The sequence below is a fragment of the Roseomonas sp. OT10 genome (assembly GCF_020991085.1).
GTDB lineage: Bacteria > Pseudomonadota > Alphaproteobacteria > Acetobacterales > Acetobacteraceae > Roseomonas > Roseomonas cutis.
In genome coordinates, this window is sequence record NZ_CP087720.1 from 57,672 (window position 1) to 114,265 (window position 56,594).

A 56,594-nucleotide genomic window follows, 5' to 3' on the forward strand; every position below is an offset into this window, starting at 1 on the left:
GGAGGCGTGACGTGTTTCATCATCCTCCCGCCGCCCCACGCACCGCCGAAGCCGGTTGCTTGGCCGAGTTTCGCCGCTGGCAACACGAGGCCCAGCGGCTACGAGAGGGCGCCGACGCCGAGCCGCTTAACGCCGCCCAAAGCGCCCGCCTCCTGCGGGAGGCACATGCCGCCGATCGTCGGGCCAGCGTCCGCCTCGAAGCTGTTCAGGAGCACTGACGGCCCGGATCGCCTGATCCGCGCCGTTGGTCGCCCGCCCTCAGCCCCCCACCACCGCGAGGCCGAACACCGCCAGCTCAGCGTCGCGCAGGGTGGTCGGCTTCCATTCCTCGCCGCGCAGCGCCAGCGACACCACCCTAGCCGCAGCGGATCGCTCCACCGAGTAGCCGTAGGCGGTGATCGTCAGTTGCGCCGCCTGCTCCGTTAGGTCGTTCGCCCGCTGCGACAGGATCTCCAGCGCCGCGTCCGTACCCTGCTCCTGCTGTCGCAGCACCACTCCCTCCTGCGCCGCCTCAGCCGTTACCCAGGCGTCCCGCGCCACCTCGGCCGCTGTTTCCGCCCGCTCGGCATACGTCGCCAGCAGATCGCGCAGCACGGCCTCACGACGGGCCCCCTTCTCCGGCGGCACATTGGTCAGCACGAACTCCGCCACGCTCGCTTCTACCCGATTGCGCAGGTCCCGCGACGGCATCTCGAGCTGGAAGGCATCGGCGATGTTGCTGATCTCGCGCACGTCGGGCACGCCCTCGAACGCCTTCGCCACCTGCTCCGGGAGCACCCGCCGCAGTGGGAACTGCACCACGTTGTTCGATCCAACCACGGTAGCCTCCATGTCAGCCGTCCTACTGCCGTGAATCTAGTTGACCGGGCAGGGCTACTCCAAGATAGATCATTGATGCTGAACGATTATCTTTCACAAAGCATGCTACATCGCGCGGAATGCAGGACTGCCCGGCATGGATGAGAACCACCCGCCCTCCCAACCGCCCACTCACTGACACGCCCGACGACCAGCCCGATGACCGACGCCGCGGCGTCCAGCGCGTCGAGATGGGCCAGCCCTTCGAACATTTCTGCCCTGAGTGCGGCCGATGGGGTGCCTTCTGGTTCGGCGGGGATCTCTTCAAAGGCATTCCTGGCGTCTGGTACTGCTCCGAACACCGGGAGGCCGGCGAACGTCGTTGGAAGACGGGCGGGCTCGTCGCTTCCGGTGGCTGAGCCTGGCGGGGCTTCCGCAAGATCTGGGCGCGTCCCCGCAAGCGCGGGGACCGGGCTCTACTCGGCCGCAAGAGCGGCCTCCCCGAGCCCCCAAGCGGGGTCTCGGCCCTTGTAAGTTGCCTTGGCTGGTGTCGGTGGCCATCGTCATCAGTGGCGGCGGTGTTCTCCCTCGGCCCTCGGACCTCGTGTCTGCCCCGAAGATCGGGACCCGCCGCACCTACTGCCCAGAGGCCGAACGGTATGCAGGGCACCAGCCTGGCTGGAGAGCCTGGTTACAAGGAGGGCACACGCGGGCAGTCCCATCGGCCAATACTAAAGGGAGGTGCTCATGGATATGCTGGGAATCGATATCAGTAAGCGGCAGTTCGATGTCGCACTGCTGACCGAGGGACGGACACGACAAGCAGTGTTCCCCAACACGGAGGTCGGCTTTCAGGAACTCCTCGGCTGGCTTGAGCGTCACCGCCCATCATCGGGCGCCTCGCTGCACGCCTGCATGGAGGCGACGGGGAACTGGGGCCTGGACCTTGCCGAGGTCCTTCACGGCCGGGGCTACCGGGTCAGCATCGTCAACCCGATGCGGGTCAAGGCCTACGGGCAAAGCGAACTGCTGCGCAACAAGACCGACAAGCTTGACGCAGCCTTGATCGCCCGGTTCTGCCGGGCACATGACCCTTCGGCCTGGGTGCCACCGGCCACCCACCTGCGGGAGCTGCGTGAACTGGTGCGCCGCTGCGAGGGGCTGAAGGTCGCAAGGGTTCAGGAGATCAACCGCCAGAAGTCCGGCACGGCATCGCCCGCCGTTGCTGCCTCGATCGTGGCTCATCTGGAATGGCTGGATCGGGAGATCGAAGCTGTCATGGAGGCGGTGCAGGAGGTGGTGGCATCCGATCCCGTGCTGAGCCGTAACCATGAACTGCTGCTCAGCATACCGGGGATCGGACCAGTCACTGCCCCGGTGCTGCTGGCCGAGGTGCCGAATATCGATGGGTTCACTCCCAAGGGTCTTGCCGCCTTTGCCGGTGGAGCGCCCCCCATTTCGACCGGACACCCGGCGCAACCGTGAGGGCCTAGGTTTCCGCCTAGGCGTGCGCCTATGTCCAAGCCCGTCGAGCGCGTGGAAATCATCACCGGGCGGGAGCGCCGGAGGCGCTACTCTGCCGAGGAGAAGGTCCGGCTGGTCGAGGAGACCCGGCAGCCAGGGATGACGGTCTCTGCCGTGGCCCGGCTGCACGGCGTCTCCCCCAGCCTGCTGTTCGGTTGGAGGCGGCGCATGGTCGAGGGTGGCCTCGAGGCGGTCCGAGCCGATGACGACGTGGTAGCTGCGGGTCGTCTTCGCGAACTCGAGGTCCGCGTCCGCGAGTTGGAGCGGTTGCTGGGTCGCAAGACGATGGAGGTCGAGATCCTCCGCGAGGCGCTGGAGGCGTCACGGGGGAAAAAGCCCGCCTTGCGGCTGCCGTCGCCGCCACCGGGCGGTTCCCGGTGAAGGCGGTGGCCGATACCCTCGGTGTCGCCCGGTCCAACCTCGTGGAGCAGCTCAAGGCCGAAGGACGTTCCCGCGGCCCGTATCGCCGCGAGGGCGACGACGGGCTGCTGGCCGAGATCCGCGCCGTCACCGACGAGCGGCCCACCTACGGCTACCGCCGGGTCGCCGCCCTGCTGAACCGGGCCAGACGCGCCACCGGCGACCCGCTTGTGAACCGCAAGCGGGTGCTGCGCCTCATGCGCCGCGCCTCCCTCACCCTGCAGCCCCACACCGGCAGGCGTGCGGTCCGCGCCCACGAGGGCAGCGTCGTCGCCTTGGCATCGAACCAGCGCTGGGCGTCCGACGGCTTCGAGGTGTCCTGCTGGAACGGCGAGGTGGTCCGCGTCGCCTTCGCAATCGACACCCACGACCGCGAGGTCATGGCCTGGGTCGCCACGGCCGGGGCGGGCATCTCCGGCGAGATGATACGCGACATGATGCTCGCCTGCGTCGAGCGACGGTTCGGCGACCTCCGCGCCCCGCGTCCCGTCCAGTGGCTCGCCGACAACGGCTCGCCCTACACCGCGAAGGACACCGTCGACTTCGCGACCGCGCTGAACCTCGTCGCCTGTTTCACGCCCGTTCGAAGCCCCGAGAGCAACGGCGTCTGCGAGGCTTTCGTGAAAACCCTCAAGCGCGACTATGCCCGCGTGAACCCCCGACCCGATGCCATCACCGTCCTCCAGCAGCTCCCCGCCTGGTTCGAGGACTACAACGCCCTACACCCCCATTCCGGCTTGCGCATGCTCTCACCCCGTGAGTTCATCGCAGGCCAGTCGTCCACCCCAGCCGCGTGTCCGGTTTGATGGGGAGCACTCCAGCCGGCTTGTCCCCTCAGGAGTACAGCTCTGGCAGCACGGTACGCCGCCCAGGACGCATCAGCAGGATGGGATCGGAGCGCCTACGTCGTGCGCTGTACATGTGTGCGCTCAGCAGCAGACGCCGCAATCCTGCCCTGGCCGACTTCGTTCAGCGTATGAGGTCGGCGGGTAAGCCCCCCAAGGTCATCCTGTTGGCGATCGCTCGGAAGCTCTTGGTCTTCGCGCACGCCATCGTTCGATCGCAAAAGCCCTTTGCCTTGCAAGCTAGGGACTATGACGGTCACCTAGTTCCTGGAAGCGCTGAGTAGGGTGGAATGCAGACTTCCGCCGAGGAGACTGCTGCGTTTGCGGGAGGAGCTGAACGGCGGCCGCTATCGAGACAGCCGCCGTGGTGGTCATGTCTAAGGTCGAGTGATGGCAGTGTAGGCGCCGCTGGTACGCAGCGTGACGGTGACCTCACCACCAGAGCGGTTGCGCCAGAACCACCCGTGCGTGCCGGTGAAGCCCGCGACCAGCTCACCCCGGTCCTCCGTCACCGAACGGCCGGCCTTGTAGCTGCGTCCGGAACCCCCCGGGGGCTCGCCGTGCAGGTCGTAGTTGACTGGACCGGTCGAACTCCACTCGTAGGTCGCCCGGGCACCCTCCCGCATGGTGAGCTTCACTTCGATGCCCTGGTTGGGTCGCAGCGTCACGGTGGTCGTGTCGCTGCGACCCGCCTGCGGAGCGGGCTGCGCCGCCGCCGGGCTCACCAGAAAGCGGGCGGCGAAAGTGCCGAACGCCCCGATCAGGCCCGAGCGTTGGTCGGCATCCGAGGGTGCGGAGGCAGGGGCCGGCGGCGTTGCCGTGCGGCGGTCCGCCTCGGCCTCGGCCGCAAGTTGAGCCTTGATCTCGCCCATCTCGGTTAGGCCGAGCACCCGGCCGGCGCCGGTTGGGTCGATGCCGTACTCGGAGGGCAGCACGACGGTCACGAGCAGTCCCGTCGCCACGGCGGCGGCAATTCCCGTGGACCGAAGGAGCTGCTTCGAAGTGGGCAGCTCGGCGCGGGTCGGAAGGTCAGTGTTGTACATGCTGGGACCTCTCAGGACACGAAGAGGCCGGTGAGCTGATACCCGATCAGCACGAATCCGGCGGTCATCATGGCGACGTTTGCGGTGTAGGCGTGGCGCAGGAAGCTCGGGCTGCGGCGCCAGTAGCCCATGGCGATGAGGATGGCGCCCAGCGCCAGCAACTGACCGACCTCGACCCCCACGTTGAAGGCCAGCAGGTTCGGAACCAGCCCATCGGGGGAAATCTCGTATTCGAGGATCTTGGTGGACAGGCCGAAGCCGTGGCAGAAGCCGAAGATCAGCGTCGCGGCCTTGGTGTCGGGCTGGAAGCCGAACCAGCGCTGGAAGGCCCCGAGGTTGTCGAGCGCCTTGTAGACCACGGACAGGCCGATGATGGCGTCGATAATGAAGGCGTTGATACCGATGCCGAAGTAGACGCCCAGCAGCATCGTCGTGGAGTGCCCGAGCGCGAACAGGCTAACGTAGATGGCGACGTGCTTCATCCGGTAGAGGAAGAAGACCACGCCAAACAGGAACAGGATGTGGTCGTAGCCGGTGACCATGTGTTTGGCGCCGAGATAGACGAAGGGCAGCAACTGCACCCCCGTAACCTCCTGGATATAGCCCTTGTCGCCCTCGGCAACGGCGTGGGCGAGGGCGTCGGACGTCACGGCGAGTAGCAGGGTGCAGAGCACGGCGGCGAGGTGCCACGGGACGCGGGACAGCCGCCCCGTGGGTGGGCGTTGCAGTGGCATGGGGATGAACTCGGTCGATAGGGACAGGGAACGGCGTGCGGCGTCGCCCTCTCAGGCGAGGGCCACCACTCGCGGCGGCCGCCTCAGCCCCGCCGCTTCCCCCGGCGACGGTTGCGCCCCCGATGCCCGCCAGGTCGTCGCACGGACGACCCGCAGCCCCGGCATCGACCGGGTTCCGGGCATCACGGCCTCGTGGATGTGGTCCGGGGCCGAGGGATCATGGTCGTGCGCGTGGCCGGCGGTCGGCTCTGCGTCGGCTTCCTCCCCGCCGGCCGCCGCATCTTCCCCCATGGCGGCAGAGATCGTCACGCCGGCGAGGGCCTGTGCCCATCCCGGCGTGACGGCGGCCAGCACCAGCAGGGCGACGAGCAGCGCCCGGCCGGTGCGGAGAAGGCAAGCAGTGACGCGCAAACGACTCCCCTGACCGAGTGGTGCGGCCCCCCGGCCGCGATGGCTGCATAGCAACTTGCGCTTATCCCCACCAGGGGGATAGGTACTCGTATGGCCGATGCCCATGTCCACGCCTCCCACCCCGAGATCGTCAAGCGCCTCAAGCGGGCGGAAGGGCACCTTCGCTCCATCGTCGCGATGATCGAGGCCGGGCGGCCCTGCCTGGAACTGGCCCAGCAGCTCCACGCGGTGGAGGCGGCGGTCGCCAATGCCAAGCGCACCCTGATCCACGACCACCTCGATCACTGCCTGGATCATGTCGTCGGCGCCGTCCCCCGCTCCGAGCGCGGTCCGATCGATGAGTTCAAGGCGATCACCAAGTACCTCTGAGGCCGCTGCCATGACCCCCTTCTCGGACCTGATCGCCCAAGGCTCGGCACATGCCTGGCTGTTCATTCCGTCCGCCATCCTGCTCGGGGCGCTGCACGGCCTGGAGCCGGGGCACTCCAAGACCATGATGGCCGCCTTCATCGTGGCGGTGCGCGGCACGGTGGGGCAGGCGGTCCTGCTCGGGCTGGCCGCGACCGTGTCCCATACCGCCGTGGTGTGGGCGATCGGGCTGGGCGGGCTGTATCTGTGGCAGGGTTTGGACGCCGAGGCGTCGGAGCCCTGGTTCCAGCTCGCCTCGGCGGTCGCCATCATCGGCCTGGCGGTGTGGATGCTGGTTCGGACCTGGCGTGACCAGCGCGACATGAAGCGCGTCGCGGGCAGCCACGACCACGGAAGCCACGCGCATGGCGGCGGCCACGGGCACGACCATCCGCACCACCATGGCGAGGAGGTCCGGCGCATCCATACCGGGCATGGCATGCTGGCCTTGGAGGTCTATGAGGACGGCGTGCCACCGCGCTGGCGCTTGCGGGCCGAGAGCGGGCACGGCTGGGCTGCGAGGGACGTGACGGTGGAAACGCTGCGGCCGGACGGCAGCCGACAGAGCTTCGCCTTCGTGGAGCGCGACGGCTACCTGGAGAGCGTCGCCGAGATCCCCGAGCCGCACGAGTTCCAGGCTAGGTTGAGCCTGTCGCACGGGAGCCATTCCCACGACTACGACCTGCGCTTCGCCGAGCACGGCCATAACGGGCACGGGCACGCCGAGCACGCGCACGACGAGCTGGCGGGCCTGTCCGTGGGCGCGGACGGGTATCAGGACGCCCACGAGCGGGCGCACGCGCGCGATATCCAGCGCCAGTTTGCGAACCGGCGCGTCACTACCTGGCAGATCGTCTTGTTCGGCCTGACAGGCGGCCTGATCCCCTGCCCGGCGGCGATCACGGTGCTGCTCATCTGCCTTCAGTTGCAGGAACTGTCCCTGGCCCTGGTACTGGTGCTGTGCTTCAGCATTGGCTTAGCCATCACCATGGTCGCGATCGGCGCTGCGGCGGCGGTGGGGATGCGGCAGGTATCGCGGCGCTGGGCTGGCTTCGACGATCTCGTTCGCAAGGCACCTTTCGCCTCGGGGGCGCTGATCATCCTCGTCGGCCTCTACGTCGGCGTCAGCGCCGTGATGCACCTCGCGGCCTAGCCACCTTGCGCCCCGTGCCGGAACCATCCGGGCAACGAGCCCTCGTGTGTCCGGGGCGATGAACGACCTACCCGCCTACGGAGCCCTGCTCGCCGCCGCCTTTCTCGCCGCGACGCTCCTACCCGCGCAGTCGGAAGCCGTGTTGGCTGGCCTCATCCTCGCCGACCGGCAACCTGTCAGTCTGCTAGTCCTGACCGCCAGCCTCGGCAACGTGGCGGGCTCGACCGTGAATTGGTGGCTCGGCCGTGGGATTGAGCGGTTCCGGTCCTGCCGATGGTTCCCGGTTCCCGAGGCTGGGTTGCGGCGTGCCCAGGGCTGGTTCGCGCGGCTCGGTCGCTGGTCCCTCCTCCTGGCCTGGTTGCCGGTGGTGGGCGACCCGCTGACCCTCGTAGCTGGGGTGATGCGCGTGCCGCTGGGCGTGTTCCTGCTCTTGGTGACAATCGGCAAGGTGGCTCGCTACCTCGTGGTAGCTTGGATGGCGGGACCATCCGGCACCTGAGATCGACGAATGATCCTGCGAATGTCTGCAAAGGGTTGGGAGCACGTACAGCTCCTCATCTCTCTTGTCCTTCAACACGGTATCTTCGGGTAACGATCCACGCTACGGCTTCGCCTTCGCTCTCGCGCGGTCTGTCGGCGCCCACTGTGCCCAATGTCCAAACGGTGTGCTGGTGATGAGCGACTGGAACCACGACCACTGGCGGAGTGCTTGTGGCCCGCTCCGGCGCGCCGTGTGTGGATCAACCTTTCCCTCGCCCATCTCTCCGGGCGGTAGTAGGACCGGGCCCCGCCCAGGCACGCCGGCTTAGAGTCTGATTCATAATTATCCGGCGTGATTTCATGGCCTTGCGATGCGGCGTGCGAAGAGCTGGATCGAGGCGATGAAGAGCCATGCGGTAGCCGATGCGATGGTCTGCTCGAAGTCCTTGGCGAGGCGGCGGTTCCGATTGAGCCAAGCCAGTGTGCGTTCGACAACCCAACGGCGCGGGAGGACGACAAACCCTCTTGCGGCATCTGACCGTTTGACGATCTCGACGGTCCATTTGCCGATCCGCCGGAGGGCGTCCCTGAGCTTGTCGCCAGCATATCCACCATCGGCGAAGACATGGCGCAGCCACGGGAAGCGCTTGATGATCTCGGCCAGCACCAGCGGCGCACCGTCACGGTCCTGGATGTCGGCGGTGTGGACTACCGCATGGACGAGATTGCCGTCGGTGTCGGTCAGGATGTGGCGCTTGCGGCCCTTGGTCTTCTTGCCCGCATCATAGCCCCGAGGTCCGCCGCTTTCCGTGGTTTTGACGCTTTGGCTGTCGATTACCCCGGCGCTGGGCGAGGCTTCGCGACCCGTCCCCTCACGGGCGATCAGCAACAGAGCATGGTTCAATGACAACCACAGCCTATTGTCCCGCCACAGGTAGAACCAGCGCCGCACCGTCGAGACCGGCGGAAAGCAGGGCGGCAGCATCCGCCACGGCAGGCCGCCACGCAGCAGATACAGGATCGCCTCGACAATCCGCCTGAGTGGCCACTTGCGCGGGCGGCCCACATGCGATGCTGGCGGAAAGAACGGCTCCAGCAGTGCCCATTCGGCATCGGTCAAATCGCTTGGCAAAGCCAGTTCCGCACGGGCATACTGCGCCCGAGTGGTATCGGTCCACATCGTTGATCTCCGGAAGTTTTCGCAAAAACCCCTGAATCAATGACCTGGGCTGGCGTCAAGCTAACCCGCTGATACCACTCAACTTAATTTCGGATCAGGCTCTTAGGGCGGCTACCCCGCGCCGCTGACATGGCGAGTATTCCTTGGCATAGATTGCAGTGCATAAGTATTCGTAAGAACGAATACTTTCCGAGAGACTGGCGCCTTGCCCCCGCCACGCCATCGTCGCGGGGCAGCCACCCACGCCCGCGCACCAAGACGGAACCCGCTCCTACTACCTGAGAGCTGCGCGAGGGAAAGGCTGATCCACACACCAAGTGGCGCGCCTTCTCTACCGGGTTCACGCGACCTCAACCCCCCTCACGGGGGGCGTCGGACGCGTGGGCCTCCGGCGGGCAAAGGGCTCCGCCCTCTGCACTCTGGGCGCTCAGGAAAGTCTGATTAGTTTCCTATTACTTGAGATCGGCAGTCTTGGCGGCAAATAATACTATGGACACCGGCCACGAATACTTATAAGGTTCTCTTGTTCCCGAGAGAGGGAACGGCCGGAAGGGCGGGCTGGACCCCCACCCCCCCGGCCTCACCAGAGACAGGAGCTTCGATCATGTCCCAGGCTATCCAGAACATCGCCACCGCCGCCGCTTCCCACAAGGGCGACGCCGTTGAAACCGCCATGGGTCAGGCCATCAAGGCCGCCGCCCCCCGCAAGCCCGCCAAGGGCAAGGCGAAGCCCGACGCCAAGGCTGCCCCGGCTTCCACGCCTGCCCAGCAGACCGCCAAGCGCCCGGCCCCCGAGCAGCGCGGCCCCGTCACCATGGCCGACGCAATGGCCCTTTGCCCCCACCAGGGCCTTGCCAACAACCTTGCCCGCACCTTCGCCCTTGAGAGCGTGGACATGCTCCACGTCCGCACCACGACGGACCAGGGCATCCGCGATCAGGCCGCCGCCCTCACCGACACCCTCAACGAGCGCGCCCTAGCGATGCACCTCCAGCGCATTTGCGGCGCTTTCGTCGGCTCCGCTTACGGCGCCGGGAAGTTCTACAGCGACAAGGTGACGCAGGCCCGCGACCTCACCGCCAAGATTGCCAACGGGGACCGCGACGAGGACCGCGAGGGGGTTTCCGGCTTTGACAGCCGCGCCACCCGCGCCCGCCAGTTCGCCGGGGAAATGGGCATCCAGGCCGCAACCCTTCTCGCCGCCGCCGAGGGCGCGCTTGACGCTTACGAGCACCTCACGGGCGAGACGTGGAAGCCCTACGACACCCGCCGCCCCGACAACACCCGCACCGTTTCCCGCCGCGCCGCCGCCGAGGAAATGGACGCCTTCAACAAGTAGGCACACCGGGCGGGGGCTTCGGTCCCCGCCTTTCCTGCCACCGCCGGCCAGGGGGGCGCCGCCCTACGGGCTCTGCCCCCCTGGACCCCCCCGCACTCCGGTCACCTCGCACCACAGCCGCATGACGCCCGGCCGCGGGATCTGCGGACGGCGCTACGCGCCGGTGCATTTTTAGCGGTGGCCCCTTCGGGGCCACGGTGAAGCGCAGTCGGCACTGGCGCGCGGGCCATGCCCCCTCCGGCGGGGCAGGGCCGCCCCGGTCGCAACGCCGCTCCGCGACGCCGCGCCCGGCGCAACCCGGCCCCGCCAGGGCGCATGGCTACAGCCGGCGCACCGTCCTCCTCAAAGCGCATCCCGTTCGCGCCGACCCGGAACACCCTTCACAGATGCCCGATGCTCTGTCAGATTCTCGGTTCATTGTCGCAGAAGTCGGTGAGTGTGTTCAAAGCGAACACACTTCCCCGCTTCCTCACTCGCCCGTCTCGGGCAGCCGCCTGTTGGCTTGGCTCATCACCCTCGGATGGACTGAGCGCGAGCTGGCCAGACGCACTCGCCGTCACCAAACCACCGTCCGCCGTTGGATCAACGGTCGCAGCCCAATCGACCCGGATGTGGCCGCCTGGCTCGCGATGCTTGCAGCCTTTGTCGCGGCCCACCCTGGACCGCGCATTGTCAGCCCCGGTCGGGATGCTTCCGGTCGCTGAACGCAAGGATCAGCACCACGAAGCCGATTGCTGCACACCACCCAACCTGGGCAACCTCACGAGCCTGTGGACCAGACGCGAGCAGAGCGCCGAGGACACAGAACCCAGCCCCTGCAGCGAACCACAGTGACCCGGGTGGAGCGTTACGAAGCATCCTGGCGAGCATGGTAGACCTCCTGGCACGTTCCCATCGAACGTTCGCCAGACGATCATGGCATCAAGACCTGAAGGTGGTCTTCATTTCTGTCGATGAGAGCCGCCGCTCCTGTGGAGCGGCGGCCTGAGGCAGTTAGCCTGCTGAACGAGAGTAATCGAAACCAGGCCGACCGTTCGACATCATCGCCGGTGTGCAACGCGCATTCGGGTTGTTGGCGCTTCTCCAAGGCTTAAGCTTGCCGGCCTCCAGCCATCCCTGTTGACCGTTCATGTGCAGGACTTGCACGAAGCCAGCAGATTCACGACGGGGATTGGACACGATCACCGTCTCGGTCGCGACGCCGATCTGCCGCGCCGTTGGTGACGGCTCCGATCGGATCGGCGGCAGATTGTCGAAGTCCATCATCTGCTCGTTGGTCAGGTTGAGCATCATGCAGGAATAGCCCTGCAGGTGCCCCGTGACCGTTAAAGAAGGCCGAGATTGCTGTGCGGCCGCCACAGCGGTGAGTGTCAAGAGAAAGGTTCCGGCCATCACGCCGATCGCGGTTTTCATGTCTCGCATCCCCTAGATGCCGGTCAGAACCGGCTGATAGGCTGCATCGCCCATTCTCGCTGCCACGGCTGTCCGCCACTGTCCAACTGTGGTCGTTGGGGTAATCCCATTGCCGGTGAGCTGCGACGGCGTGTAGCTGCTGAGTACCCCACTCATGAGATCGCTGTCGGCAGCCTGCGCTAGCTTAACCGTGTAGCCGCTCCCGAAGTTGTAGCCACCCCGGACGTCGAGAACGGTTGGATTGCTGATGCCGGCGGCTTGGAGCCTCGCTGCATCTGTCCGCAGAGTTGCGGCCGCGGAAATGGCTTGGTTTGCCGGGTCCATCGACCCGTCCACTCCTCGCTGAATGGAACCAGCCAGGTTTGGATTGTAGCGGACGGCCTGGGTCAGACCACTCTCGAAAGTCGCGTCGAGCATTTGAAATGCGCCTCGGATCTGACTGCCTGACCGTGCCGCGACGTTCTGGCAGCCGCTCTCGACCATGCACGTCGCTGCCAATGCCGACGGGTTCACGCCCACCGACGTCGCGGCCTCGCTCGCGGCCGTCCCCCAGCTGCGCGAGGTCATGGTGTCGAGCGCGACGCTCGCCCCCGCTTCTGACGGCCCTCCGGGCTCGCCAGTGCCCCCCGTTCCCCCTCCTGCCGTCGTGTTAGGGACACCCGTGCTGGGCACGATCGTGAACGACCCCAGCCCGACGTCGAACACCCTCGGGATCACCTGCTCCGGCACACCGTTCATCGTGATCGGACCAGCCTGCGCCAGAGCCAGGGCAGGTAACGCCTCCAGGATCAGAGGCAAGCCCCACGCTGGTAGTCCCCGCAGCCTTTTATCGTCTCGGCCGTTCGCCATTGCGGTCGCCTCCTTCGCGACTGCCGGCACTCTCTCAGCGATCGACGCGAACGGAGCCGGACCCTGTCGGGACCGGCTCCATCCCTCAGCGCACTGGCTGGGAAGCAGCTGGAGCTCGGCCCTGCGGTGTCGCCGAGCCCTGCTGCGGCTGCGATGGATTGGCAAGGATTCGATCCAACGCGCAGTAGCCCTTGCCTGAGGCGTCCAGGACCACGTTTTCGAGGCAGCGCTGCACCGCGGTAGTCGCGCCCCAGGTTTGCCAAGCATGAACCGAGTAGCCCACCACGAGAAACGCTAGGACCATTCCGGCCCCCTTCAGGTGGTGCCAACGAAGCGCCCGCTTGTTGTGGACGTGCTCCCGCACCACCACCGTATCGCGTAGGGCGGCTGCGACCTCCGGTGCGACAAACTCCACGACCTTGGCCAAAACCTTCTCAGCATCCGCTTCGCCTGCGGTGCCGGCCGCCTTGAGCTGCTGGATCGTGGCTTCGGCCAGCATGTTGGCACGGTGTAGCCGCTCCACCTCCGCATCCATGACGGCGCGCATGTCCTGGATCGTGGTCTCGACAGCTTGCTGCTGGTCTGTCGCCAGCTTGGCGAAGGCCGTCAGGACGGCGCGCTGGGCCCGGTAAAGGACGCCCAGCGGCTCCACCGGGCTTACTCCGGCATCCCAAGCCGCCGCCTCCATGTCATCCAGCGCCTGCCGGAGGGCAGTGTTGATCTCCGCTGGATCGGCGGAGATCGGCGTCACCGCATTCACGGAAGCCACCTTTCTGCCTGTATCGTGCTCAGCCCATCTTCCAGACGCTCCACCCACTTTCGGACTTGATGCCGTTCCATCGGCCCTAGCGGCTTGCCACTACGTCCGGGCTTCCCCTCAATCGCTTCGTGAAACGAGAGGCCCGCGTTCCGCATCGCCGGCATCGGCACCAGCCGGGGGATGGTGAGACAGTTCATCCCCTCATCCGTCAGACGTTCGAACTCTGGCCTCTTCGTGACAAAGTCGAAGGCGCCGAGCGCTGAGCGGCCTGGGGGAGCAAGGAACTCGTTGAACACCAGGATGGACTGACGGGGCCGGAAGTGAGCGCTGTCCCAGATGCCGACGACATGATCGAAGTCGGCCGGGTCTGCGCCACACATGAAGAGGCCGACAGACTCGATCCCGACCTCATCACAGAACTCCACTAGCGACGTGTCCTCGTTGTAGTCTCGGAGGATCGCTTCACCGCCGCCAAGGTCGAGTACCAGCGAGGAGCGCTCGTCCACCGCACGGCCGATCAGGTCGGTCACCCACTGCTTCAGGTCTGCCGGCTGAGCACTGACAGGTGGAACGGCACCTTCGCTAGTCCCGGGTGGAAAGACCTGGGAGAGGGACGCGTGATCGACGTCGCCATCCCCCACGATGACCGGGCGACCCTCCCGCCTCGCTCGGAGGACGAGGTACTCGAGCAGTGTGGACCCTCCGAGCCTGCCCCGTCCTTGACGTACCACCAGCGACTGTATCGGGCTCACAGCAGCCGGAACTGCAGTGGCCAGTGGTTCGGTGCTTTCCTTCTTCGGATTGGCTGCCTTGTTCAAGATGCGCTCCTCGGCCCTATCGGCCTGCCTCGGTTCTCCAGTCCACGGCGGAAGTTGTCCCTCACCTCTTGAGGGGTCATCGGCCGCTTGTCTGGGCTCGAAGGTGTCGCCGGAAGTGGCGCGAACGGCATGGGCGCTTTCTCGGCATTGTTGCCGGACGCCGGAGCGGGGGCGTGCATGGTGACGCTCCCACGAGGTGACCGGTTCACCTTCCTCAAGATTGGGCTGTCTTTGACGCTCTCGCTCTCGCTCTCGGCTTTGGCTTTGTCCCGACATACCCGGCCCCATACTCGGACAACCGCCGACACCGTCGGAGTATTTCCGTGTCGGCCGGTGACGCTGTCCTCAACCATTTGAGCAATGACCGTGGCCCAGCCTGCACGCTGGCTGTCCAGTCCACCCCGTACGATCTGGTGGTGCTCCCAAAGCCAGCGATAGATCGGTCCAAGTGTCTGGTGAGCGTTAGCCTGGAAGGCTTTGGCCAGAGCCTTCCGGCTACGCAGAGACACACCGCGCTCCCTTTCCGCCTGCAACGTTTCCGTCGCCGTACCGTCCAGGTTCCGTCGCTCTTCCTCCGAGGTTCCGTGCGACTGCCGTCGCTGTTCCCTCGCGGTTCCATCGGGCTTCCGCCCGGCTTCCGCGCAACTGCCGTCTTAGTTCCGTCTCGCTTCCATGGAGGAGTAGGGTCCATACACCATTGCACCTGAGATGCAGGGTGCGCGGTCCTGCGCACGGCCCCTGCCGCCATTTGGATCGCCTCCGCGCCCTTCTTGTCGCCGTTCGCACGGGCCGGAGCGACGCTGCTGCCAGACACAGGAGGCAGCATGCTCGACCAACATGATCCGCAATCGGTGCGAACTGAGACATCCGATCAGGACGTCGCGGCGGTCCTCGCCCTGCAATCGACCCTGCTGCGGCTGCTGTTGGAGCGCCTGGACCAGGTGGTCCAGCTGCTCACGCCCAAGCCGAGCGAGGGGCCGACCCTCGATGAGCTGCTCGCCGGGCTCGTGAGCCTGATCAGCGATCAGGCGGTTCTGCTCAAGCGCATCGACGCGCGCACGGACCTGCTGGTGCAGCAACAACTCTACCCTGGAGACACCCGGCCCGGCCTGAATGGAGCCGGTGCGAACGGGACGAGCAGCCGGGGATGATGACCTTCCGAAAGCTGGCTGCCGCTGGCGTCGGCAAGCTCATCCGGGCCTACTTCACCGAGAACACCCCGGAGCCAATCCACGACCCCCCCACCACGCCGGGCCAGCATCTCGACCCCGGCGGCCGTCTGACCGCCTATTATACTGGCCGGGACAGCCGGGCGACCTGGCGGCCCGACATGCCCCAGGCAGTAGCCAAGGTGCTCGGCATCGACCCCTCCCGGATGCCCAGGGACGCCCAGCTTGATCGCCTCTTCGAGGCCAAGCGCGCGGACAACGGGGAGGCCTGGTCGAGCCAGAAGCGCAAGATCAGCGCCTACGACCTGACCATGGCGCCTCACAAATCCGTGACACTGGCAGCCGAGTTCGCGGGGACGCCGGCCGAAAGTGCGGCCATCTGGCACGCCATCGACAAGGCCAACGACGCCACGATGCGCTACGTCGCCCGCGAGCTCGGCTGGGCCCGCAAGGGCAAGGGAGGCGAGGAGGGGGCCGACCCGGGTGCGGTCGCCTGGGTCAGCTTCCGCCACCACACGGCCCGGCCGACCCTCCCGGTACAGGACGGGCCGGGCGGGGCGACTTATCTCGCCACGGTGCCGACCGACGGCGACCCGCACGCCCACATCCACAACGCCCTGTTCAATGTCGTGGTGACCAATGACGGCCGGGTGGGCTCGCTCGATACGCAGCAGCTCCATTCCCGCGTCCACGAGTTTGGAGCCTACTTCCAGGCCAGGCTCGCCGAGCAGCTGCGCCGGTTGGGCGCCCGGACCAGCTACGACAGAGATCAGCAAGCGGTCGTGCTGGTTGCCATCCCGGAGCGGGCCAACGACCTGTTCAGCAAGGGCCGCAAGCAGGTCCTCCGCAGCGCCCGCGCCTACGCCAAGCGGCAGGGCCTCGAGTGGGACCAGATCTCGGCCGAGGGCAAGCTCAAGATCCTGTCCGTCACCGGCCTCGCCTCCCGCCAAGAGAAGCACGGCAACAAGAACGACCGGGAGATCTGGCGCGAGCAGGCCGAGGATATCGGCTGGCACCACAAGACCGTCATGCACGAGGTGGAGCACCCCAAGCTGACCGATGCCGAGCGGTTCGACCGGGCCTACCAGTTCGCTGCGCGGCACCTGGCCAAGGAGTTCCAGACCGCGGCCGTGATCGACTATGACAAGCTGCGGATGTACGCCGCCCGGGGGCTGATCGGCACCGGCATCGCGGGCGGGCCGGACGACATCGACCGCGTGGTGGCGCTGATCGAGGCCCGCGGGATCGAGCTGCGGGGCGAGCGCGTGGCCCTGGTGGTCGGGCATTCGGGGGAGAAGGTCCGGGTCACCAACACCGCCCAGATCCGGATCGAGCAGGCGCTGGCGTGGCATGGCCGGCGCGCTGCGGGTGACCGGGCTGGTGCTCTCCCGGCTGCGGCGATCAAGGCGGCCGTGGACGCCTCCGGCCTCGACTTCACCAGTAAGCCCGAGCACGCCCGGGCGCAGCTGGCCGCGATCTATGCCATGGGGCAGGGGGGTGCCCTGACCGTGCTGACCGGCGTGGCCGGGGCCGGCAAGACCACGCTGATGAAGCCGCTCGTCGCGGCCTGGAAGGCGGACACCCGCTTCGACCCGGGCGGCCGGGAGGTGGTGGGCGTGGCGACTGCCTGGCGTCAGGCCGACGCGCTGAAGGAGGCCGGGGTCGAGAAGACCATGGCCATGCACCCGCTGCTGGCGTCTGTCCGCTCGGGCGAGTTCCGGCCGACCCGGAATACCGTGTTGGTGATCGACGAGGTCAGCCAGGTCGGCCCGCGTGCCATGCTGGAGTTGCTGGAGCTGCAGGCCCGCACCGGGTTCACCATCAAGGCCCTGGGCGACCGGGAGCAGGCGCAGGCGATCGAGGCCGGGGACTCCATCGAGCTGCTGCGCCGCGCTTTGCCGAAATCTGAGATGCCGGAGCTGCTCAGCACCGTCCGCCAGCGCAACCAGGAGGACCGGCGCATCGTCGGGCTGTTCCGGGAAAGCCAGGACAGGAATAAGAGCCGGGCGGCCGAGGCTCTAGAACTCAAGCGGGCACGCAATGCGGAGTCCGTCCAGATGCTCGGCGGCGACCACGACCAGGTGGTCGAGCAGATCGCCGACTTCTACATGCGCCGCCGCGACGCCCTGACCGCCGCCGGTTCCAGGCGCGGCATCACCGTCTCCGCCCTGACCAACGAGGACGCGGCCGATATCAGCCGGGCCGTCCGCGAGCGCATGCGTCAGAGGGGCGAGCTCGGGGCCGACGAGGTGGTCTACAAGGCCGTCGACCAGCGGGGCGAACAGTATGAACTGCCGATCGCGGCCGGCGACCGGGTCCGGCTCTTCGCCAAGACCTGGGCCAAGATCGACGGCAAGGGCGGCTGGATCGGCAGCAACGGCGACATCGTCGAGGTCGTCGGGCGCACCGCGGAAGCGCTGGTCCTCCGCAACAAGGAGGGCCGGGTTGGTGCGGTGGAGTGGCAGCGTCTGGCAGACGCCGAGACCGGGCGCCTGAAGCTCGGCTTCGGGCATGCCATGACCATCGACGCGGCCCAGGGCATCACGTCGGACGAGCACATCAACGCCCTCCCGCGCGGGTCGGCCGGCATAACCGCGTTCAAGGCCTATGTCGCCGAGAGCCGGGCGACCGGCACGACCTGGACCATGGTGTCGGAGGCCGCGACCCTCGAGGCGGTCAAGGGCCGCCGGGCACTCGGGGATGCGCGGCCGATCACCCGTCACGACCTCTGGGAGCGGGTGGCCGAGGACATGGCGGCCAAGCGCTACAAGGCGCTCGGCATCGACCTGCTGCAGGGCGCGCGCGAGGGCCGGGTCATGGCGGTCGACGCCTTCATCGCCCAGAGCCACCGCTTTCAGACCCTGCGGGCCGAGGGCCGCAATATCGGCCGGGAGGTCCGGCAGCGGCTGCAGGCCGAAGCCGTGCGGGCCAGCCTGCCCCGGCACATCGCGGCACTCGACGAGGCGTTGCGGCGCAACCTCGCCACGGCTGGGCCGCGTGCGGCCGAGGACCACCTGCGGCACCTGCGCGTCGAGGCCGAGGTCGCCCGCCGCAAGCTGGAAGGGGTGCCTCCAGCCCCGCAGCCTCAGCCAGCGCCGCGCCCGCGCCGTTCGTCGCCCTTGGCGGGTATGTGAGAGCCACACAGAGCGGCCACTCGCTTTCCACTTTGGCCAGAAAAGCCGTTGTATATCAACAAGTTGTGCTTGAGTTCGTGTCTTGTTCGCCGTAGAATCCATTTCACACTTCAGAGGAGCCGATCATGCGCATCGAACTGCTGCCGGGACTGACCAACGTCATCCGCTTCCCGGTCGAGCGTCGGGCCCGGCCGACGCTGGATCTGCTGCGTGAGATCGCGCCCGACCCTCGCGAGGTGGGCAACGTGGCTGAGGCGTTCGGCCTCAATTACCCGGTCGTGGGTCTTCGCGACGCGGCGGACGCGGGCACGGCCGAGTCCATCCGTGAGCATGTGCCGAGCGAGCCCGGCGAGGTGCGCCAGGTGGCCCTGCAGCGTGTGCTGGAGCCGCTGCTCACCCAGGCGGTCGCGGCCTGCCGTGACGCCCATGACGCTGCCGTCGCAGCCGGCGAGGCCCTGCAGCAGCTGGCCCACGCCCAGACCGAGGGTGGTTTCAGGACCGAGGCACTTGGCCAGCGGGCGGATGAGCTGAGCGCGCGCGCGGCCGAACTGCTGGTGCAGGCGCATCTCTGCACCGAAGAGGCTGAGGGCGCGGCGAGGGCGGTGCGAATTGCCGAGCGCGGCGAGACCTGGGCGCCGGTCGACCGTGACGCCGAGTTCGCCGAGGCGTTCGGGCTGGCGCACTTGGCCTGAGAGGTTGAGCGGCGTCGGCGGCTGCTCAGAACGCGGAGGCGTCAGCAGCTGACCCCGTGGCGCCGACCTCACCCGAACCTCGCCTGCTCGGGATACCCACCTGCGGAAATGGTGTCGTCGCCTAAGTGTCGGTGTGCCCCAATAGAGCGCGACGAAGGAAAAGCCTGATGGTGAGGGGCTACAAATTCCTTGACGTTGTCCCGATATGGACATAGTCCACAAGCAGGCAGAAGGGGCCACCCATGACGAGTGTCCAAAGCGCTGCACGCCGGCCTATCGGATCTGGGCCCGTCCGCCTGGACCGGAACCGCTTTGCACCTGAGACTCGGCGTCGCCTGAGCGCTCCCGGCCTCCGAACCTTCCTTGCAATCGCGGATTTGTGGGCCCTCGATGAAACTCAACGGCTCCTGATACTAGGGTATCCGCCGCGCTCGACCTTCCATAAGTGGGCCAAGACTGTCCGCGAGCATGGCGAAATTACCCTCGACGCTGATGTGCTGACCCGAATTTCCGCAGTGCTGGGCATCCACCAGGCTCTTGGTATGCTGTATGGCAGTGAGCGTGAAGGAATAGATTGGCTTCGGACTCCACATGGAGCGACGGTCTTCGGCGGCAGGCCTCCGCTTGAGTTGATCACCAGCGGTACCCAGGACGGGCTGCTTACGGTTCGCCGGTTCCTCGATGCGGCCCGCGGCGGCATCTACATGGAACCGATCGAAGCCCTTGATCGGAATTTCCGTCCTTAGAGTCTGATTCATAATTATCCGGCGTGATTTCATGGCCTTGCGATGCGGCGTGCGAAGAGCTGGATCGAGGCGATGAAGAGCCATGCGGTAGCCGATGCGATGGTCTGCTCGAAGTCCTTGGCGAGGCGGCGGTTCCGATTGAGCCAAGCCAGTGTGCGTTCGACAACCCAACGGCGCGGGAGGACGACAAACCCTCTTGCGGCATCTGACCGTTTGACGATCTCGACGGTCCATTTGCCGATCCGCCGGAGGGCGTCCCTGAGCTTGTCGCCAGCATATCCACCATCGGCGAAGACATGGCGCAGCCACGGGAAGCGCTTGATGATCTCGGCCAGCACCAGCGGCGCACCGTCACGGTCCTGGATGTCGGCGGTGTGGACTACCGCATGGACGAGATTGCCGTCGGTGTCGGTCAGGATGTGGCGCTTGCGGCCCTTGGTCTTCTTGCCCGCATCATAGCCCCGAGGTCCGCCGCTTTCCGTGGTTTTGACGCTTTGGCTGTCGATTACCCCGGCGCTGGGCGAGGCTTCGCGACCCGTCCCCTCACGGGCGATCAGCAACAGAGCATGGTTCAATGACAACCACAGCCTATTGTCCCGCCACAGGTAGAACCAGCGCCGCACCGTCGAGACCGGCGGAAAGCAGGGCGGCAGCATCCGCCACGGCAGGCCGCCACGCAGCAGATACAGGATCGCCTCGACAATCCGCCTGAGTGGCCACTTGCGCGGGCGGCCCACATGCGATGCTGGCGGAAAGAACGGCTCCAGCAGTGCCCATTCGGCATCGGTCAAATCGCTTGGCAAAGCCAGTTCCGCACGGGCATACTGCGCCCGAGTGGTATCGGTCCACATCGTTGATCTCCGGAAGTTTTCGCAAAAACCCCTGAATCAATGACCTGGGCTGGCGTCAAGCTAACCCGCTGATACCACTCAACTTAATTTCGGATCAGGCTCTTACACCGACGAGGATCTGGTTATCTCTTGAGCGATATGTACTCGGGGGCTCCAGCACCGACCTTTCGCCTGATTCCCTCAAAGTTCCCGCCCATTGGGCTTTTCGATACCGTGGCAACGGCGGCAGACGCCGAAGCCGTCATGGAACTCGCCGGGTGGACCAACGACCGCCTCGTTGAAGAGAGGCTACGCCGGCTGCCCGAGGACGAATGGGTCTACGGCCGGCCAAATTCCAGTGTTGTCATGGCGACCTTTCTGCACGTTCCGCCCACCGGCTCGCGTTTCAATGGCCCGGATCTGGGCGCCTGGTATGCCGCGGCTGCCTTACGGACGGCCGCCATTGAGGTGGCGCACCATCTCCGACGGGAAGCGATTGCTACCGGCGCCTCTATGTTGGAACGGGCCTTCCGAACCTATACAGCCGAACTCGCTGGGAACTATCTGGACCTTCGGGGGCAACAGGCGGCGCGGCCGGACATCTATGCCGACGGCAGCTATGTGGCATCCCAATCTTTGGGAGAGAGCACTCGCGCCTCGGGAGGGGCTGGCATCATCTATGATAGCGTCAGGCATGCCGGAGGCACCAACATTGTGGCCCACCGTCCGCGCAACATCCTCCAGGTGACCCAGACCGATCACTGGCTGCTCACAGTGCAGGCAAGGTCGTCGCAGATTAGCTTGAAGTGTACCGCCCGCGGTTGTTGAGACACCTTGGTGAAGCCTATGCGGCGAGAGCCGCGGGTGAAAGCTGATCCTGCCGGACGGCGTCCGGTGTTCTGAAGCCGTGGCGCTCGATCAGCCAGGTTGAGTTGTAGGTCTGGCGGAACTCGAGCAGCGCGTGGCGAAGTTGCTCGATGGTGTCGAAGGTCCGGACCCAGAGGAGGTTTTCTTTCAGGGTGCGGATGAAGCGTTCGGCGCAGCCATTCCCCTCGGGTGCCCGCACGAAGGCAGGTGAGCTCTCGATGCCGAGGAACGTCAGCTCGCCCTGGAAGGCGTCCGACATATACTGGCTGCTCCTGCGCTCCACGGTTGATTGAGACACCCCGCAAGCGGACGGTATCCGCAGACGGGGTGCATGATGACGACAGAGACGACGGATGCCGCTGGCCCGGGTCGGGGTGGCCGGATGTCGCGGCAGCGCAAGCGGGATGCGGTACTTCGGTTGCTCCGGGGCGAGGACCTGGAGACGGTCTCGCGATCGCTAGGCGTGACGGCGGCGACCCTGAGCGGCTGGCGCGACGCCTTCCTGGCGGCCGGCGAGGCAAGCCTGGCCACGCGACCTGGTGATGGCGAGGCGCTGGAGAGCGAGCGTCTCAAGGTCAGACTGGGCGAGATGCTGCTCGAGCGCGAGTTGCTGGAGGCCAAGGTCGCAGCCCTGGAGGGAGGCCGCCCTTTGGCCCGGCGGAGGTCACGGCCATGAGCCTGACCACCTCGGCCAGCAGCGGCAGGCCCTATGGCCTGGCCCGGGTGTGCCGGGTCTGGCGGACCGCCCGGGCCACGATCTACCGCCATCGCTTGCCGCCCCGGACGGAACCGCCCAGGCGACGTGGCCCGGTCGGGTCCATGCCGGATCCCGAGTTGGTCGAGGCGATCCGGGCTGTCGTCGCGGCCTCCCCCTTCCATGGCGAGGGTCACCGCAAGATTTGGGCGAGGCTGCGCCTGCAGGGCGTCAGGACTTCCAAGGCCCGGGTGCTGCGGCTGATGCGCGAGCACGACCTGCTTGCACCTTCCCGGGTCGGCAGCCCTCGAGGCCCGCGCAACCACGACGGCACCATCATCCCTGACGCGGTGGACGCCATGTGGGGCACGGACATGACCACCACCTGGACGGCTGAGGGTCAGGCGGCGGTGTTCGTCGCCGTCGATCACCACAGCGCCGGGTGCGTCGGCCTGCATGCTGCCCGGCGTGGCACCCGCTTCGAGGCCCTCGAACCCCTCAGGCAGGGCGTGCGCCATCACTTCGGCGGCTTCGCCAAGGGCATCGCGGCGGGCCTCGCACTCCGTCATGACCACGGCAGCCAGTATATGTCGGACGCCTTCCAGGGCGAGCTGACGTTCCTCGGCATCGAGAGCTCACCTGCCTTCGTGCGGGCACCCGAGGGGAATGGCTGCGCCGAACGCTTCATCCGCACCCTGAAAGAAAACCTCCTCTGGGTCCGGACCTTCGACACCATCGAGCAACTTCGCCACGCGCTGCTCGAGTTCCGCCAGACCTACAACTCAACCTGGCTGATCGAGCGCCACGGCTTCAGAACACCGGACGCCGTCCGGCAGGATCAGCTTTCACCCGCGGCTCTCGCCGCATAGGCTTCACCAAGGTGTCTCAACAACCGCGGGCGGTACACTGCCGTGGTCATGACGGAGTGCGAGGCCCGCCGCGATGCCCTTGGCGAAGCCGCCGAAGTGATGGCGCACGCCCTGCCTGAGGGGTTCGAGGGCCTCGAAGCGGGTGCCACGCCGGGCAGCATGCAGGCCGACGCACCCGGCGCTGTGGTGATCGACGGCGACGAACACCGCCGCCTGACCCTCAGCCGTCCAGGTGGTGGTCATGTCCGTGCCCCACATGGCGTCCACCGCGTCAGGGATGATGGTGCCGTCGTGGTTGCGCGGGCCTCGAGGGCTGCCGACCCGGGAAGGTGCAAGCAGGTCGTGCTCGCGCATCAGCCGCAGCACCCGGGCCTTGGAAGTCCTGACGCCCTGCAGGCGCAGCCTCGCCCAAATCTTGCGGTGACCCTCGCCATGGAAGGGGGAGGCCGCGACGACAGCCCGGATCGCCTCGACCAACTCGGGATCCGGCATGGACCCGACCGGGCCACGTCGCCTGGGCGGTTCCGTCCGGGGCGGCAAGCGATGGCGGTAGATCGTGGCCCGGGCGGTCCGCCAGACCCGGCACACCCGGGCCAGGCCATAGGGCCTGCCGCTGCTGGCCGAGGTGGTCAGGCTCATGGCCGTGACCTCCGCCGGGCCAAAGGGCGGCCTCCCTCCAGGGCTGCGACCTTGGCCTCCAGCAACTCGCGCTCGAGCAGCATCTCGCCCAGTCTGACCTTGAGACGCTCGCTCTCCAGCGCCTCGCCATCACCAGGTCGCGTGGCCAGGCTTGCCTCGCCGGCCGCCAGGAAGGCGTCGCGCCAGCCGCTCAGGGTCGCCGCCGTCACGCCTAGCGATCGCGAGACCGTCTCCAGGTCCTCGCCCCGGAGCAACCGAAGTACCGCATCCCGCTTGCGCTGCCGCGACATCCGGCCACCCCGACCCGGGCCAGCGGCATCCGTCGTCTCTGTCGTCATCATGCACCCCGTCTGCGGATACCGTCCGCTTGCGGGGTGTCTCAATCAACCGTGGAGCGCAGGAGAAGAAGCTGAGCGGCCTCTGAAGTCGTAGGTCTTCTAGCCGCTCTTATTCATCACGGGCCTACGGTGCGGCTGGCGGGCGTGGCGTAAGCTGCTGATTGCGTTTACGGACTTGGGTGTCGAGACCAATCCGCAGCAGCATCAGGCCGCGCCACACCCGCCATGGATGACGATACGACCGAGCCCTTCGGCTTTCCAGCGATCGGCCGCAAGAAGGTGGTCGCCGCCTTCGACGGCGGGCGGCTGACCTCGGATGGCGGGGTAATGCTGCTGGCCGCGGCCGAGCGACAGCTTGGCATTTGCGATCGGCTGGCGGCGCTGATCTTCGACCCGCGCGACCCGGCGCGGGTGGTCCACCCATTGGCCGACATCCTGCGAGCGCGGATCCTGGCGATCGCCTGCGGCTATGAGGATGCCGACGACCTCGACCACCTGCGCCGGGATCCCGGCTTCAAGCTGGCCTGCGGTCGCCTGCCCGACAGCGGGCGGGACCTGTGCTCGCAGCCGACCATGTCGCGCTGGGAGAATGCGCCCTCCCTGCGCGAGGTGGTGCGCCTGATGCGGGCCATGGTGGACCTCTACTGCGCCAGCTACCCGAAGCCGCCCGCGGCGGTGACGTTGGACATCGACGACACGGTGGACGTGGTCCACGGGCGCCAACAGTTGTCGCTGTTCAACGCCCACTACGACGAACGCTGCTTTCTGCCCATCCATGTCTACGACACCGCGACCTCCCGCCCGGTTATGGTGCTGCTGCGGCCGGGCAAGACCCCCTCCGGCGCGGAGATCCGGGGCCATCTCCGCCGTCTAGTCCGGCAAATCCGGCGCCACTGGCCGAGCACCCACATCACCCTGCGCGGCGATGGGCACTACGGCCGCCCGGAGGTGATGGCCTTCTGCGAGGCGGAGGGCATCGACTACGTCTTTGGCCTGCCAACCAATGCCGTGCTGCGGGCCGCCGTCGAGGACGCGGCCGACGACGTGCGGGTCCGCCGTGCCGAGGAGAATGCCCCGGTGCTGCGCCGCTATGCCGAGACCCACTATGGCGCCAAATCCTGGGGCAAGCAGCGTCGGGTGGTTGCCCGCATCGAGGCCAGCACCCAGGGCCTCGATATTCGCTTCGTGGTCACCAGCTTCACCCGCGGCAGCGCCGAGTGGGTCTATGACGCCCTATACTGCGCGCGGGGACAGGCGGAAAATCTGGTGAAGCTGCACAAGGCCCAACTCGCCTCCGATCGCACGTCTTGCCGCTCACCGCTGGCCAATCAGGTCCGTCTGGTCCTGCACACCGCCGCCTACTGGCTGCTGCTGACCCTGCGCGACCGCATTCCCACGACGCATGAGTTGGCGGCTGCCGAGTTCGCCACCCTCAGGCTACGCCTGCTCAAAGTGGCGGGCCGGGTCATCGAAACCGCCAGCCGGGTCCGCCTCGCCTTCGCCGCCGCCTGCCCGCATGCCGTGCTGTTCCGCGGCCTCGCCCGCAGCTTCCATCCGGCCGGACCATAAGCAACGGGGCTAGTGCCCCACCAATCCTCTCGCCCAGCAACTTCCAACGCCGCCCGTCAGGCCCAACCACCCCGCCGCAAGCGGATGCAGCCGCGTGCCGAACGCTCAAGTCAGCCTGCCAGGACGCCCTACGCTCCAACCCGGTGAATAGGACGGGCTAGTCATGGACGACCTGGAGGGGGCTCACAGGTGAGCCCTTCCAACGCGGAATCCAGGATCTTGTGTGTGTGAGCTCACGGAAGCCTGTCTAGATAATAACTTGCGAGAAGGACGATTATCGCAAGTTGACGACCGGCAGGCCCAGCCCCTAGCCTCGCCCTATGAGCAACTCTAAAGGCAGCAAAGAGGGCAGCTCGCCTCGTTCCGGCGCGGCTCGCAGTCGCGCCAAACGCCTGGCTGACCAGTACCTCGTCGCGGCCGATGCGCAGTCAACGGTTCGTGCCTACACAGCGGACTGGACCCATTTTGCACAATGGTGTCAGGCGCGTGACGTCGGCTCCATGCCGGCCCGGCCCGAGCTGGTTGGCGAATACTTGGCCGAACTCGGTGAAGGCTATGCCAGGGCGACCCTGCGGCGGAAAATTGCCGGTATCGCGCGTGCCCACCGGCTGGCCGGACACTCCCTGGATACCCGCCACGCGGCGATCCGGGATGTGCTCCGCGGCATTGGCCGCACGCATGGCGATCCGCCGAAGCGTGCTCAGGCGCTTGCCCTCGAGGAGATCCAGAAGCTCGTTGCGGTCTGCGAGGACGACATCGCGGGCTTGCGGGATCGGGCGATGTTGCTGATCGGCTTCGCTGGTGCCCTGCGGCGTTCGGAGATTTGCGGGATTGAGGTCGGGCACCTGACCTGGAAGCCCCGGGCCGTGGAACTAATGATCCCCCGATCCAAGACCGATAAGGAAGGCGAAGGCAGCCGCCTTGGTATTCCCATTGGCCGGAGCGCCGCGACCTGCCCCGTGCGGGCATTGAGGGCGTGGCTCGAGGCTGGCGGGATCGAAGCTGGTCCGGTCTTCCGAGCTGTCACGCGCCACGGCACTCTACGCTCTGGCGCACTCACCGGTGAGGCCGTGCGGCTGATCCTGCTGAAGCGGGCTCGCCAGGCCGGTATCCGGGCAACTCTGCTGGAGCCTGTGTCGCCGCACGGGCTACGGGCCGGGTTCATTACCTCAGCCTATCGCAGTGGGGTTCCTGACGAGGAGATCATGGGCCATAGCCGCCATCGAAGCCTGACCACAATGCGGAGCTATGTGCGTCGGTCCAAGCTCAGTCACGCGAGCCCGGCGGGGAAAGTAGGATTGTAAGAAGAGGAACGGATGAAGAGCGCGCGATTGCCTAACTCGAGAGCCAAGGCCGAAGCTCCAGCAGCGGCTTCGCGTACCTCTGGGAGAGGCAGCGTGATTGCTCACCGGCCTCAGAGCGGACATTCGTCCGCCCCCTATGACCGATACGGGTGGATTGCAGAAGTCGGCTGGCTGCGCGGCAATGACCGGTGCACCTCCCAGAGCGGACATTCAGAGGCCAATATCTCTAAAGCACGGCGGGAGGAGTCTTGCCGGAACCGGACTGTCCGGTTTGGAGTAAACTAGACGGTGTTGCGGACAGGTGGACTGCGTGGGTCACGAGTTTCCGTCGCGGAACCCAGGATTTAAACGCCGCGACAACGCCTTTTTGCGCGACAGCCGCGCAGCGGCCGTTTCCGGCGTTGAGGAGTACGGTAAACCAGTTAGAAAGGACTACGTCGCGAATGGAGGAAGGCGCGCATTACGCGGTGCTGTCTCCAATCGATGTCGCATAAATCAGATGTACTTCCGATAATCAGAACTCTCGACCTGTCCGTCTTTCATGTACTTTAGTATCTCGCCGACTGTTCGAGCCGCACGAATCGGGATCGGCAAACGCTGATTCATTTGGGTCGAATTCCAGTTGATCTTCGTCAACGAGAATACCTCTTCCGCCAACTGCGCGACCGTGCTGTCGCAACTCGAATGCGGGCAGAGCAAGAGAGGTCGTGGGTCATACTGAGAGCCTGATCCGAAATTAAGTTGAGTGGTATCAGCGGGTTAGCTTGACGCCAGCCCAGGTCATTGATTCAGGGGTTTTTGCGAAAACTTCCGGAGATCAACGATGTGGACCGATACCACTCGGGCGCAGTATGCCCGTGCGGAACTGGCTTTGCCAAGCGATTTGACCGATGCCGAATGGGCACTGCTGGAGCCGTTCTTTCCGCCAGCATCGCATGTGGGCCGCCCGCGCAAGTGGCCACTCAGGCGGATTGTCGAGGCGATCCTGTATCTGCTGCGTGGCGGCCTGCCGTGGCGGATGCTGCCGCCCTGCTTTCCGCCGGTCTCGACGGTGCGGCGCTGGTTCTACCTGTGGCGGGACAATAGGCTGTGGTTGTCATTGAACCATGCTCTGTTGCTGATCGCCCGTGAGGGGACGGGTCGCGAAGCCTCGCCCAGCGCCGGGGTAATCGACAGCCAAAGCGTCAAAACCACGGAAAGCGGCGGACCTCGGGGCTATGATGCGGGCAAGAAGACCAAGGGCCGCAAGCGCCACATCCTGACCGACACCGACGGCAATCTCGTCCATGCGGTAGTCCACACCGCCGACATCCAGGACCGTGACGGTGCGCCGCTGGTGCTGGCCGAGATCATCAAGCGCTTCCCGTGGCTGCGCCATGTCTTCGCCGATGGTGGATATGCTGGCGACAAGCTCAGGGACGCCCTCCGGCGGATCGGCAAATGGACCGTCGAGATCGTCAAACGGTCAGATGCCGCAAGAGGGTTTGTCGTCCTCCCGCGCCGTTGGGTTGTCGAACGCACACTGGCTTGGCTCAATCGGAACCGCCGCCTCGCCAAGGACTTCGAGCAGACCATCGCATCGGCTACCGCATGGCTCTTCATCGCCTCGATCCAGCTCTTCGCACGCCGCATCGCAAGGCCATGAAATCACGCCGGATAATTATGAATCAGACTCTGACCAGGATAGGTCCCGTAATAGGGCACGCTGCCATTTGTATAGAGCAGTCCCTTGCCACCGAGGTCCACGAAGGTGCCGCGGAGAACAGGGTAGTTTCCATCACGCAGCAACTTGATGGAGTATGATTCCTGAACCCAGACGAGGTCCCGGAGCTCAGCTCCAGCCGCGTCGAGTGCTTCGAGGATACCCTCGGCTTCTTCATCCTTAAAGCGGGAAGTCTTCAGCACGATCACGCGGGCCGGGAGCGTCTTGTGATGGGTCTTGTAGGCGGACAGGACGTTGTTGATCAGCTCGCGCGCGTCGACGTTCGTCATATAGGGATGACGACCGCGACTCTCGGTATGCGCGCGCTTTCCCTTCAGCACAAAGCCGCGCCCGCGCTCGTCGAACATCTGCGCCGCGCTGGTGAAGAGCTGCTGCCCTCCGGCTTCACGGTAGAAGCTGACACCGACATAGCAGGCAGTATATTCGCCTTCCTTGGGCATTCGTCGCCAGGGTATTCGGCCGCTGCCCTTATAATAAAGCGTCGTCAGGAGGTTCCAGCTACGCCCTGCAACATCCTGGATTTGCCGCGCGCTGCTCTCCTTGACCTTGCGCGGGATCGAGGCTTTGTCGTCAACGACGTCTTCCCACACGATCTGGATCGGGAAGCTGAGGCCCATCGCCTTTGCTTTAAGCATCCCGCGGAAGTTGGGCGCGTCCGATCCGCTGCTGTCTTCCTTTTCCGTGGTGCTGCGCGCATCGACCTTCGCGCTCCAGACCCGCTCGATCAGGCGGACGGGGAGCGCGACGATCGCCACGTGCGGCCGGTTGCCGCTGTCATCAAGTCCGCGAAGCTCGGCGAGAATTTCGTCGACCGCAAGCTCGACTGCCCTTTGATGATCCGGTTCTTTCACGATCCTATCAAGCTTGGTCTGTGAGAGAGCGACAGATGCGCCTTCTTCGACTTCAAAGCGGCAGCGGTAAGGGCTCAGATTGCCGAGCCCGGGAAAGGCCGGATGCAGATTTGGGTACTTCTCGGACATGCCTTCAACGCCGTTCGCCACGAGCTCGATGAACTTGCGCGTGTCCTCGACAGTCTTGGCACTCCCCACGACACCAATCTTGATGACGTCGCCGACGAAGGGCTGGAGCGGACCGGCCTCGAACAGGCCGAGGCGCGGATCGGGGTGGTGGTGACGGTCACCGAACTCGAGTTCGGGTTCGTCGAAGATGTGCGTCTCGAACACCGTCATGCGAACAGGCTCTCCTGTCCGTCAGTCGTATCAGCCTTCTTCTTCGGCGAACCCCAGACGTCTTCGGGAACGCGTGTGCGCAGTTGGACCGCTGGCGGCTCGCCGAAGCGCAGTCGCGGCTCGACCTCCGTCTCCGGCTCATCGAAAAGCCCTCCGGCGGCGCGCTCGACCGCCCGGTCCGCCGCGGTGAGGAAGCGATGCCACATCACGACTTGGCCGCGCAGGGATGCGCTGTTATCCATGCGCTTCTTGCCCGCCAGCAGCGCCGCCGGGTATGAATGGGGGATGAATCCGTTGGTCGTAAAATAATAGGTCGGATTTACAATCAGGAACCACTGGCGTCCGAGCCGCTCGAACCGCGGCACGAACGCGTGGTGCCGAACGAAGTCAACACGTCCCTCCTCCTTTTTGCTCATCGCAACGTTGACGACGTCGGCGTCTGTCTTCTTCTTCGACGCGTCATAGGCAAAGTTCCGTGCCATGTTGACGTCCAGCGCACGGAAGTAGAGCAGCTTCCGGTCCTTGCTCCAGCTAAGAGTCTGATTCATAATTATCCGGCGTGATTTCATGGCCTTGCGATGCGGCGTGCGAAGAGCTGGATCGAGGCGATGAAGAGCCATGCGGTAGCCGATGCGATGGTCTGCTCGAAGTCCTTGGCGAGGCGGCGGTTCCGATTGAGCCAAGCCAGTGTGCGTTCGACAACCCAACGGCGCGGGAGGACGACAAACCCTCTTGCGGCATCTGACCGTTTGACGATCTCGACGGTCCATTTGCCGATCCGCCGGAGGGCGTCCCTGAGCTTGTCGCCAGCATATCCACCATCGGCGAAGACATGGCGCAGCCACGGGAAGCGCTTGATGATCTCGGCCAGCACCAGCGGCGCACCGTCACGGTCCTGGATGTCGGCGGTGTGGACTACCGCATGGACGAGATTGCCGTCGGTGTCGGTCAGGATGTGGCGCTTGCGGCCCTTGGTCTTCTTGCCCGCATCATAGCCCCGAGGTCCGCCGCTTTCCGTGGTTTTGACGCTTTGGCTGTCGATTACCCCGGCGCTGGGCGAGGCTTCGCGACCCGTCCCCTCACGGGCGATCAGCAACAGAGCATGGTTCAATGACAACCACAGCCTATTGTCCCGCCACAGGTAGAACCAGCGCCGCACCGTCGAGACCGGCGGAAAGCAGGGCGGCAGCATCCGCCACGGCAGGCCGCCACGCAGCAGATACAGGATCGCCTCGACAATCCGCCTGAGTGGCCACTTGCGCGGGCGGCCCACATGCGATGCTGGCGGAAAGAACGGCTCCAGCAGTGCCCATTCGGCATCGGTCAAATCGCTTGGCAAAGCCAGTTCCGCACGGGCATACTGCGCCCGAGTGGTATCGGTCCACATCGTTGATCTCCGGAAGTTTTCGCAAAAACCCCTGAATCAATGACCTGGGCTGGCGTCAAGCTAACCCGCTGATACCACTCAACTTAATTTCGGATCAGGCTCTAAGGTTTTGGCGGACTTGATGCTTAAGCGCGTTGCGCAGCAGATGAACAAAGTTATTCTGCTCGTCAACATCATCGTGAAAAGCAAGCTGTTCGGTGTCGATCGCCTCGACCTGATCGAGATCGACAATTTTCCGGCAGGATGAGCCGCGCGGGTCGTGGAAGGACCAGAACCCGCTGCCGTGGATCACCCAGTCGAAACGCGCTTGCTCGGCGGCGTCGAGTAGGACGGTGGTCGCCTTGCGGCCGTTGTATGGCGTCGAAGCAACGAACATCTCACTGGGCAGAGCGATGGGCAGGATGTTGACCAACGCTTCCTCGCCGCCGCCGAGCGGAGGGACGTAGTAGCCAAAGCCCGCCTTCGGCACGGTCAAGGCGGCGAGCCGATCAATCGCGTTTCGATCGAGTATGTCGGCTGACTTGTCAAACTGGAGACGGCGCTCGTCGCTCTCGACCGGGCCGACTGGTTTCCAATAGAAAGACTCGTCCGAGCGCCGGTAGAGCACGATGATCACCGGCAGATTCGAGCCTTTCCAATAATCGAGGTCGTCACTGCGCAGCAGGTAGGTGAAGCCCTCTTCCGTCTCGGAGGCGTAGCGGCTCGATTCTGTTGCTTTGACCTGAACAGCAATCATGCGGGCGAGTGGTCGGCCCCGGTCCATGACTTCGGCGATACCGTCGATGCCTGCCTCCAACCTGGACCGGCCGTCGAACTGAAATCCCATGACGAGGAATCGACCCCGAACGGCGTTCTCGCCGAGCTCGCCCAGGATTTGATTTGGCGTCAGCCGTTTCGACATGCCGCAACTTTAAAACAATGTGGCAACTTCCGAAAGCGAATCCTCCCTGCTTGCTTGAGGTGTTCACAGGCGGAACGATCAGTTCGGAAGAAGGCCGAGCCACCAGCCCTGCGGAGCGGGCCGCCTTCTTTCACGCCACGGACAGCATCTTCACGCCGCACCCCAACAGAAGCTGATAGAAGCTGTCGATCGCAATCCTTGGTCCGCGACGGGCGCAATAGGTGAAGAGCACCCGCTGCTTGGCGCGGGTGAAGGCGACGAAAAAGCCCGCCGTTGCTTCGATCTGATCTTCAATAAAGCTCCGACGCCAAGCATCGTCGTCCAGACCGACAAAGATTACCGTGTGATACTCGAGCCCCTTGCTCTTGTGGATCGTCATCAGCGGGACGGCGTGAACACCCTCATAGGCGTCGAGCGCTGCGGCCCAATCAGAGGCGTCCGCCGCCGAGGCCGTCAGGTGAAGGATCGCCGCATGGAGGACCTTGCCGAGCCAGTTGCCCTGGGCATATGCGGGGTGGGCGGCAATGAGACGGTCGGGGCCGATGAAGGTTATCACTTGCCGCACGATTTCGACGGCCTGTGCGCGGTCGGCGGGTGGCGCCGGTTGACGTCTGGCGAGGTCGATCGCGAACGCGTCGAGATCTCGCGCGAAACGAACCTGCGCAGCTTCGTCGTCAGCCCCGATCCCGCGGAGGGAACACAGGGCTTCCTGGCACTCTGACCAGTAGCGACCCGCCCGGGGCGTCATCGCGAGACGGAGCAAGCCGACGACCAGGCGCGAAGCCTCGTCGGGCAGGAGATCCTGCAGCGCGACGGCGCCGATCATGCTGGCTTCATTGCGAAGCGCTAAGACCCCGTTTCATAACGGCTGAGCCAGACGCCGGACGAGGATCATGGCGGCGGCGAGGGTGAAGAAGGCGACGGCGGAACCGACGGTGGCCTCGTGATCGCGAGCGAGGCGTCGGCATCGGCCGAACCAAGCGAAGGACCTCTCCACCACCCAGCGCCTGGGTTGCACGGCGAAGCCTTTCCGGCCGGGTGCGCTGCCGATGATGGTAACGGCGACGGGGGAGGCTCGGGCGACACGCGGACCGGCGTAGGCGCGGTCGGCGAAGCAGCGGGCCAGGAACGGCCAAGGGCGGCGCGACATGGCCAGGAGGGCCGCACCGCCGCGGCTGTCATGCAGGCAGGCGGGCGAGACGGCCGCCAGCAGGAGCCTACCGTCCGTGTCCACCAGGGCGTGGCGCTTGCGGCCCGTCACCTTCTTCCCGGCATCGTAGCCGCGGACACCTTTCACGCCGACACCGCCCGAGCGGACGGATTGGGCGTCCAACACCGCCGCTGTCGGTGAGGCCTCTCGGCCGACCCGCTCGCGGTCGGCCATGATGAGGGCGTGCGCCAGTCGCTCGAAGGTGCCCCGGCGCGAGAGGCGCAGGAACCAACGGTGCACGGTCCCGGGCGGCGGGAAGTCGCGGGGCAGATGCGCCCAGGCGCAGCCGGTACGAAGCACGTAGAGGATCGCATCGACCACCCGCCGCATCGGCCAGGACCGGGGTCGTCCGGTCTTTGCAGGGCTTGGCAAGAAGGGCTCGACCAGGGCCCACTCGGCATCGGTCAGGCACGTTGCATAAGGCTGGGAGCCGCGCGCAAGCTGCGCGCGGGCGGCAGGGGTCCACATGGGCCACCTCGAAGGACACACAGACACCCTCCGAACGCGCAGAACCCCCGCCGCTCACCCCGCCTCAGCCGTTATGAAACGGGTTCTAACCCGGCGGCCTGAAAGGCCGGTTCAAGTACGGCCGCGTATCGGTCGGCGCGCTGACGAATGAGCAGGACGAAATCGCGTGGGCCGAGTCCGAGCGAGGTCATCTCAGACGCGATAAAGGCCGCCAAGCGCGCGGCCTCGACCTGCGGGGTCGAGAACTCCCAGATCGCGCAGCTCGCGCCGTCGATGGCAGGTTTCGCCTTCGACACAGGCTCGACAGACGTTGGGTCGAGCGCCTTGGCAAGAATGTGCTGGATGCGAACGAGCTCCGGCGACGAGCGGTAATTGTTGTAGAGTGGCGTGCGTGTCGCGCCGAAATCCACGTCGAAGGCGGCGAACGGATCGTCCATCGCCATCGCCCAGCGCATGATCTGCTGCTTGTTGTCACCGACGGCGGTGACAACCGTGTTCGTGCCCATGAAGATCGTCTTGACGAGGTCGTACTGGACTTGCGTGGTGTCCTGAAATTCATCCATGAACAGGTGCGAATAAGTGAGCCGCAGCGCGTCGCGCGCCATCGGATTGAGCCGCAGGAGCAGCTCGGCGAGGCGGCTGATCATCGGGAACGACAGGCGGGTCTTTTCTCCCTCGTGTAGCGAGGATTGCCAGAAGCGGTCAGCCGCCCACTGCGCCGGCGTGGGCTTGCGCCAGCCGTCCACCGGAAGCGGTCGTCCGACCAAGTGATGCCGCTCGAACGCCTTGACCGTGATGGCCTGAATGTTGGCCATCGCGCCGATCTCCGGCGGCGGAGCGCCGACCTGTCGCTGCAGGAAGTCCGCGAATAGATCGTAATTCGTCCACATGATCTCGTAGTCGGGGCGGGGCCGCCACCGCTCGGGCAAGACCTGGCCGAAGCGGTCGACGAGACCTTTGGCGAAGGCATCGAAGGTCATGGAGTCGAATCGCGAGGCGTGACTGCGATGGCAGCGTTGGCGCACCCGCACCGCGAGATTGGTCGCCGCATCACGCTTGTAGCTGATCGCCAGGACTCGTTGGGGAGCCAGCGTCGCCCGAGTTTGAAGCAGAAAAGCCGCCCGTTGCGCGAGTAGCTCGGTTTTGCCGGCGCCAGGCCCGGCGATCACAGAGCGATGATCGCCGGACTTCACTACAAGGAGCGCGTTCGCCTCGAGCGCTTGAACTCCCGTCGGAGTCCATTCATCGGGGCGGATACGATGCGCGACGACGGCCATGTTCAGTCTCGCCGCAGACTTTTGGAGACGTGGCCCAGCACCTCCGCCAGCACCTTGGGCATATCGGCCTTCAGCGCGGCGCGCTTGATGTGGGTCAAGGCGGCGAGGTGCGTCGCGGGCTTGCTCTGGGTCAGAAAATGATAGCGATAGACCGGGAAGAGTGGAGGATGGCCCTTGTAGGGTCCCGTGTAGAGGGCAAGCCCGGGCCCCTTCGTCCCCAGCACGGCCTTGGCCGCGTCATCGACCTCCATCCGAGGGCCGCCGCCGGCCGGGGTGACTGCCTCATAGGCCTCGGGAAAGGCCTTGAGCATCGCAAGGTCGAGATCGAGCGGCTCCGAGAAAAAGACGCCGTACTTCTTGAGGCAGTTGATCCAGCCGCGGAGGATCTCGCGATCCTCGGCATCCTGCCAAGTGTGCATATTCGCGAAATCGGCGTCGGCGAGCACGCCCTTGTCCAGCTTGAGCAGCTCCGCCTTCGGAATGCCGATATCGATGAGATTCTCGATGGCAGTCTTGATCCTGCCGAACCCGGCGCCCGCCCGCCCGAGATCAAGGTCGAGGAGGGTGGCATAGGGAATGTCGAGTTGCGCGAGTAGTCGCCAGAAGTGCTGAACATGCCGTCCGCCGAGCGGAACGATCGCGACGAACGCCGGGTCGATGAGAAGGTTGAGCGCCTCGGCCAGACGGGGAAGCACGACGCGCTCGGAATCGCCTTCGACGAGCAGGGCGAAGCGCGCGAAATACAGTTCGGGAAAGGCGAGCATCGCACCGCGGACGAACTTGGCCTCTTCGCCGACGGCTTTCGGTAGCTTGATCTTCTTTACCGTGGACACACGCGTCGCGGAATCGCAGCGGCAGTAGCGGACCTCCCGGGGATCGACCCGGCTCAGCACGGCGGGCGAATGGCTGGTGACCAGCGCCTGGGCGCCGCCGTCGGCAGTCAATGAGCGGACCTGGCGCAGGATGCGCGCCAGAAAGTAGGGGGAGAGATGGTTTTCCGGCTCTTCCAGGGCGAAGATCGACAGGGCCGGTATCCGCAGCTGATCCTGCTGAAAGCCCTCGACCTTCCCGGTCACGACTTGGCGCTCCATGTCGAACACGGCTGCGGCGAGCGCGAAATAAAATAATGACTGCTGGCCGTCGCTCAGCGCGTCGAGCCCGCGCTCGTGGCCGTCTGGGCCTTGCTCGAAGATGACAGCGATCTTACTCACCACCTCCTCAAAGCGACGGCTGACCAGACTGAGTCGCGGCTTGGTATCGACGGCGTCGTCATGGAGCGAGGACCAGCGTGCCTGCAGCGCCGAGCCGATTGCCTCGATAGCAGCTTCGCCTTCGAACGCGTCGGTCAGCGCCTGCGCGGCCTCGTCGACGCTGCCGCGAGCGTCGTCCGACCATTCGATGGCGCGCAGCAGCCGGGCTGCGAGCGCGCCGGTGGTGGCCCGCACTTGCGCGCCCGCGTCGCGACTGGCCGGGGTGTAGTAGAGCTGGATTAGGCCTCGGTCGGCTGGCGGTACCGGATGCTTCTTCGCCTCGGCGGGCACGTCGTCCAATGTGTCGACCCAATAGAGGTCCTGGGAGACTTCGCCTTCGGCGGTGCCGTCGTCTTCCCAGCGCGCCTCGAGGCGCATCCTGCACACGGGCGGCTTGTCCTCGCGCGTGATGAGCATGTGACGGAAGGACGGTGCGACGGTCTCCGGCGTCGCGGTGCCATTGGCGAGTTCGGGGAGTGCGATCAGCACATCGATGACCAGATCCTTGGCCGTGCGATCGTCCGGATCGGCGTCCGCGGCGAGGTGAAAGTCGGAGCGCTGGACACTACGCTCGGCGCGGCTGACCCCGAACAACTTGGAGAGTGCCTTGAGGAGCGCGGTCTTGCCCGCCGCATTGGGACCGACGACGGCCGTGACCTCCGGACTCAGCGGAACCTTTAGGGGATCAGGACCGAAACAGCGGAAGCCAGAGAGGGTGACGCTTTCGAGACGCAAGGGACTTGCTTTCGATGACGGAATCAGGACGTCGCGAGGGGGTCAGTCCCCTCGCTCAGGATGGCGAGGTAGCGGCGATAGCCGAAAACGCGGCCCCGTCGCCGTCCCGTCACTTCCTCGACGATGCCGAGGCGCTCAAGGTCGGCCAGGGCCGCGTTCACGGTTGGGGATGAAAGGCCGGTGCGCTGGACGAGCTGATTGCTGGTCACATACGGGTGCTGCTGCAGAAGATCGTGGATGCGCAGCGCTGAACCCGCGCGCTCGCTTTCGGCCGCGATGCGCTCGCGATCCAGCTTGAAAAGCTCGGCGATGCGCGTCGCTGCATCGAAGGCCTGGTTGGCGGTCTCGGCGACACCGTCCAGGAAAAACTCTAGCCAAGTTTCCCACGAGCCGCGTTCGCGGACCTCCTGCAGCAGCCGATAATAGTCGGCGCGTCGGGTCTTCAGGTACAGGCTGAGATAGAGGAGCGGCTTCCGCAGGACGCCTTGCACGCAAAGGTACAGCGTCACGAGAAGGCGGCCGATGCGGCCGTTACCGTCGAGGAAAGGGTGGATGGTTTCGAACTGGACGTGCAGCAAGCCGGCTTTGATCAGCGCCGGGAGCCGCGAGCGGTCCTCATGCATGAAGGCCTCGAGCGCGCCAAGGGCCGCGTCGAGTTCGGTGACGGGGGGCGGGACGTAAAGCGCGTTGCTCGGTCGATTCCCGCCGATCCAATTCTGCGATCGCCGGAACTCACCGGGACTCTTGGTGCCGCCGCGCCCGCTGCGAAGCAGGCGGGCGTGCATCTCGCGAATGAGCCGGAGGGACAGCGGCAGCTCCGCGAGGCGCTCAAGGCCGAACATCATAGCGTCGACATAGTTAGAGACTTCGCGGATATCGTCGATCGGTTCGCCGGCCTGCGCTTCGGTTTCGAACCGGAGAAGGTCCGAGAGCGTCGATTGCGTGCCCTCGATCTGGGACGAGAGCACCGCTTCCTTTCGGACGTACATATACAGAAACAATTCCTGACGCGGCAGGAGCATGGTGATTCCGTCGAGTCGGCCCAGCGCCCGCTCGGCGACACTCAGGCGCTCGAGGAGGGAGAGCACATCGATCGGCGGATCGGGAGGGAGTGGCGGCGGCACGAAGGCGCGCACGACTTCACCGGCCACCGGCGTGTCCAGGAAGCGGCCGAGTCGGCGGCTCTCAGTGGCAGTTTCGACCATGGTTCCGAATTTGACCAACCCAGGCTATTAAAGTAATCGCTTTTTGGCTTAAATAGCAAGGATGCTAAGGTAAGCGGACTTAAATAAGGGTCGGAGGGTGTCAGGTTACACGCAGAGGGTCAGGGACAGCATTCTGCCATTGTCGGTTGCCGGCACGCTGCCAGCCGCGTTCGCGGAGTGGGCATTCACCAAGAGTACCGTCGACCGCGAAGCTCTAATCGAGACCTGCGAGTCATGTGGGCAGCAAGACCTTCGATACCATTTCGAGATCGCCAACCGCTACACCGAAGCGACGCTCTGGATCGGCATGGTGATGAGGTGTCCGCTTCGAGCCGGTGTACTTCTTGATATGCCGACAAGGGTGGAGCCATCCGGCCACATTCGCCAGTGCCCTGGATTGACGACGCACTCTGCGTCGAAGGTCCGCTTCAAGGGACATCAACTACATCGTCGAATGTCCGGGATGAGCGCGAAGCAGCCGCTTGTACCGCCAATGACTCAATGTCCGCTTTCACTCTCATGTTCGACTTGGCGCCAAGGAGCGCCAATGTCGTGAAAGGGTCGGAGACGGCGGTTGGTTAGACAATGAGCGAAGCTCTGCTTCTACTCTTGTAGAACCTCGATGCGGCCATCCGGATTGCGGCCAGATGGGTTAACGCTCCCAGAGGGGGTAGACATCGGAATCCCAAAGAATCAGGATTCTAGCAGTCCAGGTTTTCGGGTGCCCCGCTCTGATCCCACGGTCCTATCGCTCGCATCAGATGCGTCTCGCCGGCGTGATCGATGCGATCGCCACCGGCGCTACGGAGGCCAGGGACGTTCTGGCCGCCGTCACGCCAGGCGGCGGCAAGTCGCTGTTGCCGGTCCTTGCCGCGAGCCGGCTGGTAGAGGCCGGCATTGTCGAGCGCATCTGCTGGGTCGTTCCGCGCGACAGCCTGCGCCTGCAGGCCGAGGAGGCCTTCGCTGATCCGGCTTGGCGTGCGACGCTCGGTCACCGGCTTTCCGTCCGTGCTGCCGGCAACACGCCCGACCCGTCCCGTGGGCTGGCTGGCTACGTCACCACGTATCAGGGCGTCACGGCCGCGCCCGATCTGCACCTCGCCGAGTTCCGGAGGCACCGGACGCTGCTGGTCATCGACGAGATGCACCACCTCCCGGCGCTGGCCGAGACCGACCCCACTGCCGCAGCCCAGGCGGCCCGGGCGGAGGAGGACGAGGCCAGCGCCTGGTCGCGCGCCATCCTGCCACTCCTCGAATGCGCCACAGTCCGTCTCCTGCTCTCGGGCACGCTGGAGCGGGCGGACGGGCGGGGCATCCTCTGGCTGCCCTACCGCAAGGGCCCCAAGGCCCGCACCCGAGAGGTTGAGCTCGACGCACCCGGCTGGGCCGTCATCGGCTACTCGCGCGCCCAGGCCTTGGCCGAGAAGGCCGTACTTCCCGTCACCTTCGGGGCGCTGGACGGCGAAGCCAGCTGGCGCGATGAGGAGGGCATCGAGGTCGGCCCCCATCGCCTTGCCGGGGCCTATCCCGAGGAGACCACCCGCCCTGCCCTCTTCACCGCACTGCGCACCGGTTTTGCCGAAGCGCTGCTGCGGGAGGCCTTCCTGGCCGTCCGCGACCTGCGCGCGCGCCGCCGGGAGGCACGCGGCCTGCCGGCGGGGGCCGCCGCCCGGGGCTTGGGTAAGCTGCTCGTCGTCGCCCCCGACCAGGCTGCCGCCAAGCACTACCTCGAGGTGATCCGGCGCTGGATCCCGGCCGGCCAGGCGGACGAGGTGGCGCAGATTGCCACCTCCGACACCCCGCGCGCCCACGAGGTGCTCGCCGCCTTCCGACTGCGGCCGGAACCCTCGATCCTGGTCACGGTCGCCATGGCTTATGAGGGGCTGGACGCACCAGAAGTCGCCGTCGTTGCGGCCCTGACACATATCCGCTCCCGCCCCTGGCTGGAGCAGATGGTCGCCCGCGCGACGCGGGTGGACCCGAATGCCGGTCCCTACGAGGAACAGCGTGCCCTGGTGTTCCACCCCGACGATCCGCTCTTTGCGCAGTTCCGCCGCCGCATGGAGACGGAGCAGGGTACCCTGGCGCGTCGGCCGAAGCCCGGCCGCGGTCAGGGCGCGCTGCCGCTCTGGCTGCGTGACCAGCTACCGCCGCCGAAGGAGGGCATCACCCCCCTTACCTCCAACGCTCTCGCCATGCGCTTCGACACTCTCCGACCGGGACCGGAACTCGCGATGCGCCGCCCCGAGCAGGAGGAGGCACAGGGCGAGATGCTTGAGGCGCCCTCCGTGGCGGAGCGGCGGCTTCGGGCGCGGCTCGGTGAAATGGTGGCCGCCCAAGCGGTCGAGGACGAGGCAGGTCGGTCCGGGCTGCGCGGGGGCGCTGGTGGCCCTGGCCTGTATCACCGTTACAATGCCTGCCTGAAGCGCGTGAGCGGCAACAAGAGTCGGGCCCAAATGAGCCTTGCCGAGCTGCAGGCGGCGATTGGCTGGATGGAGCGTAATCGCCTCTCTGACCACCTGCACCTGCTCGAGGACGATGCCCGCTACGCCTGGTCCGTCCGGAAGCGCACGGAGTGGAAGCCGCCCGTCGGCAGGCCCGACCGCCGGCCGGCGAGAACAAAGGCCAGGTCAGCATAAGAGCCGGGCTAGGGTGCGCCTCGCTCCAGGACGCGCAGCCCCGTTCTCGTGGCGCCGGATTCAAATTTGAATCTTCCCAGGCGCGTCGGTCGAGATAGAAGATGTTCTTTGTTCGTTCTTGATGCTGGAGGGCAAGGCATGCCTCGGATCGCTCGGGAGGAGCACGCCCGGATTCGCGAGAGGGTCGAAGTCGGGGGAGAGAAGGTCGCGGGCGTGGCCGCCAGCTATGGCTGCACCCCCGCCAACATCTATGCCATCCTCGCCAAACTCCGGCAGGCAGGCGAGGCCGGTTCCGCCGAGCCGGTCGCGTCAGCTGCGGATCCAGCGCCCGCCCTACCACGACCGATCGCGGCCGCAGTGCCGGAGCCGGACATGATCTCCGCCGGTCCCCGGGTGCCCACTGAGGCGGACCCCAAGGGGGCTCCACTTGAAGAGCCTATGCCAGCCAAAGCGGTCCCCGTGCCCGTCACCCCGCCCCCGCTGCCAAAGCCGTCAGCCTCGCGGGAACGCAGCCCCTCCCCTGCCCCGCGCGGGTTCAAAGCCGGCCACGCCTTGATGATGCGGACCGGCGATGGTGAGGAAGCGGTAAACCCCTTCCGCTCGCTCGAGGACCTGCTCTCGGCCGCCAAGCCCATCCTTCGCAACGCTGCCCGCAGCCCGGAGCCGGTCTGGTTCTCGATCCAGCCGGTGGACCTGGACGCGCTGGAGGACGCCTTCTGAGCCAGGCTGCCGAGCGCGAGCGGGTCAAGGCCCGGATCCGGGCTCTCGCCGACCGTACCATCGCCAATGGTTGCACCGAAGCCGAGGCAATGGCTGCCGCCGAGATGGTCGGACGGCTCCTGGAGCGCTACGCCCTCAGCATGGAGGAGGTGGACCTCCGGGCCGAGCCCTGCATCCAGCGCGAGGTTCCCCTTCCCGGTCGGCGGCGCCGGCCGATCGATGGCTGTGTGCCGGCCATCGCGCGCTTCTGCGAATGCCGCGTCTGGCTTGCTGCCGATGAGGACCGCCCGCGCTACGTCTTCTTTGGCTTCGAGCCGGACGTGGTGCTCGCCACCTACCTCTATGCCGTGATCGACCGCGCCATGATCGAGGAGGTGCGCGCCTTCCGTGTCCGCTCGCCCCACCTGCGGGGTCAGGACCTGCGGGCCGCCTCCACCAGCTTTGCGCGCGGCATGGCCGGGCGACTGGACGAGCGGCTGGAAGCCATGCACCAGGCACGAGACAAGGCCGTCTCCGCCCAGCGGGTGACCGGCACCGCACTGATGGTGGTCAAGACCAGCGTGGTCGAGGAAGCTTTCAAGGCCACCAAGATCCGCCTCGTCAACGGCCGTGGTAGCGGGATCCGGGAGGATGGAGCCTACCAGCAGGGCTATGCTGCCGGCGGCCGCGTCAACCTTGACCGGCCCCTCGCGAGCGCTCGAGGCGGGCTACTCCGGCCGTGAGATCGCGCGACGCTCAGCGCGCCCGGGTCTATACCTGGGAGGAGGAGGCGGTCACGCCCTATGGTCAGGCTCCCCTCCCCTTTGCCGCTGCCCAGGGTATGGTCGACGCTATCTGGGCGGAGATGGGACTGCGCTGGCCACCCAGGGTGGAGCCCCTGCCCCGTCAGGCTCGGCGCCTCCAGGGTACCGGCTCTCGGCTCGTGCTGCGCCTGCCGGACCCTGTACCCTCTTTCCTGCTCCTGCATGAACTCGCGCACGCGCTGAGCAGCACGGCTGACGACGAGACCGACGCCCATGGGCCGCGCTTCGTCGGCCTCTACCTTCAGCTCCTCACGCGATATTTGCGGCTGGGACAGGAGGAACTGCTCCGCACTGTCAAAGCCCATGGCATCGAGGTGGAACTCTCGGCCAAGCCGGTCTTCGTCGATGCACGCTGATCGATGTTGACGCCGAGAACCGTGTCAGACGGCGAGGGCGTCCTTTGCCTGCTTGGCCGGCGAAAAGGTGAGCTTGCGCGCAGCCGCAATCTCGATCGTCTCGCCGGTTGCGGGATTCCGGCCCTGCCGGGCGGGGACGTCCTTCACCTTGAACTTGCCGAATCCGGCGAGGTTCACCTCATCACCGCGCTTTGCCGCGGCGAGGATCGCCGCAATGACAGAGTCGACGGCCTTTTTTGCCGCGACCTTCTCCAAGCCAGCCTCGGCGGAGACATGGCTGATCAACTCTGCTGTATTCATCGTGCTAATCCCTCGATGGATGCAAGGCTGGCGCGTGATGGGATGGCGGCGGACGGTGGCCTTTTGTCGTCAGCCCTTGGCGGCCTTGCGCCTGGCCTTCTTCACTCCGGCGAAGGCAGCCTCCTTCAGAGACGGTGCCGCCTTGAACTTGACCGTCGCGCCGGCTTTAACCGCCACCTTCTCGCCGGTGCGCGGATTGAGTGCGCTCCGCTTCGGGGTCTCCCGGACCGCGAAGGAGCCGAAGTCCGGCAAGGAGAAGCGCCTAGTCTCGACGATCTCGGCTTTGATGGCGGCAATGAGGTCGGCCGCGACCTGACCTGAGGCAACGCCCGTCAGGCCCGACGATTGCTGGATCACATCGGTGAGGAATTTCTTCGACATGACACGTCTTTAGGGGCAGCTTCGGCATGCAACAAGAGTGCGGAACTCCGGCTTCGGGGTGTCTCGGCCGCCGGCTGCTTACGAGCAACCCTCATGAAAGCCATCGCCGCTCTGGAGCCTGTGTGACGAGCCAGCCTGGTGGTGCTGTCCATGTTCATCTCCGTGGTCGGGCCGCAATCCGCTCGATGATCTGGTCGATGCGGACACGCAGCTCGGCCGCGGTCATGGCTGGATGGGGGCCGGGCGGGAGGGCGCTTTGCGCCTCCTGCCCGGCGCCGATCGCGACGAGGCTGTTCCGGCGTGCGGCGGCGCCGGTCGCGCCGCCATGGCGCTCGATCTCGGTCAGCAGGGGGATAGCCTCGGGATCGACGTTGCCTCCCGGAAGCCCCTGTCCCATGTCGCCGTCGTCCGATCCTTCGGCGGCCTCCCCCAGCATCTGGCGGAAGTCGCCCTCCGGCGGCTCGGCACGGGTGCCGTCCGGCCGGGGATCGGGCGGAACGGCCTCCACGGCCGCGATCGCCGCTGCGACCCGGCCCGGAACGTCGGGGGCGTCCGAGGCCTTGAAGCCGTCGACCACCGCCCGGAGGACCGGCGGCAGTTCGGCCGACCTACCGCGGGTAAGTTCGCCGGTCTCGATCAGCTCGGAGAGCGCGGCGATGCCGTCCCGGCGGCTCCGCACCGCCTCGACAGGGGGAGCCGCCAGCATCAGGGGCACGTTGAGGCGGATCGGTCCGTTGCTGTCGACCTTGGCGTGGAACAGCTTGGCGTAGATGCGCCGGCCGCCGAACAGCACGATCGCCTCGCCCTCGAGCAGGCGCTGCAGGTCGTTCCACTCGACGCGGCCGACCTGGCGCATCTCGGCGTGCTGCGCCTCGCGATACACGCCGTCGCTGCCGCCCTGGAAGGACGTGGCCTGCGTGACATAGGTCTGCCCGGCGGTCTTCTCGATCCACTCACGGGTGCGCTGCGCGTCCTGCTGGCGCATGGCGATGGTCAGGTTGGCGTTGCCGAGCAGCGACGCGGTCTTCTCACCGAGGCGGGCCCAGATGCCGGACAGCTCCTGGAAGCCGAGCCAGAACATGATGTTCAGGCCGCGCCCCATGGCCAGCATGCGATCCATGCCGTTGGTCGCGTAATAGGCCAGCTCGTCGAAGGCGACGTGGAATGGCCCTTCGCCCATCCCTGGCTTGAGGGAGAAGATCTCGCTCGAATCGCCTGAGAGCTTGGCGCCGAGCAGCTGGGCCAGCATGCCGCGCAAACTGGCCACGACGATCTTGCCGAGCGCCGCCAGGGTGTCGTCGGAGTTCTCCAGCGCCGGCAGGTTCACCACCAGGATGCGCCGGTTGAGCACCACGTCGCGCATGTCGATGTCGCCGCTCAGCACCTTGAAGATGTGCCCGAGCGATACCGCGAGCTGGGTGAAGGTTGCGGTGAAGTAGAACAGTGCGAAGCCGTGCTGCTTCGAGGGTTCGTCGCCCTTCTGCTCGTTGTAGGGCACGGAGGTGTCGTAGCCCGGCAGCTCGCCGAGATAGGCGCTCGCCGGGTAGATGATATCCTCCGGCATGTCGGGAACGGGGATCTCGATCACCTCGCCCGTCTCGGCGTTGCGCGAGCAGAAGATCCGCTGCGTGGCCAGCATCCAGATGCCCCGCAGCTCCAGCGCAAAGCGGATCGTCTCGATGTTGATCGGCACGCCCTTGTGGTCGCGCATCCAGACCAGCACCGGGGCCATGGTGCCGATCAGCGCGATAGCGCGGGCGCGAAACACCCCGTTGCTGTCATTGGCCTGCTGCTCGCCAAGCTGGCTCGCCAGCAGTTCGCGGATCGCGTCGGCGTTCCCCGTGGCGAACGGGTTGAAGGTGTTGCTCTCCTTGATCCCGCTCGCGGTCAGGAAATTGAGCGCGAGCACATCGTCCTCGCGGCCAAAGGACCGCGCCAGGGCGTAGATCTCGCCATAGAGCTTGTTGTCGGCCTTGCCATCCACCAGCACGAAGCCGCTACCGTGGGTGAGTGAATTGCTGAGCAGGCTCAGGATGGCGGTGGTTTTGCCCGCGCCCGTGGTGCCCGGGATGGTGCCGTGCTGGCGGCCGTCCTCGTTGGTGATCCAGAGTTCCTGGCCGGTGCCCTGGTCCCAGCCAAGGAAGATGGAGCCCGCGGCCATGCGAGCACGGCGGGTGGCCGGGTCCGGGTAGTTGTAATCCAGGACCTCGGCGCTGCGGGGCAGTCGGATCGGCAGGGTGGACCGGCGAGTCAGCACCCAGGTGCCATAGAGCAGCGAGACCGGCAGGGTCAGATCAAGGCAGGCCGGGTAGAAGAAGGTCGCCCCAGCCATGCCGGCGAGTACCAGGGCCGAGGCAGAGCTCTTCAGCCCCTCCACGAAGCGAGTGGTGAAGGGCCGGACGTCGCGGAGACCCTGGGTGCCGGATCGTTCGAACCGCTCCTGCGGCCCGAGGATCTCACGCTGGATCATGGGTCAGTTCTCGAGGCCGAAGGCGTTGCGGCTCGGCCCGGCTGGGCCTGTGCCGGCGGCAGCGGGGGTGCCGGGCGCGTTTGGAGCGGCGGGTGCGGTGGCCGCCTGCGGCGCGGCGCCCTGCGGCGGGATGATCCGGGGCGGCAGCGCCAAGTCGCGCTGGATGGCCGGCAGCCCGCGCGCGGTGCTCGGCATCACCGCCTCAGCCGGGGGCGTGAACTCGGACAGAGCTGGCGGGCGCAGGTTGGACACGTCATCCCGCGCCGGCCGATGGCCGATCTGATAGCCACCGCCGAAGGCCACCACCAGCGCCATGCCCGCCAAGAGGCCGGTCCAGCGACTGAGGGGCTGGCCCTTCTCCCCGGGAGCCCTGGCTTCACCGCCGACATGAAGGTGGAGATGCAGCGTGCCAGCTCCGGGCAGCGGCGTGGTGGTGTCGGGATGGTCGGCGCTCGGCGCAGCGGCGCCACCGACGACCAGGCTGAGATGGGACGGGTTCATGGTGCCTCCTGCGTGTGTCCCCTCAGGGAGAGGGGGCTCCGTGCGAATGGACGTAGCGAGTTTCGCCAGATCAGATGTCGAGCGTGGCGGCCCGCTGCGCTTCGCTATGCTGCCGATGGGCCGCGCGAATGGCTGCGAGAGCCTGGTCCAGCATCGGCGTGACGAGCGGAGCGCGGGCGGCGCGCTCCGCCGCCCAATGGTCGCGCGCACCGAGGGCTTCGACGCGGGGGTTCGGGTGGGTGTTCTGACCCGGACCGTCACCGGGGAAGCCCAAGGAATGCAGCGCATACCAGAGCGGCCGGTCCACCAGCTTGAGGCCGCTGAAGGAGACGGGGAGCTATGGCCGGAACTGGGTGATGGCGGTGTGAGAGAGGCGGCGTATCGAGGTGGGTGACAAGCCTGCCTGAACCTCCCGAAGGAGCGATACGCCATGACGAAAGATACCACTGTCGTTCCACTTCGTCAGCCTGAGACGGTGGAGGACCCGCTGACGGCGGTCCTGAGGAGCGGGGCCCGCCGGTTGCTGGCCCAGGCGGTTGAGGCCGAGGCGGAGGCCTTCCTGGCCGAGATGAGGGGCTTGCGGCTGCCGGATGGGCGCGAGCGCCTGGTGCGGCACGGGCATGGCCCGGAGAGGCTGGTGCAGACCGGGATCGGCCCGGTGCCGGTGCAGCGGGTCAAGCTGCGCGACCGCGGTGCTGGCGAGGAGGCGGGCGGCGAGCGCATCCGCTTCGCCTCGGCTCTTCTGCCGCGCTGGGCGCGGCGGACGCGGAGCCTGGATGCCCTGCTGCCGATCCTCTACCTGCGCGGGGTCTCGATGGGCGACTTTCAGGAGGCGCTCGGGGCCCTGCTGGGCCGCGAGGCGCCGAACCTGTCGCCCTCGGTGATCGCGCGGCTGCGGGACGACTGGGAGGCGGACTACACGCGCTGGCAGCGGCGCGACCTGTCGGCCCGTCGCTACGTGTATGTCTGGGCCGACGGCGTCTACCTGCAGGCCCGGATGGAGCCGCAGGCCGAATGCATGCTGGTGCTGATCGGCGCCACGCCGGAGGGCAGGAAGGAGCTGCTTGGCTTCCAGGTGGGCCTGCGCGAGAGCGCGCAGAGCTGGCGGGAACTGCTGGTCGACCTCAAGGCCCGTGGCCTGATGATCGCGCCCGAACTGGCCACAGGCGATGGCGCGCTCGGCTTCTGGAAGGCGCTCGAGGAGGTCTGCCCGGCCACCCGTCATCAGCGGTGCTGGGTGCACAAGACCGCCAACGTCTTGGATAAGCTGCCGAGGTCGGTCCAGCCAGCCGCCAAGGCCGATCTACGCGAGATCTGGCAGGCGCCGGACCGCGCGACAGCGGAAGCGGCGATCACGACCTTCGCCGAGAAGTACGGGGCCAAATACGAGAAGGCGGCCACCTGCCTGCTGAAGGACCGCAACGCTCTGCTGACCTTCTACGACTTCCCCGCCGAACACTGGGACCACCTACGCACCTCGAACCCCATCGAGAGCGTGTTCGCCACCGTCCGGCACCGGACCGTCCGCACCAAGGGCGCACTGTCGCAGGACACCGCTCGGCTGATGGTGTTCAAGCTCGTCATGGCTGCGGCCAAAACCTGGCGCCGGCTGAAGGGAGAGAACCAGTTGCCCAAGCTGATCCAGGGCATCACATTCAAGAACGGCGTCGAGGTTACCAACACGCCAGCGCAGCACGCCGCCTGATCACGGCGTCACCCAGTTTCCAGCATAGCTCGAGACGGGCGGTAGAACGCCTGAGCGGCGTCGCGCCTCGTTCAGAACCGACATCAGCGCCGTCGTGGTGTAGGCGTGCCCGTCGGCGATCCTCAGCGCTGGCTTGCGCACCGCCGCGTCCCGCAACACCCGGTCCGCTTCCTCGACGAGGGCGGCCGGGATGTTGAGTTTCGCTGAGAACTGACCCTACGTTTCCATCGAGAACTGACCCGTGCAGAGATATGTCCCGCGGGCTCTGGTCGTGGGTCAAGCGGGTGTTTTGGTCCTCCTGTTCCTGGGCTCGGCCGAGCTGCTCCTGAACCGGAAGCTGTCGTTGCCGGTCTCCAGGATGTGGCAGTGGTGGGTGAGCCGGTCGAGCAGGGCCGTGGTCATCTTGGCGTCGCCGAACACGCCACCCCACTCGCTGAAACTCAGGTTGGTGGTGATCACGACGCTGGTGCGCTCGTAGAGTTTGCTGAGCAGGTGGAACAGCAGCGCACCGCCCGAGGAGCTGAACGGCAGGTAGCCGAGCTCGTCGAGGATGACGAGGTCGAGACGGAGCAGGCGGTCGGCGAGCTGCCCGGCCTTGTTCGCGGTCTTTTCCTGCTCCAGCGCATTCACCAGGTCGACGGTGGAGTAGAACCGGACCTTCTTGCGGCCATGCTCGATGGCCTGGACGCCCAGGGCCGTGGCGAGGTGCGTCTTGCCGGTGCCTGGCCCGCCGATGAGCACGACGTTGTCGGCCCGCTCGGTGAACTCGCCCCGGTGCAGCTGCCGGACCGTCGCCTCGTTGACCTCGCTCACGGCGAAATCAAAGCTCGCCAGATCCTTGTAGGCGGGGAACCGGGCTACCTTGATGTGGTAGGCGATCGAGCGCACCTCGCGTTCAGCCATCTCGGCCTTGAGCAACTGGGAGAGGATGGGGACCGCCGCCTCGAACGCCGGCGCGCCCTGCTCCACCAGCTCGGTGACTGCCTGGGCCATACCGAACATCTTGAGCCCGCGCAGCATGACCACGAGGGCGGCACTGGCGGGATCATGACGCATGGCGCACCTCGCGGGTCCGCAGCGCGTCGTAGCGGCCGGTGTCGGCCCTCGGCTCCTGGTTCAGGGCGAGGGCCTGGGGTGCATCGATCGCCGCGGCCGTGCTCATGCCGTCGGTCAGGCGGTGCAGGATGTTGAGGATGTGGGTCTTGGTGGCGACGCCATCCTCGAGGGCCAGTTCCACGGCGCAGAGCACGGCCCCCTCGTCGTGCTGCAGCACCAGGGCGAGGATGTCCACCATCTCCCGCTCGCCTCCTGGCCGCCGGAGGAGCTGGGCCTGGAGCCTGCGGAATGCCTCCGGCATCTCGGCGAAGGGCGCGCCGTTGCGCAGCGCTCCCGGCTTGCGCTGGATCACCGCCAGGTAGTGCCGCCAGTCGTAGACGGTGCGGCTGGGGACGTCGTGCGAGCGCTCGACGATCCGGGCGTGCTCGCACAGGATCTGTCCCTCGGCTGCCACGACGAGCCGGTCGGGATAGACCCGCAGGCTCACCGGCCGGTTGGCGAACGAGGCGGGGACGCTGTAGCGGTTGCTCTCGAAGTGCACGAGGCAGGTCGGCGACACCCGCTTGGCGTGCTCGACGAAGCCGTCGAACGCCCGTCCCATCGGCATCAGGCTCGCCCTCTCCCGGGCATGCACCTCGGCGACGCTGCCCGGCAGCACCCCGTGGGACAGTTCGCCCCAGCGCTCGATGCAGCGGGCCTCCAGCCAGGCGTTAAGGGAGGACAGATCCGCGAACGGCGGCATGCCCTGCCAGATCTGCCGCCGGGCGTCCTGGACGTTTTTCTCGACCTGACCTTTCTCCCAACCTGAGGCCGGAGAGCAGAATGTCGGCTCGAACAGGTAATGGCTGGCCATCGCCTGGAACCGCGCGTTGACCTGCCGGACCTTGCCCGTGCCGACGCGATCCACGGCCGTCCGCATGTTGTCGAAGATGCCGCGACGCGGCACCCCGCCCAGCACCCGGAATGCCTCGGCCAGAGCGTCGAACAGCATCTCGTGGGTTTGCAGTTTGTAGGCCCGGATAACGAAGGCTCGGCTGTGGGACAGCTTGGTATGGGCGGCCTGCAGCTTGAGCCGCTTGCCGCCCACCGTCGCCCAGTCCTCGCTCCAGTCGAACTGAAACGCCTCGCCGGGCTGAAAGGCGAGCGGTACGAACACCCCGCGCCCGGTGGTCCGCTGCGCCACCTCCCGTCTCGCCTGCCAGCGCCGGACGAAGGCTGCGACCCGGCCGTAGGATCCGCCATAACCCAGGGACACCAGGTCCGCGTGGATCTGACGCACCGTCCGGCGCCCCTTGCGGCCCTTGCCCGCCTCCACCCTCAGCCATTCCGAGAGCTTGTCGGCAAACGGGTCCAGGCGGCTCGGACGCTCGGGAACCTTGAACTTCACTTCAACCGTGTTCGACCGCAGGGGAGCTACGCTGGAATTTGGGTGACGCGGTGATCAGGCGGCGTTCTGTGCTGGCGTGTTGATGACCTCGACGCCGTTCTTGAATGTGACGCCCTGGATGAGCTTGGGCAACTGGTTCTCGCCCTTCAGCCGGCGCCAAGTCTTGGCGGCGGCCATGACGAGCTTGAAGACCATGAGCCGGGCGGTGTCCTGGGACAGGGCGCCCCTGGTCCGGACGGTGCGGTGTCGGACGGTGGCGAACACGCTCTCGATGGGGTTCGAGGTGCGGAGGTGGTCCCAGTGCTCGGCGGGGAAGTCGTAGAAGCTGAGGAGCGCGTCCCGGTCCTTCACCAGGCAGGTGACGGCCCTCTCGTACTTGGCCCCGTATTTCCCGGCGAAGCTGGTGATCGCCGTCTCGGCCGTGTCGCGGTCGGGCGCCTGCCAGATCTCGCGCAGGTCGGCCTTGGCGGCCGGCTGGACGGACCGGGGCAGCTTGTCCAACACGTTGGCGGTCTTGTGCACCCAGCACCGCTGATGCCGGGTCGCCGGCGAGACCTCCTCCAGCGCCTTCCAGAAGCCGAGCGCGCCATCGCCCGTGGCCAGTTCGGGCGCCATCGCCAGGCCACGGGCCTTGAGGTCGACCAGCAGTTCCCGCCAGCTCTGCGTGCTCTCGCGCAGGCCCACCTGAAAGCCGAGCAGCTCCTTCTTGCCTTCCGGGGTGGCGCCAATGAGCACCAGCATGCACTCGGCCTGCGGCTCCATGCGCGCCTGCAGGTAGACACCATCGGCCCAGATGTAGACGTAGTGCCGGGCCGACAGGTCGCGCCGCTGCCAGCGTGCGTAGTCCGCCTGCCACTCGTCGCGCAGCCGCGCGACCACCGACGGCGACAGGTTCGGGGCGTCGCGGCCCAGCAAGGCCCCGAGCGCCTCCTGAAAATCGCCCATCGAGACCCCGCGCAGGTAGAGGATCGGCAGCAGGGCATCCAGGCTCCGCGTCCGCCGTGCCCAGCGCGGCAGGAGAGCCGAGGTGAAGCGGATCCGTTCGCCACCTGCCTCCTCGCCGGCGCCGCGGTCGCGCAGCTTGACCCGCTGCACCGGCACCGGGCCAATCCCGGTCTGGACCAGACGCTCCGGGCCATGCCCGTGCCGAACCAGGCGCTCACGCCCGTCCGGTAGCCGCTCCCCCTTCATCTCGGCCAGAAAGGCCTCCGCCTCGGCCTCAATGGCCTGGGCCAGGAGCCGGCGGGCGCCGCTCCTCAGGACCGCCGTCAGCGGATCCTCGACCGTCTCCGGCTGACGAAGGGGGACAACAGTGGTATCGCTCATCTCGGCGTATCGCTCCTTCGGGAGGTTCAGGCAGGCTTCCACCCACCTCGATACGCCGCCTCTCTCATATCGCCATCACCCAGTTTCGGCCATAGCTCCCGCAGGGTAAGCGAGGTCTACGGACCCTTGCGGCCTTTGCTTGATCGTCAGCTGTTTTCGTCGGCCGCGCAGTGCCATGGCATGAGCTCGTCGATGCGGCTGTTGGGCCAGCCGTTGACCAGGCGCGTCAGCACTGTGGTGAGGTAGCGCTGCGGGTCGACGCTGTTGAGCTTGCAGGTCTCCACCAACGAGGCCACGGCCGCCCATCTGGCCCCGCCATCGTCGCCGGAGGCAAAGAGCGCATTCTTGCGGCTGAGGCAGATCGGTCGGATGGCGCGCTCCACCGTGTTCGTGTCCAGCTCGATCCGACCGTCCTTGAGGACCCGCATCAGGCCGTCGCGATGGTTCAGCGCGTAGCGGATGGCCTCTGCCGTCGGACTGCTGCCCGGCAGCCGCGCGAGGTGCGCCGAGAACCAGGCGAACAGGTCCTCGACAAGGGGGCGGCTTCGTTCCTGGCGGACGGCGCGGCGGATGTCGGGCGGCTTGCCGCGCAGTTCCGCCTCGACCGCGTAGAGGGCGGCAATCCTCTGCAGCGTCTCGGTGGCGATCGGCGCGGTCTTGCCCTTGGCTAGCTCGATGAACTGCCGGCGCAGGTGCGACCAGCAGAATGCCAGCGTGATGCCCTCGCTCGCCGCGGCGAGCGTCTTGTAAGCGCCGTAGCCGTCGCACTGGAGGATGCCGCGATAGCCGCCCAGCAGTGCCTTCGCGTGCTCGGCGCCGCGGCCCGGCGCGTAGTGGAACACCACCGCCGGCGGGTCCGTCCCGCCCCAGGGCCGGTCGTCGCGCGCGATCGCCCAGGCATAGCCCTTCTTGGTCTTGCCACGTCCAGGGTCGAGGACCGGCATCGTGGTCTCGTCGGCGAACAGCCGCGAGGAGGCCAGCAGGATCTCCCGCATGCGCCGGACCACCGGGATGATCTCCAGCGCCCCCGTGCCGGTCCAGTCGGCCAGCACCTCGCGGCCGATCTCGATCCCCTGCCGCGCCAGGATCTGCGCCTGGCGGTAAAGGGGCAGATGGTCGGCGTAGCGAGAGACCAGCACGTGGGCGACCGTTGCCTCGGTCGGCACCCCGCCCTCGATCAGGCGGGCCGGCGCGGGCGCCTGCAGCACCACGCCGGCGCAGGCCCGGCAGGCCAGCTTCGGCCGCTTCGTGACGAGGACGCGGAACCGCGCCGGGATCACGTCGAGCCGCTCGGCGGCATCGGTGCCGATCTCGACCAGCGGGCCCTGGCAGCAGGGGCACACCGTCGCCTCGGGCGCCAGCACCTGCTCGATGCGCGGCAGGTGCGCCGGCAGTCGGCCCCGGCCTGCCCGGCGGCGCTTCTTGTGCTGGTCGCGCAGCGCCGGAGAGGCCTTGCCGGCCTCGGCCGCGTTCCCGGCCAGCGTCGCCTCGATCTCCTCGAAGGCGAACAGCAGTTGCTCCTCGGGGAGCCTCTCGGATTTCTGCCCGAACTGCCGGCGCTTCAGCTTCAGCAGCAGGTGCTGGAGGCGCTCGTTCTGCGCCGTCAGCGCATCACGCTCGGCGACCAGCGTGTCGACCTCGACCAGCGTCTCGAGCAGAAGCGCGCGCAGGGCTGCGGGGTCCTCCGGCAGTGTCGGCCTGTCGTCTCCCGCGGCGCGCATCGTGCCGCGGATTCTATGCCGGCGCGCTCGGCGTGGGAATCTCCCGCAGCGTTTGCACGCGCCGCCAATCGATCCCGTCGAACAGCGCGGCGAACTCCACCGGCGTCAGACGCAGCACGCCGTCCACCACCGGCGGCCAGCGGAACGCGCCTCCCTCCAATTGCTTCCAGACCAGGACCAGGCCGCCGCCGTCCCAGAGGAGGATCTTGATCCGGTCGGCACGGCGCGAACGGAACACCAGCACCGCCCCGGAGAACGGATCTGCGCCCAGCACCTCGGCGGCCAGCGCCGCCAGGCTGTGCGCGCCCTTGCGGAAGTCGACCGGCTTCGTCGCCAGCAGGATCCGCGCGCCAGCCGGGGGCGCGATCATGCCGCCGATGTCCGGATCGCCCGCAGCACCATCGTCAGCAGGTCCACATCTGTGCCAGGCACCACGTGCAGCACCGCTCCCGCCAGTTCCACCTCGATCGGTGGCGAGGAACCTGCCGACGAGACTGTTGTCGGCTCGGGCACAGGCATCGACGGCGCCGGCACGATCGGCACAAAGCTCAGCGGCGCCACCGCAGCACGCCGCATCTCCCGCCGCCACGTGAACACCTGCTGCGAACTGACCTGCCAGCGTCGTGCCACCTCGGCCACCACCGTGCCGGGCCGCAGCGTCTCCGCTACGATCCGTGCCTTGTCGTCGTCCGACCACTTCCGCCGACGGCCAGGTCCGGTCAGAACCTCGACACGCCGATATCCGCCGTCCTTCGCGTCACCACTAATGTCGACCATAATGTCGGCCCGAAGCTCCCTGCTCCAAGCCGACCCAGCACATCCACCAACCGCGCCGGAAGACGGGCCTCGTGGCCACGCTTACACCGCAGGTATTTGCGGATCGTGTTCCGCGACAGGCCCGTCCGCCGCTCGATCTCGCGGATCGGGATGCGATCCCGGTAGTGCCACCGGCGGATTACGCTCAACAACTCCATGTCGATCACTCCGATAACCCCGAACAGCCGGTCGGGGAGGTGAACAGACACGGGTCATTTCTCGGCGGAAACTCTGACCCTTCCCGGGTCAGCTCTCAGTGCAAATCAACAGCCCGTCCGGCGTGGTGGAAACCACCATCAGCTCGTCGCTCGTGCGGGCCACCACGCGGTGCATCCCATGATACTGGCCCAGGTCGGTCAGCGTCGCCCCCGAGGCCACGATGCGCTGCAGGGCCGGCAGCTGCTGCACCGCCTCAGCGGACGCTTGCGTCCCGGAGCCGCGCGGCGCCGACGCCGGCGACGGAGCTACAGCGGGCGCTTGGACCTGGGCCGGGCTGGCGGGAGCGCCGACCTGGATCATCGAGGGGAGCTGCGGGTTGGCTTGCGCCCATTCCTGCCCCGGCAAGGGAGGCGGCAGGCTGCAATGCGGCTCAGCCAGGGCAAGCCCGGGCACGAGGACCAGGCACGAAGCCAGAAGATAGGATCGCATAACGCCTCCACTGCGTAAATGAGTGGAGGTTAGGAGGCCGCCGTGCGAACGGTGTACGGGTTATTGCCGCGGCACTCTGCGCCGCAAGATCCGGCTCGTAAGGCTGTTCCACCAGTGGCCAGTGGGGCCGGCCAAGGCGCAATCACGATCGGCTTCCGCCAGGAGCCAAGCCACATCACTGATGTAGGACCGGGCCAGGTCGACGCGGAGGTCGTAGGTGTCGCCGTCGTCCATCTTCAGCGCCTGCTTCAGGACACTGGCTTTGGCTTGAGCCGTATGAAGTGACAACGCCCGCATTCTCCAGAGCGACGTAATGGCCTCATGCGCCTTCTGCCAGGTCGGGAACAACGCTGCCGACAGGACGTCGAGCTGCTCCGGAGGCAGGGTTAAGTCTTCCAGCCGCGCGTATCCTTCCGCCACTTGCGCGAGCAGCGCCAGGCAAGCCTGACTGGCGGCGACAAGCGCGCCGTCCTCATCGACAAGTCCCGAGACGCTGCAGTTCCGGCCTATCAGCGCAGCATCACAGATGCGCTCAATGTCAGTTATGAACGAGAGCAGCAGCGCATCCCGCGCGGGCGTCGGATCGTCGTGCCGACGCGACAGCAATCGCTCGATGACGGCCAACTTGCCCTTCAAGCCATTCGCGCTCAATGCAGGAATGTCGGAGATCCGATAGGCGACGTCGACTCGACCGGCATCCGTCTCAGTCATCGCTCGCATCAGTTCGTCGTGCTCGCTCGACGTCATCAGGGAGCCACGTTCGACCTGCGCAAAGAGTGCAGCATCCATCTCGGTCAGGGAGGTGCAAAGAGCAAGGAGGTGTTCATCGGCCGTGCTGAGCAATTCCTCGTAGGCGCCGGCCGCCGCCTTTACATCTGCAAGCACCTCATCACGAAGAGCGCTCAGCATCATCGTACGGCCTCCTGCGCCCCGTCGGCCTTATGCCAGATCGTCGCTCTCCTAAGACTCCACAGACTCGTTTGACGAACCTTCTCGCCGGATACGAAGCCGGGCGCTCTTCTGCGCGACCTGCTCTCCTGCCAGCCTGACGCTGACGGTTCCGAGGAATTGGGACTCGAACCGGAGCATCTCCATGAACCGGCCAGGGTCCTTGAACAAACGTGGCCGGGAGGGCCATGCAGTATGAAAAACGTGATAGCCCAGCTGCCACGAAGTGAGGACGTAGAACGCATAGCGCGTCGCCCGATTGCCCGGCTTCTGAGCTTCCACCATGACCCCTCGGATGTAGCCGCCTGCAGCAATTCCCTCGAGGACCTTGGCATGCGTGATGGAGGGCAAGCCTGCAGGAACGAAAGATACGGGCCCTGATTGACTCGCGTCGGGCACAGTAACGCCTGGCAGGTCGTCGAACGCCACCAGAAATCGGCCACTC

General features: G+C 66.5%; 52 protein-coding genes and 5 pseudogenes. 21 read left to right on the plus strand and 36 right to left on the minus strand.

Features of this window, described 5'->3' with window-relative positions; genetic code table 11:
- Positions 1-258 precede the first annotated feature (258 nt).
- Positions 259-831 carry a hypothetical protein gene (locus LPC08_RS24580; RefSeq protein ID WP_230453318.1) on the minus strand — a complete coding sequence of 191 codons (573 nt, stop codon included), beginning with the start codon at positions 829-831 and terminating at the stop codon, positions 259-261.
- 714 nt (positions 832-1,545) lie between these two features.
- On the opposite strand from LPC08_RS24580, the gene LPC08_RS24585 reads away from it, so the two are divergent.
- From LPC08_RS24585 to LPC08_RS24595, 3 genes are all read left to right on the plus strand, one after another.
- Complete coding sequence (locus LPC08_RS24585) at positions 1,546-2,283, plus strand: IS110 family RNA-guided transposase (RefSeq protein ID WP_230453319.1); 738 nt, start codon at positions 1,546-1,548, stop codon at positions 2,281-2,283.
- Between the two features lie 30 nt (positions 2,284-2,313).
- Positions 2,314-3,548 (plus strand): IS3 family transposase gene (locus tag LPC08_RS24590; RefSeq protein ID WP_230453320.1). Its coding sequence is split into 2 segments (ribosomal slippage): positions 2,314-2,662 and positions 2,662-3,548, totalling 1,236 coding nucleotides; the frame shifts between segments, so codons are not numbered across the junction.
- Positions 3,548-3,871, plus strand: coding sequence for a transposase (locus LPC08_RS24595; protein WP_230453379.1), 324 nt, complete (start codon positions 3,548-3,550; stop codon positions 3,869-3,871). The genes LPC08_RS24590 and LPC08_RS24595 overlap by 1 nt, the downstream gene beginning before the upstream one ends.
- 93 nt (positions 3,872-3,964) lie before the next feature.
- Here LPC08_RS24595 and LPC08_RS24600 read toward each other — a convergent pair whose 3' ends face one another.
- From LPC08_RS24600 to LPC08_RS24610, 3 genes are read right to left on the minus strand one after another with little or no spacing between them, the layout of a single operon-like run.
- On the minus strand, positions 3,965-4,630 hold the full coding sequence (locus LPC08_RS24600; RefSeq protein ID WP_230453321.1) for a transmembrane anchor protein: 666 nt from the start codon (positions 4,628-4,630) through the stop codon (positions 3,965-3,967).
- A gap of 11 nt (positions 4,631-4,641) precedes the next feature.
- Complete coding sequence (locus tag LPC08_RS24605) at positions 4,642-5,364, minus strand: HupE/UreJ family protein (RefSeq protein WP_230453322.1); 723 nt, start codon at positions 5,362-5,364, stop codon at positions 4,642-4,644.
- Positions 5,365-5,415: 51 nt separating this feature from the next.
- The gene (locus LPC08_RS24610) at positions 5,416-5,775 is read right to left on the minus strand and encodes a hypothetical protein (protein WP_230453323.1); all 360 of its coding nucleotides are present in this window, start codon (positions 5,773-5,775) and stop codon (positions 5,416-5,418) included.
- A 90-nt stretch (positions 5,776-5,865) separates the two neighbouring features.
- Between LPC08_RS24610 and LPC08_RS24615 the strand changes: the two genes are divergently transcribed.
- The 3 genes from LPC08_RS24615 to LPC08_RS24625 are packed head-to-tail and all read left to right on the plus strand — an operon-like array spanning position 5,866 to position 7,835.
- Complete coding sequence (locus LPC08_RS24615; RefSeq protein WP_230453324.1) at positions 5,866-6,144, plus strand: metal-sensing transcriptional repressor; 279 nt, start codon at positions 5,866-5,868, stop codon at positions 6,142-6,144.
- 10 nt (positions 6,145-6,154) lie between these two features.
- Complete coding sequence (locus LPC08_RS24620; RefSeq protein ID WP_230453325.1) at positions 6,155-7,336, plus strand: nickel/cobalt efflux transporter; 1,182 nt, start codon at positions 6,155-6,157, stop codon at positions 7,334-7,336.
- 58 nt (positions 7,337-7,394) lie between these two features.
- On the plus strand, positions 7,395-7,835 hold the full coding sequence (locus LPC08_RS24625) for a YqaA family protein (RefSeq protein WP_230453326.1): 441 nt from the start codon (positions 7,395-7,397) through the stop codon (positions 7,833-7,835).
- Positions 7,836-8,174: 339 nt separating this feature from the next.
- Here LPC08_RS24625 and LPC08_RS24630 read toward each other — a convergent pair whose 3' ends face one another.
- A complete protein-coding gene (locus LPC08_RS24630) occupies positions 8,175-8,996 on the minus strand; it encodes an IS5 family transposase (protein ID WP_230450819.1) in 822 nt (273 codons plus the stop codon).
- Between the two features lie 604 nt (positions 8,997-9,600).
- Between LPC08_RS24630 and LPC08_RS24635 the strand changes: the two genes are divergently transcribed.
- Positions 9,601-10,335, plus strand: coding sequence for a hypothetical protein (locus tag LPC08_RS24635; protein ID WP_230453327.1), 735 nt, complete (start codon positions 9,601-9,603; stop codon positions 10,333-10,335).
- Positions 10,336-11,328: 993 nt separating this feature from the next.
- On the opposite strand, the gene LPC08_RS24640 is transcribed toward LPC08_RS24635, so the two are convergent.
- From LPC08_RS24640 to LPC08_RS24655, 4 genes are all read right to left on the minus strand, one after another.
- A complete protein-coding gene (locus tag LPC08_RS24640) occupies positions 11,329-11,748 on the minus strand; it encodes an SH3 domain-containing protein (RefSeq protein ID WP_230453328.1) in 420 nt (139 codons plus the stop codon).
- Between the two features lie 12 nt (positions 11,749-11,760).
- The gene (locus tag LPC08_RS24645; protein WP_230453329.1) at positions 11,761-12,546 is read right to left on the minus strand and encodes a hypothetical protein; all 786 of its coding nucleotides are present in this window, start codon (positions 12,544-12,546) and stop codon (positions 11,761-11,763) included.
- A gap of 136 nt (positions 12,547-12,682) precedes the next feature.
- Positions 12,683-13,357 (minus strand): hypothetical protein, encoded by a 675-nt coding sequence (locus LPC08_RS24650; RefSeq protein WP_230453330.1) that lies wholly within the window; start codon positions 13,355-13,357, stop codon positions 12,683-12,685.
- Entirely contained in the window at positions 13,354-13,887 is a 534-nt protein-coding gene (locus LPC08_RS24655; RefSeq protein WP_230453331.1) for a hypothetical protein, read from the minus strand. The genes LPC08_RS24650 and LPC08_RS24655 overlap by 4 nt, the downstream gene beginning before the upstream one ends.
- A gap of 1,112 nt (positions 13,888-14,999) precedes the next feature.
- Between LPC08_RS24655 and LPC08_RS24660 the strand changes: the two genes are divergently transcribed.
- The 4 genes from LPC08_RS24660 to LPC08_RS24675 all read left to right on the plus strand — a co-directional run bounded on the left by LPC08_RS24660 (position 15,000) and on the right by LPC08_RS24675 (position 19,916).
- Complete coding sequence (locus LPC08_RS24660) at positions 15,000-15,326, plus strand: hypothetical protein (RefSeq protein WP_230453332.1); 327 nt, start codon at positions 15,000-15,002, stop codon at positions 15,324-15,326.
- A complete protein-coding gene (mobF, locus tag LPC08_RS24665; RefSeq protein WP_230453333.1) occupies positions 15,323-18,478 on the plus strand; it encodes a MobF family relaxase in 3,156 nt (1,051 codons plus the stop codon). The genes LPC08_RS24660 and mobF overlap by 4 nt, the downstream gene beginning before the upstream one ends.
- A gap of 125 nt (positions 18,479-18,603) precedes the next feature.
- On the plus strand, positions 18,604-19,170 hold the full coding sequence (locus LPC08_RS24670; RefSeq protein ID WP_230453334.1) for a hypothetical protein: 567 nt from the start codon (positions 18,604-18,606) through the stop codon (positions 19,168-19,170).
- A gap of 242 nt (positions 19,171-19,412) precedes the next feature.
- Positions 19,413-19,916, plus strand: coding sequence for an antitoxin Xre/MbcA/ParS toxin-binding domain-containing protein (locus tag LPC08_RS24675; RefSeq protein ID WP_230453335.1), 504 nt, complete (start codon positions 19,413-19,415; stop codon positions 19,914-19,916).
- A gap of 29 nt (positions 19,917-19,945) precedes the next feature.
- Here LPC08_RS24675 and LPC08_RS24680 read toward each other — a convergent pair whose 3' ends face one another.
- Positions 19,946-20,767, minus strand: coding sequence for an IS5 family transposase (locus LPC08_RS24680; RefSeq protein WP_230450819.1), 822 nt, complete (start codon positions 20,765-20,767; stop codon positions 19,946-19,948).
- A gap of 129 nt (positions 20,768-20,896) precedes the next feature.
- Between LPC08_RS24680 and LPC08_RS24685 the strand changes: the two genes are divergently transcribed.
- Positions 20,897-21,574: an RES family NAD+ phosphorylase gene (locus tag LPC08_RS24685; RefSeq protein ID WP_230453336.1), complete on the plus strand. Its 678-nt coding sequence runs from the start codon at positions 20,897-20,899 to the stop codon at positions 21,572-21,574.
- Between the two features lie 16 nt (positions 21,575-21,590).
- Here the strand turns inward: LPC08_RS24685 and LPC08_RS24690 are convergent.
- Positions 21,591-21,884 (minus strand): annotated as a pseudogene (locus LPC08_RS24690) (integrase core domain-containing protein); the annotation flags it as partial.
- A gap of 63 nt (positions 21,885-21,947) precedes the next feature.
- Between LPC08_RS24690 and LPC08_RS24695 the strand changes: the two are divergent.
- Positions 21,948-23,176 (plus strand): annotated as a pseudogene (locus tag LPC08_RS24695) (IS3 family transposase).
- Between the two features lie 36 nt (positions 23,177-23,212).
- Here the strand turns inward: LPC08_RS24695 and LPC08_RS24700 are convergent.
- Positions 23,213-24,153, minus strand: a pseudogene (locus LPC08_RS24700) (IS3 family transposase); the annotation flags it as partial.
- Between the two features lie 225 nt (positions 24,154-24,378).
- Here LPC08_RS24700 and LPC08_RS24705 point away from each other — a divergent pair.
- Together LPC08_RS24705 and LPC08_RS24710 are read left to right on the plus strand one after the other, a co-directional pair.
- Positions 24,379-25,722, plus strand: a complete 1,344-nt coding sequence (locus tag LPC08_RS24705) for an IS1380 family transposase (RefSeq protein ID WP_184521074.1) — start codon at positions 24,379-24,381, stop codon at positions 25,720-25,722.
- Between the two features lie 320 nt (positions 25,723-26,042).
- Positions 26,043-27,026 carry a site-specific integrase gene (locus LPC08_RS24710; RefSeq protein ID WP_230453337.1) on the plus strand — a complete coding sequence of 328 codons (984 nt, stop codon included), beginning with the start codon at positions 26,043-26,045 and terminating at the stop codon, positions 27,024-27,026.
- A 495-nt stretch (positions 27,027-27,521) separates the two neighbouring features.
- On the opposite strand, the pseudogene LPC08_RS24715 reads toward LPC08_RS24710, so the two are convergent.
- Positions 27,522-27,743: pseudogene (locus LPC08_RS24715) on the minus strand (hypothetical protein); the annotation flags it as partial.
- Positions 27,744-27,849: 106 nt separating this feature from the next.
- Here LPC08_RS24715 and LPC08_RS24720 point away from each other — a divergent pair.
- Positions 27,850-28,671 (plus strand): IS5 family transposase, encoded by an 822-nt coding sequence (locus LPC08_RS24720; protein WP_230450819.1) that lies wholly within the window; start codon positions 27,850-27,852, stop codon positions 28,669-28,671.
- 2 nt (positions 28,672-28,673) lie between these two features.
- Here LPC08_RS24720 and LPC08_RS24725 read toward each other — a convergent pair whose 3' ends face one another.
- The 9 genes from LPC08_RS24725 to LPC08_RS24765 all read right to left on the minus strand — a co-directional run bounded on the left by LPC08_RS24725 (position 28,674) and on the right by LPC08_RS24765 (position 38,372).
- Positions 28,674-29,939 (minus strand): argonaute/piwi family protein, encoded by a 1,266-nt coding sequence (locus LPC08_RS24725; RefSeq protein ID WP_230453338.1) that lies wholly within the window; start codon positions 29,937-29,939, stop codon positions 28,674-28,676.
- Positions 29,936-30,487 (minus strand): hypothetical protein, encoded by a 552-nt coding sequence (locus LPC08_RS24730; protein WP_230453339.1) that lies wholly within the window; start codon positions 30,485-30,487, stop codon positions 29,936-29,938. The genes LPC08_RS24725 and LPC08_RS24730 overlap by 4 nt, the downstream gene beginning before the upstream one ends.
- A 17-nt stretch (positions 30,488-30,504) precedes the next feature.
- Positions 30,505-31,326, minus strand: a complete 822-nt coding sequence (locus LPC08_RS24735) for an IS5 family transposase (RefSeq protein WP_230450819.1) — start codon at positions 31,324-31,326, stop codon at positions 30,505-30,507.
- Positions 31,327-31,420: 94 nt separating this feature from the next.
- A complete protein-coding gene (locus LPC08_RS24740) occupies positions 31,421-32,227 on the minus strand; it encodes a DUF4365 domain-containing protein (protein ID WP_230453340.1) in 807 nt (268 codons plus the stop codon).
- A gap of 130 nt (positions 32,228-32,357) precedes the next feature.
- Complete coding sequence (locus LPC08_RS24745) at positions 32,358-33,053, minus strand: 3'-5' exonuclease (RefSeq protein WP_230453341.1); 696 nt, start codon at positions 33,051-33,053, stop codon at positions 32,358-32,360.
- Between the two features lie 33 nt (positions 33,054-33,086).
- The gene (locus tag LPC08_RS24750) at positions 33,087-33,905 is read right to left on the minus strand and encodes an IS5 family transposase (protein WP_115353294.1); all 819 of its coding nucleotides are present in this window, start codon (positions 33,903-33,905) and stop codon (positions 33,087-33,089) included.
- A gap of 71 nt (positions 33,906-33,976) precedes the next feature.
- Positions 33,977-35,182 carry a UvrD-helicase domain-containing protein gene (locus tag LPC08_RS24755; protein ID WP_230453342.1) on the minus strand — a complete coding sequence of 402 codons (1,206 nt, stop codon included), beginning with the start codon at positions 35,180-35,182 and terminating at the stop codon, positions 33,977-33,979.
- Between the two features lie 2 nt (positions 35,183-35,184).
- Complete coding sequence (locus LPC08_RS24760) at positions 35,185-37,167, minus strand: ATP-dependent nuclease (RefSeq protein ID WP_230453343.1); 1,983 nt, start codon at positions 37,165-37,167, stop codon at positions 35,185-35,187.
- Between the two features lie 23 nt (positions 37,168-37,190).
- Positions 37,191-38,372 (minus strand): Fic family protein, encoded by a 1,182-nt coding sequence (locus LPC08_RS24765; RefSeq protein WP_230453344.1) that lies wholly within the window; start codon positions 38,370-38,372, stop codon positions 37,191-37,193.
- Between the two features lie 776 nt (positions 38,373-39,148).
- On the opposite strand from LPC08_RS24765, the gene LPC08_RS24770 reads away from it, so the two are divergent.
- The 4 genes from LPC08_RS24770 (at position 39,149) to LPC08_RS24785 (ending at position 42,890) form a co-directional block, all read left to right on the plus strand.
- A complete protein-coding gene (locus tag LPC08_RS24770; protein ID WP_502592170.1) occupies positions 39,149-41,011 on the plus strand; it encodes a DEAD/DEAH box helicase in 1,863 nt (620 codons plus the stop codon).
- A 555-nt stretch (positions 41,012-41,566) separates the two neighbouring features.
- Entirely contained in the window at positions 41,567-41,731 is a 165-nt protein-coding gene (locus LPC08_RS24775; protein WP_230453346.1) for a hypothetical protein, read from the plus strand.
- A 35-nt stretch (positions 41,732-41,766) separates the two neighbouring features.
- A complete protein-coding gene (locus LPC08_RS24780) occupies positions 41,767-42,453 on the plus strand; it encodes a DUF7168 domain-containing protein (protein ID WP_230453380.1) in 687 nt (228 codons plus the stop codon).
- Entirely contained in the window at positions 42,450-42,890 is a 441-nt protein-coding gene (locus LPC08_RS24785) for a hypothetical protein (protein ID WP_230453347.1), read from the plus strand. The genes LPC08_RS24780 and LPC08_RS24785 overlap by 4 nt, the downstream gene beginning before the upstream one ends.
- A 24-nt stretch (positions 42,891-42,914) precedes the next feature.
- On the opposite strand, the gene LPC08_RS24790 is transcribed toward LPC08_RS24785, so the two are convergent.
- The 5 genes from LPC08_RS24790 to LPC08_RS24810 form a co-directional block, all read right to left on the minus strand.
- Positions 42,915-43,190, minus strand: a complete 276-nt coding sequence (locus LPC08_RS24790) for an HU family DNA-binding protein (protein WP_230453348.1) — start codon at positions 43,188-43,190, stop codon at positions 42,915-42,917.
- Positions 43,191-43,259: 69 nt separating this feature from the next.
- A complete protein-coding gene (locus tag LPC08_RS24795; RefSeq protein WP_230453349.1) occupies positions 43,260-43,571 on the minus strand; it encodes an HU family DNA-binding protein in 312 nt (103 codons plus the stop codon).
- Between the two features lie 154 nt (positions 43,572-43,725).
- Entirely contained in the window at positions 43,726-46,041 is a 2,316-nt protein-coding gene (locus tag LPC08_RS24800) for a type IV secretory system conjugative DNA transfer family protein (protein WP_230453350.1), read from the minus strand.
- 3 nt (positions 46,042-46,044) lie between these two features.
- Positions 46,045-46,542, minus strand: coding sequence for a hypothetical protein (locus LPC08_RS24805; RefSeq protein WP_230453351.1), 498 nt, complete (start codon positions 46,540-46,542; stop codon positions 46,045-46,047).
- A 70-nt stretch (positions 46,543-46,612) separates the two neighbouring features.
- A complete protein-coding gene (locus tag LPC08_RS24810; protein ID WP_230453352.1) occupies positions 46,613-46,849 on the minus strand; it encodes a secretion/conjugation apparatus DotM-related subunit in 237 nt (78 codons plus the stop codon).
- Positions 46,850-46,972: 123 nt separating this feature from the next.
- Here LPC08_RS24810 and LPC08_RS24815 point away from each other — a divergent pair, with 123 nt between their 5' ends.
- The gene (locus LPC08_RS24815; RefSeq protein ID WP_230448719.1) at positions 46,973-48,247 is read left to right on the plus strand and encodes an IS256 family transposase; all 1,275 of its coding nucleotides are present in this window, start codon (positions 46,973-46,975) and stop codon (positions 48,245-48,247) included.
- Here the strand turns inward: LPC08_RS24815 and LPC08_RS26380 are convergent, their stop codons facing one another.
- From LPC08_RS26380 to LPC08_RS24855, 9 genes and pseudogenes are all read right to left on the minus strand, one after another.
- Positions 48,248-48,406: a secretion/conjugation apparatus DotM-related subunit gene (locus LPC08_RS26380; protein WP_441295849.1), complete on the minus strand. Its 159-nt coding sequence runs from the start codon at positions 48,404-48,406 to the stop codon at positions 48,248-48,250. It abuts the gene before it with no gap.
- 117 nt (positions 48,407-48,523) lie between these two features.
- Positions 48,524-49,303: an IS21-like element helper ATPase IstB gene (istB, locus tag LPC08_RS24820; protein WP_230453185.1), complete on the minus strand. Its 780-nt coding sequence runs from the start codon at positions 49,301-49,303 to the stop codon at positions 48,524-48,526.
- Positions 49,293-50,711, minus strand: a pseudogene (istA, locus tag LPC08_RS24825) (IS21 family transposase); the annotation flags it as partial. The gene istB and the pseudogene istA, both read right to left, overlap by 11 nt.
- Positions 50,712-50,744: 33 nt before the next feature.
- Positions 50,745-52,016 carry an IS256 family transposase gene (locus tag LPC08_RS24830; RefSeq protein ID WP_230453353.1) on the minus strand — a complete coding sequence of 424 codons (1,272 nt, stop codon included), beginning with the start codon at positions 52,014-52,016 and terminating at the stop codon, positions 50,745-50,747.
- Positions 52,017-52,162: 146 nt separating this feature from the next.
- Entirely contained in the window at positions 52,163-53,737 is a 1,575-nt protein-coding gene (gene tnpC / locus LPC08_RS24835) for an IS66 family transposase (protein WP_073140535.1), read from the minus strand.
- Positions 53,738-53,750: 13 nt separating this feature from the next.
- On the minus strand, positions 53,751-54,107 hold the full coding sequence (tnpB, locus tag LPC08_RS24840) for an IS66 family insertion sequence element accessory protein TnpB (protein WP_073140533.1): 357 nt from the start codon (positions 54,105-54,107) through the stop codon (positions 53,751-53,753).
- Positions 54,104-54,514, minus strand: a complete 411-nt coding sequence (tnpA, locus tag LPC08_RS24845) for an IS66-like element accessory protein TnpA (RefSeq protein ID WP_073140531.1) — start codon at positions 54,512-54,514, stop codon at positions 54,104-54,106. Before tnpA ends, tnpB begins: the two co-directional genes overlap by 4 nt.
- Before the next feature lie 285 nt (positions 54,515-54,799).
- Positions 54,800-55,201, minus strand: a complete 402-nt coding sequence (locus LPC08_RS24850; protein ID WP_230453354.1) for a hypothetical protein — start codon at positions 55,199-55,201, stop codon at positions 54,800-54,802.
- A gap of 60 nt (positions 55,202-55,261) precedes the next feature.
- Positions 55,262-56,113, minus strand: coding sequence for a hypothetical protein (locus LPC08_RS24855; RefSeq protein ID WP_230453355.1), 852 nt, complete (start codon positions 56,111-56,113; stop codon positions 55,262-55,264).
- Positions 56,114-56,594 lie beyond the last annotated feature (481 nt).

Coding starts and splice junctions, on each gene's coding strand:
- LPC08_RS24815 (WP_230448719.1), top strand. CDS start 46,973: ATGACGAAAGATACCACTGTCGTTCCACTTCGTCAGCCTGAGACGGTG.
- LPC08_RS24795 (WP_230453349.1), bottom strand. CDS start 43,571: ATGTCGAAGAAATTCCTCACCGATGTGATCCAGCAATCGTCGGGCCTG.
- mobF (WP_230453333.1), top strand. CDS start 15,323: ATGATGACCTTCCGAAAGCTGGCTGCCGCTGGCGTCGGCAAGCTCATC.
- LPC08_RS24720 (WP_230450819.1), top strand. CDS start 27,850: ATGTGGACCGATACCACTCGGGCGCAGTATGCCCGTGCGGAACTGGCT.
- tnpC (WP_073140535.1), bottom strand. CDS start 53,737: ATGCGCGCCGCGGGAGACGACAGGCCGACACTGCCGGAGGACCCCGCA.
- tnpA (WP_073140531.1), bottom strand. CDS start 54,514: ATGGTCGACATTAGTGGTGACGCGAAGGACGGCGGATATCGGCGTGTC.
- LPC08_RS24630 (WP_230450819.1), bottom strand. CDS start 8,996: ATGTGGACCGATACCACTCGGGCGCAGTATGCCCGTGCGGAACTGGCT.
- LPC08_RS24800 (WP_230453350.1), bottom strand. CDS start 46,041: ATGATCCAGCGTGAGATCCTCGGGCCGCAGGAGCGGTTCGAACGATCC.
- LPC08_RS24705 (WP_184521074.1), top strand. CDS start 24,379: ATGGATGACGATACGACCGAGCCCTTCGGCTTTCCAGCGATCGGCCGC.
- LPC08_RS24855 (WP_230453355.1), bottom strand. CDS start 56,113: ATGATGCTGAGCGCTCTTCGTGATGAGGTGCTTGCAGATGTAAAGGCG.
- LPC08_RS24615 (WP_230453324.1), top strand. CDS start 5,866: ATGGCCGATGCCCATGTCCACGCCTCCCACCCCGAGATCGTCAAGCGC.
- LPC08_RS24605 (WP_230453322.1), bottom strand. CDS start 5,364: ATGCCACTGCAACGCCCACCCACGGGGCGGCTGTCCCGCGTCCCGTGG.
- LPC08_RS24755 (WP_230453342.1), bottom strand. CDS start 35,182: ATGGCCGTCGTCGCGCATCGTATCCGCCCCGATGAATGGACTCCGACG.
- LPC08_RS24745 (WP_230453341.1), bottom strand. CDS start 33,053: ATGATCGGCGCCGTCGCGCTGCAGGATCTCCTGCCCGACGAGGCTTCG.
- LPC08_RS24620 (WP_230453325.1), top strand. CDS start 6,155: ATGACCCCCTTCTCGGACCTGATCGCCCAAGGCTCGGCACATGCCTGG.
- LPC08_RS24670 (WP_230453334.1), top strand. CDS start 18,604: ATGCGCATCGAACTGCTGCCGGGACTGACCAACGTCATCCGCTTCCCG.
- LPC08_RS24725 (WP_230453338.1), bottom strand. CDS start 29,939: ATGACGGTGTTCGAGACGCACATCTTCGACGAACCCGAACTCGAGTTC.
- LPC08_RS24710 (WP_230453337.1), top strand. CDS start 26,043: ATGAGCAACTCTAAAGGCAGCAAAGAGGGCAGCTCGCCTCGTTCCGGC.
- LPC08_RS24600 (WP_230453321.1), bottom strand. CDS start 4,630: ATGTACAACACTGACCTTCCGACCCGCGCCGAGCTGCCCACTTCGAAG.
- LPC08_RS24635 (WP_230453327.1), top strand. CDS start 9,601: ATGTCCCAGGCTATCCAGAACATCGCCACCGCCGCCGCTTCCCACAAG.
- LPC08_RS24660 (WP_230453332.1), top strand. CDS start 15,000: ATGCTCGACCAACATGATCCGCAATCGGTGCGAACTGAGACATCCGAT.
- istB (WP_230453185.1), bottom strand. CDS start 49,303: ATGCGTCATGATCCCGCCAGTGCCGCCCTCGTGGTCATGCTGCGCGGG.
- LPC08_RS24805 (WP_230453351.1), bottom strand. CDS start 46,542: ATGAACCCGTCCCATCTCAGCCTGGTCGTCGGTGGCGCCGCTGCGCCG.
- LPC08_RS24850 (WP_230453354.1), bottom strand. CDS start 55,201: ATGCGATCCTATCTTCTGGCTTCGTGCCTGGTCCTCGTGCCCGGGCTT.
- tnpB (WP_073140533.1), bottom strand. CDS start 54,107: ATGATCGCGCCCCCGGCTGGCGCGCGGATCCTGCTGGCGACGAAGCCG.
- LPC08_RS24775 (WP_230453346.1), top strand. CDS start 41,567: ATGATGCGGACCGGCGATGGTGAGGAAGCGGTAAACCCCTTCCGCTCG.
- LPC08_RS24625 (WP_230453326.1), top strand. CDS start 7,395: ATGAACGACCTACCCGCCTACGGAGCCCTGCTCGCCGCCGCCTTTCTC.
- LPC08_RS24830 (WP_230453353.1), bottom strand. CDS start 52,016: ATGAGCGATACCACTGTTGTCCCCCTTCGTCAGCCGGAGACGGTCGAG.
- LPC08_RS24640 (WP_230453328.1), bottom strand. CDS start 11,748: ATGAAAACCGCGATCGGCGTGATGGCCGGAACCTTTCTCTTGACACTC.
- LPC08_RS24580 (WP_230453318.1), bottom strand. CDS start 831: ATGGAGGCTACCGTGGTTGGATCGAACAACGTGGTGCAGTTCCCACTG.
- LPC08_RS24585 (WP_230453319.1), top strand. CDS start 1,546: ATGGATATGCTGGGAATCGATATCAGTAAGCGGCAGTTCGATGTCGCA.
- LPC08_RS24680 (WP_230450819.1), bottom strand. CDS start 20,767: ATGTGGACCGATACCACTCGGGCGCAGTATGCCCGTGCGGAACTGGCT.
- LPC08_RS24750 (WP_115353294.1), bottom strand. CDS start 33,905: ATGTGGACCCCTGCCGCCCGCGCGCAGCTTGCGCGCGGCTCCCAGCCT.
- LPC08_RS24790 (WP_230453348.1), bottom strand. CDS start 43,190: ATGAATACAGCAGAGTTGATCAGCCATGTCTCCGCCGAGGCTGGCTTG.
- LPC08_RS24595 (WP_230453379.1), top strand. CDS start 3,548: ATGGGGAGCACTCCAGCCGGCTTGTCCCCTCAGGAGTACAGCTCTGGC.
- LPC08_RS24740 (WP_230453340.1), bottom strand. CDS start 32,227: ATGTCGAAACGGCTGACGCCAAATCAAATCCTGGGCGAGCTCGGCGAG.
- LPC08_RS24765 (WP_230453344.1), bottom strand. CDS start 38,372: ATGGTCGAAACTGCCACTGAGAGCCGCCGACTCGGCCGCTTCCTGGAC.
- LPC08_RS24735 (WP_230450819.1), bottom strand. CDS start 31,326: ATGTGGACCGATACCACTCGGGCGCAGTATGCCCGTGCGGAACTGGCT.
- LPC08_RS24730 (WP_230453339.1), bottom strand. CDS start 30,487: ATGAATCAGACTCTTAGCTGGAGCAAGGACCGGAAGCTGCTCTACTTC.
- LPC08_RS24675 (WP_230453335.1), top strand. CDS start 19,413: ATGACGAGTGTCCAAAGCGCTGCACGCCGGCCTATCGGATCTGGGCCC.